The following is a 55,061-nucleotide window of genomic DNA, read 5'->3' as shown; positions in this document are numbered from 1 at the left end:
GTCGCGAACAGCTGCAGCAGCTTGTCCACGCCGGACGGAGGCGCCTTGTCCCCGGCAGAAGGCTTCTTGCCCGCGCTCCGCCGGCGGCCGGGCTCCTCGCCGCCGCCAAGGAGCCGCTCCTTGACAGCCACGAGCACTGCCGCCACATGCTTGCAGCCTTTGACGTAGGAGCCCAGCGGCGGACAAGAAGAGCAGGACGCCTCCAGCCTTCCGCCGGACGCAGCCCGCACGGATACGTGGCTTTGGAGCTTGTCCTGGACAAGGGCCTCGACCCGGCTGCCGTCCGCAGCCAAATCGGCCAGCAGCACCTTGCCGTTTTTATAGAGCGTCCGTCCCTTCCCGAAGGAAAGGCTGCCGCACAGATTCTGGATCATCGCTTCGGTCAGGATCGGTCCCGGCTGGTTCTTGTCCATCGGCGGCCTCCTTCATGATGTCTTCTAAGGTCAGCCTCCATCATACCATGCCTGCAGAGGACAGGAGAACGGCCCCAACCGCGTTCTCCGGGAAGCGGCTTCGCGGCCATTCAGCCAGTTGTTACCTTCCCCTTGTTGAACGAGCTTGCTAATATCAAAAAAAGGACCGCCCAAAAAGTAAATGCGGCGGGAAATTTTTGCGCTTGAGGCGGTGAATTCAAGCCGCTTGGTTTGTATTTTCAAGAACTTGGAAAGAAACCGTTTTCAAGGATAGAATTCCATCTTATACTGTGGTTGCCATCCCCTGATGGCAATAGAAATTCATCGACATCAAACGAAAAGAGGTGGCAGGCAGCCTGTTTTTGAAAACGATTTCAACACCAGGGCCAACCCGCGCAACGCAAGGCCAATCAAAGGAGGATGAAGAATGAAGAAAATGATCCTGTCGGTCGCAGCGGCGCTGACGCTGGGCGGATTGGCAGCGGGCGCAGCCTCGGCCGCCCCTGTCAGCGACGCCAACGCCACCCTGTTCGGACCCGACGTCTATGTGTTCGATCCGTCCATGCCGGCGGCGGACATTCAGTCCGTGGCGACGTCGATCTTCGGCTCGCTGGAGTCGGCCGAGTTCAGCAGCAGCCGCAAGGCGCTGCTGTTCAAGCCGGGCACATACAACGTCAACTTCAACGTCGGCTTCTACACCCATGTGGCCGGCCTCGGGCGCAATCCCGGCGATGTCACGATTACCGGCGGCGTCAACGTGAACGCCGACTGGGACAACGGCAACGCGACGCGCAACTTCTGGCGGGCGATCGAGAACATGACGCTCGCTCCATCCAGCGGCAAGACGCAGATCGCCGTATCGCAGGCCGCTCCGCTCCGCCGGCTCAACATCAAGGGCGAGCTCGACCTGTTCGACTTCGACTCCAACTGGAACGCCGGCTGGGCGAGCGGAGGCTTCCTCGCCGACTCCAAGGTCGACGGCAAGATCGTGCCGGCCTCGCAGCAGCAGTGGTTCTCCCGCAACAGCGAATGGGGCGAATGGACCAACGGCGTCTGGAACATGGTGTTCGTAGGCGACAAGAACGCTCCCGCTGCCAGCTTCCCGGACCCGCCTTATACGGTCGTTCCGACGACGCCGGTCATCCGCGAGAAGCCGTATCTGTATGTGGACGGCAGCGGCCAATACCAGGTATTCGTCCCCTCGCTGCAAAGCGGCACCCAGGGCGTCAGCTGGGCGGCCGGCTCTACGCCGGGCCAATCGATCCCGATCAGCCAGTTCTACGTCGCTCGTCCTGAAAGCGCTACCGCAGCCAGCTTGAACGTGGCTCTCTCCCAAGGCAAGCATCTGCTGTTCACTCCCGGCATCTATCATCTGAACGATACGATCCGCGTGGCAAACGCCAATACGGTCGTGCTCGGCATCGGCATCCCGACGCTCGTGCCGGACACGGGACTGCCCGCGATGACCGTCGCGGACGTGGACGGCGTGAAGATCGCGGGCCTGACGTTCGATGCCGGACCGGTCAACACGCCGGTGCTGCTCGACGTCGGTCCTGCCGGCAGCACGGCCCGGCACAAGACCAACCCGACCTCCCTGCATGACTTGACCTTCCGCACCGGCGGCGCGTCGAACGGACGCAGCGACGCCAGCCTGCGCATCAACAGCAGCGACGTCATCGGCGACCACTTCTGGCTCTGGCGCGCCGACCACGGCGCCGGCGCCGGATGGACGTCCAACGTCTCCAAAAACGGCCTCATCGTCAACGGCACCGACGTCACCCTGTACGGGCTGTTCAACGAGCATCACAACGAGTACCAGACCGTCTGGAACGGCAACGGCGGCAAGCTGTATTTCTACCAATCCGAAATTCCGTACGACGTGCCGAACCAGGCATCCTGGAAAAGCGGCGGAGGCGCCGTCAACGGCTACGCCTCCTACAAGGTCGCCGACAGCGTAACGAGCCATGAGGCTTGGGGGCTCGGCATCTACTCCTACTTCCGCGACGCGGCCGTCAAGCTGAACAGCGCCATCGAGGCGCCGAACGCGCCGGGCGTGAAGTTCCACAACATGACGACCATCTGGCTCTCCGGCACGGCCGGCAGCGAAATCTCCCATATCATCAACAACACCGGCGGCCGCGTGTACGCCAACACCCCGGCCGAGGCGATGCGCCAGACGCTGGCGGAGTGGGCAGGCAACGGCTCGGGAGGGACTCCGACGCCAGCTCCGACTCCAACTCCAACTCCTACGGTTACGCCGACTCCGACTCCAACACCGGCGCCAGGCGCGGCGCTGGACCGCACCGGCTGGACGGCGACCAGCAATCCGTCGAGCGGCGACGTCGCGGCCAACCTGCTGGACGGCAGCATGGCGACCCGCTGGAGCACCGGCGCTGCGATGGCCCCGGGCCAGTTCATCACCATCGACATGAAGGCGTCCAAAACCTTCTCCAAGCTGACGATGGACTCTACCGGCAGCGACGGCGACTATGCGCGGGGATATGAAATCTATGTCTCCGCCGACGGCGCAAGCTGGGGCAGCGCCGTCGCCACGGGCGCCGGCACAGGTCCGGTCGTGACCGCCTCGTTCGCCGCGAAAACCGCGCGCTACGTCAAGATCGTGCAGACCGGCACGGACAGCAGCTGGTGGTCGATCCGCGAGCTGAACGCATACTTGTCCTAAGCAGGGAAAAAGAAAAGGGCCGTTCCGGGCGAAGCTTCCGGAACGGCCTTTTTTCGCGTTGATCCGTCTCCTGCGGTTGCCGGGCCGACAAGAGGATTCGCCCCGCTTCAATTAGAGTCTTTTATGCCATGCCCTGAGCGATTTTGAGCGAGTCTGCCTGAACGTCCTACTTCGCCGTCCCTTTCGCCTGCTCCAGGAATCGGGCCGCATCATGGCTGTCGGTCGCGGTCCTCTCCAGCTGCCGGCTGGCGGCGTTGTAGCGGAAATGGTACACGTCGATCTTATCCTGCCCCGCGCCGTAGCCCTCGGCCAGGAGCAGCTCGCCGTCCTTCGTCTCCATGCCGCCGATCGGCAGTCTCGCCATCAGCGGTTTGGTCTGCTCCTCGCCGAAGACCAGCGGCACCGAGTAGGCCTTGCCGCCTTCCAGGACGTAAAAATACGTCAGCAGCGCATGGCAATCGGTATACTGAGGAGTGAACGCATACAGGTCAGCCGAGCCCAAGGATACGGCTGCCATACGGACAGGCTCGGTGTCCGGCTGAATGATTCCGTCGCCGTCAAAGCCGTCCTCGTAAAGCGCTACCAGCTGCTCGGTCCCAACCTTAGGCTGCCACACCGCCTCAAAGCTCCCTTTCCACTGATGATCGTTCTCCTGTCCGAGACAGCTCGGGGCTCCAAGCTTCTCCTCCGTCACCGGGCCGGTCGGCCGGATGACGAGCTTTCCTTCCGCGTTCTCCACATACGCTCTCGCAGCCGTGCCATCCTTGGATGGCACGGCTGCTTGCCCATCGGGCGAAGGGGACGGAAGAGCGCCGCCTCCGGTGCCGATAGCCGGGGAATTCGGATCGCCGTGCATGGCCGCCGAAGGTGCCGGGACGATTGTTGTCCCCCGTTCCGGCGGAGCTCCGCTGCAAGCAGTCAAAAGCAGGGCGCACACGGAGAGGGATACGATGAGTCCGCGAAGCTGCATTTAAATCTCCTCCTGGAAGCATTTACTGCCGTTAATGACGCCTCCTCCATCATCAAGGTTGCACAGCAGCCAGCTCCTCCGGATGAGCCGCAGACCTACCGGGCTGCGGCTTCGTCCCCGAGTCGGCATGCCAGTTCGATTCTCGCGAAGGCATCCCCGCCATGCTCCCGGTCGCCGCTCACCTTGACGGCTTCCTTGAAGCCGCAGCCGATCCAGAAGCGCAGAGCCCCCCAGTTCTTGAGATCGACCGCAGCCCTGACGGTATGATAGGACCGCTCGGCGGCAAGGCGGATGATTCCTTCCACGAGCTCGCTTCCGAGCCTTTGACCGCGCTGCGAAGGATCGACCGCGAACAAGCCGATGTACAAATCCCGTTCTCCCGGATACCCTCGGTAAAGCTCGATCAAGGCGGCAGGCTCAGCTGCGTTTCCATCCTCTTTCGGTTCTGCTGCGGTTCCATCCTCATTCGATTCTGCTGCGGTTCCGACCTCATTCGGATTCGCCGCCTGGGCTTCTTCCTTCAGCTCCGCCAGCTGAACATGCAGCCGATCCCGACAGCCGCCCGGCGGCAGCTCCGGATTGCCGTTCAGCACATCCCTTATATAAGAGGATTTCAAAGGCTGGCCCGTCCAGATCGGCAGCGGAGCGGATCTCTCGTACAGCTGCTGAGCAGCATTCCCTTCCTCATCCTGTAAATCGTGGACTTTGCAGCGTTCGGATGACCATACAGACGGCCATGGGTTTGTCATCGTCGCCACTCTCCTTTCCAAGTTCTCAAGAACAGTTGTCAGTTCAATGGATATCTAATTAGATAATAATCAAATTCGTTAAAGAACTCAAGCATAGAAAAAAGGACGGAGATTTCTCTCCGTCCCTGGAGGGCCCAGCCCTATGAAGCTATGGAATCAAGACGATCTTCCCGCTGTGCAGGCGGCTCTCCAGCAGGCGATGAGCATCCGCTCCGTCCGACAGAGCGAAGCTGCGGATATCCGCAAGCTTCAGGCTGCCTTCCCGAATCCGGCCGAACAGCTCGCCCGAGCGGCGGATCCTCTCCTCCTGCGTCGTGACATGATTCCATAAGTCGCCGCCGGTCAGTGTCTTGGAGGTGTCCATCAGCATCCGGGGATCGACGGGAGCAGGATCTCCGCCCGCCATTCCGTAGAAGACGACCGCACCCCGCGTCCTTACAGCGGCAAAGCTGTCCATCAGCGTCGAACCGACCGAATCGTAGGCTACGCTGACTCCGTCGCCGCTTCCGCTCCACTGACGCGCTTCGCTTGCCCAATTCGGCCCGTACAGCAGCACCTCGTCCGCACCGGCTTGAAGAGCGGCTTGCCGCTTGGCGGCGGACGAGGTCAGTCCGAGCACCCGCGCTCCCTTGGCGGCAGCAAGCTGAACGAGCAGCTGCCCGACGCCTCCCGCGGCGGCATGGACGAGCACCTCGTCCCCCGGAGCGACGCGGAAACTGTCGTTCACAAGATAATGGGCGGTCAAGCCCTGCAGCAGCACGGCGGCCGCCTGCTCGAAGTTGATTTCGTCCGGCAGCGGAATGGCGCGATCGGCAGGAACCCGCACCAGCTCCGCGTTGGCATGCGGAACGTCGGCGAATGCGACTCGATCCCCTTTTTTCCATGCCTGCGCTCCTGCTCCTGCCTCCACGACAACGCCGGCTCCTTCGTAGCCCAGAATATAAGGCGGCCGGCCAACCAGATGGTAGTTGCCCCGCCTCCGGTAAATATCAGCGAAGTTGAGCCCGATCGCCTCCACCCGCACGAGCACTTCATCGGCAGCCGGAATGGGATCCGGGAGTTCCTCGACATGAAGCACCTCCGGTCCGCCGAATTCATGGAATACAAGTGCTTTCACAAACATTCCCCTTTCATAGACGCTACTTACTGCAAACGACAACCGTCTTCAAATCCATTTTAAAAAGTTTTTCCGGGCTACCTTGATTCCATTGTCAGCGGCCCACCGCTCCAGCTCCCGGACTCCTTGCTCCTCTTCCTCTAGAAAGTGGAAGTAGAGAGACGGCGGCACGACGCGGCGTCCGCGTCTCAAAATGCCGGTATAAGCTCCAAACACTCCGCAGACTCGAATTTCACCGATTTCACTCGCCTCATAACGGCTGACGCCGATTTCCAATGCACCGGGCGACAGAGTCAGCTGCCTCGGCTGCTGCTTCAAGCGGCTGAGCCGGATTCCGACGAGCAACAGGAGGAAAATCAGAACGACGACGCCCATGCCTAAAATAAGCGGATCCAGATCCCGATGCCTGCTGAAGTTCGCCCCATTCACGAGCAGGACGACTGCAAGACCTATCGTTTCCGCCCACAGTACAGGCGTTTTTATTCGCAACGGATGGATCTGCCGGTTGGATTCCACCTATTCGCCTCCCATCTCATCAGACATCCCGCTTCCGTTCAAGTCCTCTTGCTATCGGACGGACTGGCTCCTTACTTCTTCCAAATAAGCCGTCACCCGAAGAGCTTCCGCCTCGTTGAAGGCAAAGCCCATCGACTCGGCCACCTCGGAGCTGACGCGGCGGAACAGCTCTCCCATGGCGAACAGAGCCTCCCACATGCCTTCGAGGCTGGCATCGGAACAAGTCGCCATCAGCTCGCTCCATGTCCGTCCGTCCACATACTGCCGCAAATACTTGCTGTTTTTGCCCGTACTCACTTTATAGCCGGTTGAAATACCTACTTGCCAGTCCAGCATCGTCAGCAGCATCGGCCGGACATAGAGATTCAAGTGGTCGTAAGCATACAAATGCTCCTGCCTCCACAGCCCCTTGGCGACATAGGTCGCCACCCACCAGAACTCGTTGCAGCAGCCGGCATGCTCCGATGCGGTCGGAGGCTTGATGCGGTAGTCCTCGTCGGTCGGAGGAGGCAGCTCCGGCAGCATGCCGTCCTTGTCGAGCAGCACGACCGTCAGCTTGTCCTCGAGAACATACTCATCCGACTGACTCCGCTCGATGAGCGTCAAGTCGATGCGGTTGCCATCCGCCAGCTGCATCAGATAAGCGTATCGTCCTTCGCGGTCCGAAGGGAACAGCTGGCCCTCGTCCGGCATCTGCATGATGAGGCGCTTTCCGAAAACGTCTGTCCAGGCATGGTTTTGCACAAAAGAATCCAGCTCCGTCACCAGATAGACGATGTCGTAATCCTGAAAGCGATCCTTCGGCACGTTCACATTGGTCCGCGAGCCGTTCATGACGACCGCTCGCACGCGCTCGTCCTGCCGGGCATAACCCAGAATCAAGTCCATCATCTGCTGTTCCGTTCTCATGTCTCCAGCCTCCTTGGTTGTCTCGGCTTTGAGGTTGTCCAGCACGGCTGAATCCAGGAGGCGGTCCCCTTGCCCAAGACGCGGACGGGCGAGTTCGGGACGGGCGAGAGCAGGACGGGCGATTGCGGGGCCGGCGAAAGCGGGGACGGCGATTGCGGGACGGGCGAATGCGGGACGGGCGTCAATGCTTCGCAAACGGGTTTTCATTTCCCCTTTTCCTCCCTTAGAATGATCCTCGTCTCCCTCATTGTATCCCATGCGATGACGCCTGGCCTCTGCCTAAGACTAGAAGCGATTGAATTCTCTCGCCTCCAGCGCTTCACGCAAGTTTTCCAGCTTGCGCTTGGCTTCCTTGACGCTGCCGCTCATCGAGATTCCAATTCCAATTCCGGAATCCCTCAGCTCCGCTCGCAATTCGGAGAAGGCCGATTGTTCTTCTTTAGATACCTCCGGCAGCTTGTACGGCTCTCTATTGGGATATCGGCTGAGAAGGATGTACAGGCTTTGCAGCATCCGCTCCTCCGACTTGGAGGGCAGCTCGGTCAGAACAAGAGTAGACAGGTTATCCATCACATTTCCCACCTGGATCGTGACGAGATCAGGCTTATCCCAGTTCCTCTCTTCCTGCTGGCCGATCAATCCCTCCAGCTGCACCAGACTGATCATCAAGTCGTTTCTATAGAGCTGCTGCTCCACTCTGCCCATCTGCCAGCATCCTCGGATCAGAAGGACGGCAAGCAGGACAGAGAACAAGATAGAGGCTCGAAAGGCCCATTTTCGTCTCGCCATCAGGCTCATTCTTCCTTCCGGGAACGGCATCGCCAACGATTGCAATCGACGTTATGGGTTCTTCTCCGGAAAGATTACAAAACCCTTTATTTGGGAAATGACATTCATGATCGCAAGGGCCTTCTCATCGAGTAGAAAGGAAGAAGCGGAAGCGCGCTGGACGGCCAGTTTCCCAACCTGCCCCTTGCTGCTTATGACGGCTATCGCTTCATCTAGGCTGCTGCAGGCGTTCCGGAAACAGTGAAGCCGAACTTAGCCTCCAAGCTCCGTTCTGTTTCCTTGAACAAATCTCGCGAACAATAGCCTGACCAGCGGCCCTACGACCAGCAGCTGCAGAGGAAGAGCAATAATGAAATTGTGTCCGACAAGGGAAAAATAGCTGCCGATCCATGATGCTCCATCCAATCCGCTGGTGAGGTACGTCGTCATCAAGCCGTAAAAAGACATGCAGAGAACCATGCCGGTCACCATGCACAAAGCCAGGGACAACATGACGAATATTTTCTTGGACTTGTCATAGGGCAAGGAAAAGGCGGCTTTCTTCGCAATCGGGCCCACGACAAGCAGCTCCAGCAAGGATGCGACGACATAAACCAGGAGCAGCTGAACGAGAGCTTCTTTCCACGTCATTGTTCCAAGCAGTTCATGCGTGTAGAGATTGTAGAACGTCATGAATACGACCATTCCAAAGCACATCATCAAACCGAAATAAATATCTTCCTTCTTCGTTGCGGGCATTTCCCATCATCCTTTCGTTTTACCCTTGCCAGTATAGAAAGGATGGCACCTCTCGCATAAGTGAACCTTTTGTGAACGTCAAAAAATCCGGGACAAACGTCAACGAGTCCGGGACCGCCGTATTTGGTTGTTGCTGCAGGCCGCTCTGACGGACTGCTCCTCTCTTTCAAGAAACGATTACTTTCTTCCCATGCCTTTACGGCTTGAAAGGAACGCCGAAAAACCGAAGCCATCCCCGCGGCGGCTTCGGCATCCCGATTTTACCTTTCTCCTTTAATGCTCCCCCAGCACGACTCCTATTCTTCCTCCGCCAACGGACAGCTTGTAGGTGCGGATTCGGGTGCGGTCGCTGAACAGCGACTTGCCGGTGCGGATATCGAACTCCCATCCATGCCAGGGACAGCGCAGAATCTCGCCTTCCCTCCCGTATTCATACTCGTACACGCCGGATGGACTCGTAGTCCCGGATACCCTTCCTGCGCACATCGGAGCCCCTTGATGCGGGCAATAGTTGTGCAGTGCGTAAAAATTCCCGCCGATACGGAAGATGCCGATCTCCCGTCCCTCCACCTGCACGACGGCAAATCCTCCTTCCGGCACCTCTTCCTCGGCCAGCACATCATGGACGGTCACGGAATTCCTCCTTTGCTGGAATACTTTCATCCGAACGGTCTTCAGACAAACATTTGACATGCCCTTTCAGGGCTGGCCGTCTTTGGAGCGTCATCCACCGCATAAAATTCCGCTCATCTCAAGGCATGCTGCTGGATACTGGATTCGTATCGGACATAGGATCCGCTATTCGGCGATTATACCCGGTTATGGCTTCGTATCGGACATAGGTTCCGCTATTACCCGATTTCGTATCGGCATCAAAATAGATTGTATGTCCGATGGCCCCCCGTTAGAGGCCAAATGGGATGAAATAACGGATCGTATGTCCGATCCGAGATGCATTCAGAAGCTTGACGAGATCACCCAGTCCTTACAATCCGTACAGCCGCTTGGCATTGCCATAGAAAATCTTGCGCCGCGCCTCCGTAGACAGCTTGCGCAAAATCATGTCCGGAGCGTCGAAATCCCAATGAGGATAGTCGCTGGAATAGAGCAGCATGTTCTCCGCATCGAACATGTCGAACAGCTCGGCCAGATGCTTCGGATTGTCCGGCTCCTCGATCGGCTGCGTAGTCAGAAAGCAGTGGTCGCGGACATATTCGCTCGGAAGCCGCCTCAGCCATGGGACGGTAGAGCGCAGCGCTTTGTAGTTCTTGTCGAGCCGCCACAGCAGCGGAGGCAGCCAGCCGACGCCGCCCTCGACGAGCACGAGCTTCAGCCGCGGATACTTCACGAACACGCCCTCGCAGACAAAGCTGACGAGATGGGCCATGAATGTCTGCGACAGATTCGTATGCCACTCGATATACCGCGAAGGATATCCGGCAGCTGTAGGCGCCGTCGAGCTGCCGCCGCCCTCCGCTCCGGGATGCACCGCCAGAGGCAGGCCGTTGCGCTCCGCCGCTTCATAGATCGGATGATAGCTCCGCTGACCGAGCGGGGAACGGGCGGCGCTGGAGATGATCACCTCCACGATGTCCCGGTGGCCTCCGACCCGGTCGATTTCCCGTGCAGCCAGCAGAGGATCGAGAGTGGATACCGCCATCGCTCCCTTGAAGGCCGGGTGCTTGCCGAGCCACTCCGCGATCAGGTAGTCGTTGTATGCCGAGCAGATCGCCGCCGCGTAGTCCGGATCATGCGTCGAGGAAATGTTGTAGACGACTCCGGTCAGGATGGCCGCCTCGACGTTGTAGGGCTCGATCAGCTGCCGGATCATCAGCTCCGGATCGGACCCGGCCTTGCTGCCGTCCGCTGGAATGGAATCCTTTTTCATGACCCCGATCGGCGAATAGTAGCCGGAGCCGGAGTAGCCGATTCCGCTGCCCGCCACGCGGGAACGCCATGGCTCAGCCAAATAGGGCAGCAGAGCCGAGTCCGCCTGCTCGTTATGGACATCCGCGTCGATGAGCGGGAGCTTATCTTTCACGTTCACCCTTTCACTCTCCTCTTCCGTCATGGCTGAATGTTTGGCTTGGCATTCAAGCCATGACGGTGGCATGTTGAATGTCACTTCCCGCCGTAAGTCCGGGTATAAGCCGTCTCGTACATGGCGAGCAGCTCGTCGGAGCCGAGCTTCCTGCACTGGGCGACGAACTGGTCGTAGCTCTCGTCGGTGATCGGCGTTTTGCCGGTCACGAATTCGGTCAGCTTCTGCTCCATGTATTTGCTCAGGCTGCTCAGCTTGGATTTCTCGAGCTCCAGCTCCTCCTCCGTCTTGACAGCCTGCTTGGGAGCCGGAACGATGAATTTCTCGTACCGCGCATTGATGTCCTTGGCCTTGTCGCTCAGCCCCCGCTCCCAAGCCGCCCTGGACTTGGCGTTGTCGAGCGTGATCATGTCGTACCAGACGCCCCAGTCCTTGCGCAGCGTCGTGAATGGAGACGCCCCGAAGTCCTTGTTGTACATGGGAACTCCGTTCTCCAGCGTGTAGGTTTTGCCCTCGATTCCGAGCGACAAATAGTTCGAGCCTTCCTCGCCGACGAGGTAGTCGAGGAACTTGACCGCACGCTCCTTGTCCTTCACCTTGGCCGAGATCGCGCGGCCGACGCCGCCGACGACCGGACGGGAGAACTGGTAGTTTTTCACGCCATCAGCGGCGAAGGAAGGAATCGCATCAAGCTCGTAGCCGGCCGTGCCCGCTTTGACGGCTTTGTCCGTCAGCGTCTCCAGGTCGGCTTTCCAGAAGTAGGTGACGAGCGACTTGCCCGTCAGAATCCGCTCCTCCCACTGAGCGTCCGTAAGCAGCGAATACTCCGGATCGAGCAGCTTCTCGCTGTAGAGCTTGTTCAGGAACAGGATCATGTCCTTGTAGCCCTTCTGATAAGGCGCAAACGCATACTTGCCGGTCTCGGGATCGAGGTTGTAGAAGCCGTGTATGCCCGTGAAAATCCGGCCGAACACCGTATACAAGCCCGTGTCCCCGACGATCGCGTTGGAGATGAGCGGATAGCTTTTCGGCTCCTTCTCCTTGAGGGCTTTGAGATAGCGATAGAATTCGTCCAGCGTTTCGGGAGCCTTCAGCTGGTATTTGTCCATGAGGTCCTTGCGGCTGTACCAGATGAAGTTGAAGCCCTTGCCCTCCGCGTCGCCCTCCAGCACCGGCACGGTGTAGATGCCGCCGTCGGCGCCCGTGGCCACCGCCTTGGCTTCGGGATACTTGTCGTAGAAAGCCTTGAGATTCGGCGCCTTGTCGAGATAATCCTTGAGGTTCAGGAACACCTTGTCCGGACCGTTGTCCCGGCCCTCCTGCGTGCTGACCTGGATGAAGTCGGTCACCGAGCCCGTCGCGATCATGATCTGCTTTTTCTCCTCAAGCCCCTCCTGGCTGACGACCTGGAACTCCGGCTTCACCCCGGTCTTGGCTTCGATTTCCTTGAAGATCTCCCAGTCCGGACGCACCTTGCCCTCGACCCGGTCATAAACGAGCCATGAATACGTGATCGGCTTGCCGTCCCCCTTGCCGCCGTCTCCGCTCTCTCCCCCGTTGCTGCAGCCGGCTGCGACCGCTCCTGCAAGCGCCAGCATCATCCATGACTTTGCCGCTCTCTTCTTTCGGATGTCCATGTTCATGAGCCTCCCTTTAAGGTTCCATATCCTTCCTCAGCCCTTCACGCCGCCGATCATGGCGCCTTGCACGAAATATTTCTGGATAAAGGGATACACGCACAAGATAGGCAGCGTCGCGATGACGATCATGGCGTACTTGAGCGTCTCCAGATGCGTCAGATCGCCCTCGCCCTGCACGGTTTCGCCTGCGATGAGGATATTGCGCAGCATGATCTGCAGCGGGTACAGGCTGCGGTCGTTCAGATAGATCAGCGCGTCGAAAAAAGAGTTCCACTGATTGACGGCGGTGAACAGCCCGATCGTCGCCATCACGGGCATGGACAGCGGCAGCACGACCCGCAGCAGCACCTGCAGCGGATTACAGCCGTCGATCGTCGCGGCGTCCTCCAGCTCCTCGGGCAGCGCCTCGAAGAAGGTGCGCATGATGAACAAATACCAGGTGCTGACGAGGGAAGGCAGCACGATCGCCCAGATCGAATCCAGCAGGCCCAGCTTCTGCACGACGAGGAAGGTCGGAATCATGCCTCCGCCGAACAGCAGCGTGAACGCGGCCATGAGCAGGATCGGCCTTCTTCCCGGCAGCCATTTCTTGGAGAGAGGGTAGGCCATCGCCGCCGTCACGAGCAGCGTCAGCGCGACCTGCACGGCCGTATAGCGGATCGTATTCCAATAGCTGATCCACACGTCTCGATTGCCGACCAGCTGATCGTACGCCGCCGTCGTGAGGCCCTTGGGCCAGAGCAGCACTGCGCCGCTTGCCACCAGCGCGTTGCTGGAGACCGATGCCGAGATGACGTATAGCATAGGGTAGACCATGACGGCCATCAACAGCAGCATGAACAGAATATTGGCGGCGTCGAACAGCCGGGAGCCGAAGCTTTCCTTGATTTTCATGGGGTGCAGCCTCCTTTCACCATAGGCTGGTGCCGGAATGCTTGCGCACGATCCGGTTGGCGGTCACGACAAGAATGAGTCCGATGACGGACTGGAACAGGCCGACCGCCGTCGCGAAGCTGAAGTCGGCGTCGAGGATGCCCCGCCGGTAAACGAAGGTGTTGATGACGTCCGAGGTTTCGTAATTCATGGAGTTGTAGAGGAGCAGAATCTTCTGGAAGCCGATCTCCATGAAGTGGCCGAGCGTCAGGACGAACAGCACGATCATGACCGGCACCATCCCGACAAGCGTAATGTGCCGGACCTGCTGGAACCGGCTCGCGCCATCCATCTTGGCCGCTTCATACAGCGTCGGATCGATGCCCGAGATGGCGGCCAGGTACAGAATCGTGCCCCAGCCGATCTTCTGCCAGATCTCGGAGCCGACATAGATCGTCCGGAACCAGCCCGGCTCGCCGAGGAACATGATCGGCTCCAGGCCGAACAGCCGCTCCAGCGCATGGTTGACGACCCCGGTCGACGGAGACAGGAAGGTGACGAGGATGCCGGCGATGACGACGGTCGACAGAAAATGCGGCATGTAGCTGATGCTCTGCACGAGCCGCTTGAACCAGGTGATGCGGATTTCATGGAACAGGATCGCCAGAAGGATCGGAGCGGGAAAATGGAAGAGCAAATCGTACACATTGAGCAGGACCGTGTTGCGGATCAGCTTCCAGGCATCCGGCGTTACATAGAAAAACTCGACGAAATGCTTGAATCCGACGAACTTGCTGCCGAGAATGCCTTTGCCGACGGAGTAGTCCTGGAAGGCGATGATGATGCCGTACATGGGGACGTATTTGAAAATGATGTAATACAGGATGCCGGGAAGCATCAGCAGGTAAAGCGCCCGGTGCTTCCTCAGAACCGGCAGCAGCCGGCGGCCGCTCGTCAACATGACCACCTCCTCGTGGATTCCGGAAGATGGCTCCACTATACGAAGTGGATCGCGGTGTCGTAAAGCATGCATCCTTGCGGCTTGTAGCCGTTTTCGCAGCGCCTGTCAGGACGGGAATCGGCAGCGTTGGCGGCGCAAAAAAGGACCCTTGGGGAAAAAACGGACCCTCAGGCGCCCGGGCGGGCGCCGGGGCGGGAGGAGCGGTATTGCGCGGGCGTGACGCCCTCGTATTTGCGGAACACGCGAATGAAGGAATGGCGTCCCCAATAACCGACCTTGCCCGCGATGTCGTCGATGCGCAGGTCGGTGGACAGCAGCAGCTCCTTCGCTTTCTTCAATCGGTACATCGCCAGATACTCCACATACTTCTCCCCGACCTCTTCCTTGAACAAGCGGCTGAAATGGCCGGCGGACATGTTCATCTGGCAGGCGAAATAATCGAGAGAGAGCTCCTCGTCGTAATGCTCGTGGATATAGTCCAGCACGGCGGCGAACTTCTTGGCCTTGCGATCCTCGCACGGTTTGGGGAAAAGCACTCCGTGGATAAGCGCGAAGCATTTGCGGAGCTCATCTCCGGTCATGCAGCGGCCCAGCTGCTCGTAGAGGCCCGCATGGACATGACCGGCATCGTCCCGTTCGGACGACGAGGCGCGGATCCAGGCGTTGAGCAGATCGGCGCAGAGCGACTTCATCCACACGGCCGGCATTCCCCGGAGTGCTCCTTCGCTGATCACAGAGTAGGCGGCTTCGAGCAGCCCGTCGTAGTTCTTGCTGCCGCACAGGTTCGTCACCCGGTTGAGCTCCTTGACGGGAAGGAAGGCCCGCGCGGCCACGGCCGATTGCTGGCTTCCGGGTTTCGGGACCGCGCAAATCTCCACATCCGTGCCGAGACTCCTCTGCTGCAGAGACTCGATTGCCTGCCTGCAGGAAGCCGGCAGCTCCTCGGCCGTCTCCGCATCGCTGCCGACGCCGATCGTCGCGGTGTAATACGCGGCATGATGCAGGAGCGCAGCCCGGATTCTGCCGGCGCATTCGGCCGGAGAAATTCCTCCGGGAGCGGATTCGGCGACGCATGCCAGCAACCCGGATGGAAGCTGGGCGAGCCGAATCGGGGGAGGCAGAAGCTCCATGATCCGTTCCTTCAGCTCCTTCATGAGAATATGGCGCGACTGCCCGGAGAGCGGCATCTCCGGATAGGCTCCATAATGAATCTCGATGCAGAACACGGTCATGGCCTTCCCCGAGTCTCTGCGTGGCAACAGGCCCAGTTCCTCGGCTTCTTCCGCCGGAGCTCTTCCTTCGCCAAGCAGCAGCCGAGCCAGAAGATGCTCGCGCAGCATCGGCAGCAAGCCGTCCACCCGCTTGGACAGCTGCCGGTTCTCCGAGACGATCAGCCGGGAGTAGTCCCGGATGGCATCGAGCTCGCTCCCTCTCGCCAGCCGCCAGCGGCTCGCCGGCTCCAAGGCTCGCTGCAGGCCGAAGCTTTCCCGGATTTCCCGGATCGGCCGGTAGCTCCTCCTGCTCAGATGGTAGGATGCCAGGCCGCCCACGACGAGGAAGAACAGCAGGAACGCCCAGCTGACGATCCGGATTGCGGTGACCGGCTTCATAAGCGCCGGCATGTCCACTACGCTCAGGTAGGCAAAGCCGTTGTCCAGCTTGGAAGGAACGAGGGCTATGCCTTTGTCCTCGGCCGTGCGGAAGGAGGAGCCGGGCATATCGGCAGAGACCGCGCCCGGCAGAGCCTCCGTGGCGGCGGGTTCTGATCGCGCCTGAGAGGCGGTTCCTGACAGAGCCTCCAAGGCAGCGGTTGCTGATAGCGCCTGCAAGGAGGAGACGGATTCTGACCTTGCCAGCGCCGAGAAGGAGCCCGGAAAGACAAGGGAGGACAGCCTGGCCGCCTCGCCGCGGTCCAGACCGCTTTGGCCGATGACCTCCCCTTCACGGTTCAGCAGCATCGTTCCCGCCGCCCAAGGCTCCGGGATGCGCAGCAGCTCGCCGAATGCCCGCTGATTGAGCTGGACGACCAGATAGGCTTCAGGCGAGTCGGTGTTGAAAGGATAGCTGATGACCGCGGACAGCTGCTCCGTGCCGGTTAGGACAAAGTCGAGCATCTTGCGTCCTTTTAGCCCCGCGGCCAGCTCGTGCCGCATCCCGTCGCTCAGCGGGTATCGCATGGTGAAATAATAGGACTTTCCGGTATAGGCATCGGGATCGATCACCATGTCTTCCTTGGTCATATACAGATAGACGCGGGAAGCGAGCGGATCGGCCTCCAGCTTGCCGAGCTGCTGCCTCAGGGAATGAATCATCTCGGAGCGCTCTCGGTCCTCCAAGGAACCGCCGGCGGTCCGGAGCAGTCCGGACAGTCCGGAGCCGGACAGCATGCCGAGCATGCTGGCGCGCAGCGATTGGAAAGAAGCGTCCGTTTGATCGGATACGCGGGACACCATGACATCGCTCAGCTTGCGGGCGTCGTTCTCGATCAGGCGTACCGCCAGCACCTGGGCAAGCGCGCAGGCCGCGATGGCCGGAACGAGGATGAGCGCGAAGTAGCTGGCGAAGTACCTTCGGAACAACGAGATGCGGAACGAATGCTTGCCGGGAGAGGATGCCATAGCCTATACCACCTTTTTGGAAGGGTAGGTACCGCCTGTAACAGGATTTGGACAAGGACAGCGGGCGGATCGATGACTGATGATTGATCAAGGACGGAGGAATTCGTATGGAGAGAACACGATGGGAAAATTTATTTCCATACTAACACAATTTACTAAAATTTTATTTTATTTCTTTCTTATTAGAACCGGGTTGACGGTCTCGGCAGCAATTGAACTCGCAGATCTTGCCGCTTCCCTCTTTCCTTTTCCCTCTCTCGCGATAAAGGTAGGGTGCATGAAAGCGCCTGGCAGCTTCCTGATGCTTGCCGTTGCAAGTCAAGCGGTTGCCGCTTTCCGTCGAGAACGGACTGCCCCCAACTTTGTTTGCTGCGCGACAGTTCTACGTTCTCACCGGAGCTGTTTTGGAACGTGGCACTCTAGCTAATTTATCGATAAAAAGTATGGATATATCGCTCTATTTACCGGAAATCGGACAACGTTCCGTTATTTATTCTCAAAAGTTCCTTTTGCCATGTATCGGACCTACGATCCGTTATTTCGTATTTTTTATCATGAATGCAATAGGAATTGATAGAATAAGAGATCCTATGTCCGTTTCGCATCCCAAAAACGGTTTTTCCTCCAAATAGCGAATCCTATGTCCGATAACTCCTGGCCTGTATCATCCCTATACCAAAAAACCACCTCGAATGGAGGCGGTCATGGCATGAGGCATGATGGACGGTTTCGGCGCTGCGGATCGTTATTTTGAATTGACGAACCCCATCATCCCAGGGAACGCCAGGCAAATAAGTCCGATAACGAAGCCTGTCAGGCTCACAAAGGATACCGATGCCAAGTCAGCCCACACGGAACGCAGCGGAACCAGCCATGCATAGGCTAATGCCAGGTATCCGATGAAAGCGGCCAAGACAAGCGCCAGCGGAGAGCAGCCCATGGCAAACAGCAGAATCGTTCCGGCAAGGACAATCACGTGGAAAGCGAACGACAACCAAATATTGCGCCTCATAGTTCCCCCTCCGCTTCAATAGTTTCCTAATTAAAGGAAGCGGTTCCAATTTATCATGAAACCTGGGTTCCACCCAAGAACTCTTTCGGAAAAAGCTGCTTCCATCTGTAACTTTTTCCTGACAGTCCCCGTCAGAGGAGGATGAAAAGGGCGGCCTGCCGCCGCCGAACCATGACATGACAGGAGAGATGCACCTATGAAAAAACATCCTAAAGGCAAGAAAGCCCTGCTGTCCGCAGCCATTCTGTCCCTTACCGCCGCTTCGGTCATTCCCATGGCCTCTGCCGCAGCTGCCTCCGAACCTGCCACGGCGGTTCCGATCAACGCTCCGATCAGTTCCCCGCAGCCTGAAGAACAGCAGCCCGTCGCTGCCTTCGCGCCCGTGACCGGCAAGGTCAAGGAAATCGCCGACTTCGGCAAGACGGGGGACAAGCTGGTCACGGTCGTGAGCGAAGGAGACTCCATCACCAACTTCGTCGTCAGCAAGAACACCTACTCGTCCGGAACCGATCTGGTGAAGAGCGGCGCCGAACTGACCGTTTTCTACGATACCCGCAAGCCGGCCATCATGATCTATCCGCCGCAGTTCCCGGCCGAGGTCATCGTTCCCGCAGCCGATGGCGCTTCCTCCTGGAAGGTGGATCAGTTCACCACGAGCAAGGAAGGCGCTGAAGGCCTGCTCAGTCTGGACAAGATGCTCCTGATCCGTCCGTCCGACCAGACGAAAATCATCCTTGAAGACGGAACGCCGTTCACCGGCGAGCTGTCCGGCCGCTCCCTCGCGGTCAAATACGGCATCAGCACGAAGAGCATCCCTGCCCAGGCTGCGCCGGAAGAGATCGTCGTCCTCTTTGAGGAAGCCGTGCCTCCGATCGGTCAAGCGCCCGGAGACGGCGCAGAGCCGGTAGCTCCTATCGACGTGACCGACAAAACCATCGTAGTTGAAGGCAAGATCCTGAAGGGATCTGCCGCCTACACGGACGCCAAAGGCACGGTAATGGTTCCGCTGCGTCCGATCGCCGAAGCGCTCAAGTACAAGCTTACCTGGGACGCCAAAACCAAATCGACCCTAATCGGTCCGGGAAGCAGCCTCCAGATCGGCAAAGATTATTACGTCTACAACCGCACCGCTCCGATTGAGCTCGGAACGGCTCCGGCTCTCGTGAAGGGAAGCACGTACGTGCCGCTGTCCTACTTCACGGAAGTCCTCCGCATGAGCAACGCTTATGTATTTGAGGACACGATTGTCATCGACAACGGCGAAAAGATGCAATAACACAAGCTCAATAAAACTTATCCGCTTTTGTTCATTCCGGTTTAAAGGATGTCGTGGCACACACTTTGGCGGAGCAATCGAATGCAGGTAAGACTTTAAGAGGGATGCCCCAGTCAGGTAAAGAGTGGCTGGAGGCACCCCTCTTTTTTCGTTTGCTTATTCCACTAGCTCGACATGCGACTTGAGCGTGAGTTAGACGGCTTATTCCGGCTCGACAGGCGCTTGAGCAGCCAATAAGACGACTTTTTCGGCTTATTCCGGCTTGGCATGCGCTTGTGCAGCGAATAAGACGATTTTTTCGGCTTATTCCGGCTCGGCAGGCGCTTGTGCAGCGAATAAGACGATTTTTTCGGCTTATTCCGGCTCGGCAGGCGCTTGTGCAGTGAATAAGACGATTTTTTCGGCTTATTCCGGCTCGGCAGGCGCTTGAGCAGCGAATAAGACGACTTTTTCGGCTTATTCCGGCTTGGCATGCGCTTGTGCAGCGAATAAGACGATTTTTTCGGCTTATTCCGGCTCGGCATGCGCTTATTCAGTGAATAAGACGATTTTTTCGGCTTATTCCGGCTCGGCATGCGCTTGAGCAGCGAATAAGACGATTTTTTCGGCTTATTCCGGCTTGGCATGCGCTTGAGCAGCGAATTAGACGTTTTTTTCGGCTTATTACGGCTCGGCATGCGCTTGAGCAGCGAATTAGACGATTTTTTCGGCTTATTCCGGCTCGGGATGCGCTTGAGCAGCGAATTAGACGGCTTTTTCCGCCAACCCGGAGGACTCGGCGACGCTCGGGCAGCAAGTTAGACGGCTTTTTCCGCCAACTCTACCTTAGCCATCAAAAGGAAAGAGGAGGCGTCGGTTACGACGACCTCCTCTTTCCCACTCTCTTGACCGCATTCTCAGTCTCGCTGCGGAACCCATTCAAAAGGATCCGCTAAAGGAACGCCGCCTCAATGCGTATACGTGTAATGAGCCGAATCATATTGCGGTCCCGACTTCTCATAGGTGAACCACAGCTCGATCGACTGGCCTGCGGCCAACCCCTGGATCGTATGCGTCCAGTTGGTTCCGCTTTGAACCATGCGCACGTTCTGCTGGTTGGCTCCATTGATCGTGTAATGGACATCGACGTAAGCCGCCGCCGTCTTGGGAGCGAACACAAGCGCTTCCGACGTGCCCGACTTGGTCACTGTCGCGGTATAATCGGCGGCAGTGTAAGTCAGCACGTTGCTTGCAGAAGCAAACTGCAGCCAGTTGATATTGAACTGCGGACCGCTGATGTAGACGCGGAGAGTCTGAGGTCCCGCTGCCAGCTGCACCTGCGCCGAGACGGTCGTCCAGGTCTGCCAGCCGCCCGTATTCGGCACCGTTACCGTAGCGAGCGTCGTGCTGCCGGAGCGCAGCTGGAATTGTCCCGTCGCATTCGGACTCGCCACCCTTGCCTGCAGCGTATACGTTCCCGCCTGGGCGACGTTGACGCTGTAATCCATCCAGTCGCCGGTATCCAGGTAGCCGACGTTCAACCCGCCGCCGGTATCCGTTGTCGCCTCCGTCTGCACGCCGCTCATGGAAGCGTAGCTCTCGGCTTCGATCTTGCCCGGAATCGCTCCCGCCGACGGAGCAGGCGTCGGGGTCGGCGTCGGGGTCGGCGTCGGCGTCGGTGTTGGTGTCGGCGTCGGCGTTGGGGTCGGCGTCGTTCCGCCGGCCCCTTCCGTCGCCGAGCCGTTCGCCGGCACCGACATCGTCTTGCCGTCGGAGAAGGTGACGGTAATTGCGGAGCTGCCTGCATTATAAGCTGTATAAGTGCGGACGCCGTTTTTCACGAAGACGGCGTAGAGCGGCGTATTCGCCGTCACGGTGCGGTCCTGGACGCCTATCGCATCCAGATTGTAGATCCAGTGGTACGCGAACGCCTTGGAGTTGCCCGCCTCGGCCGAGAGGGCGTTGCCGCGCGCGTTCCAGAAGCTTTTCGCTTCCGCCGGATTCGAGATTGCTCTGTACATATAGATCAAGTCTTCCCACGCGTCAAAGTTCGTGCCGCCATTCTCGGATACAAGCGCATTGTAGTTCTTGGCGGCGTAATCCGGGTACTGGGTCAGATAGAGCGATGCTCCCGTGAACGGCAGCCAGTTGATGCCGTGCACTTCCTCCGGGTTGCCGGTCCACCAGGTGCCGTCGCCTACCGTCTTGCCGCCCCAGACCATGCTCGCGGTAGAGCGGGTGAAGCCGGCCGGGCGGTTGCTGCCCGTGACGTCGAACCAGTATTCATTGATTGCGTTCATCTCGGTCGTGTACAGGGAAATGCCTGTATCGCGGATTGCGGTGTCTCCCGTCGCTTGTCCCCACAGAATCATGCCCGCCCAGGCGTTCATGCCCTCGGAGGAGGATTCGTTGTTGTTGCCGTCCCCGAACCGAGCATGGCCGGAAGCCCACGAATGGCCGGCATAAGGATCGAAGTTGCGCAGGTAAGGGAACATCGTGTCCGTGCGGCTGCTGCTGGCGATGTCGCGGATCAGCAGGTTGACCATCGGACCCCAGGCGGAAGCCCAGGCTTTGTCCGTCCTGGCGATTTCCGCAGCGGCTTTGATGAAGTAACCGTAATGGAAATGGTGGTCGTTGAGCTCATTGTTGGAGCCGTAGCTGGCCGGATAGCCGATGACGGTGCCCCAGTTGCGGTTGTAATAGAAGACATTGCCGCTCTTGAGGTTGCCGGCGGCGTCGCTGGACTTGAACCAGCCCTGGAGAATGGTCTTGATCGAGCTGCGGAACTTGTTCGCCGCCGTCGTGTCGCCGATCTGGTCGGCGATCGGAGCGAGCGAGGCCAGCTTGCCGAGCGTCTTGCCGACCCAGTAGGTGTCGGCGTCGCCGCTGTACGTCTCTGCCTCCGCCTGGTCCACATACTGCTGGAGCAGCGCGCGGTCATAGGAGCCTTTGTCCGGCAGGGAAGGCAGCACGCCGTTGAAATTCATGACGGTCTGGAAAGAGCTCCCTTCCCCCGTCTTCATGAGGCCGCGCACCGAATTGTACGTGTAGGAGAGCAGCGGGCTCGAGCTGTTCTTCCATTGATGCGGATAGAGGGCAAAAATCGTGCCCGTCTGCGTGCCCTGCTTGGCCTGCGTCGTGAAGGTGAAGGTCGACGTCACCTTGCTTGTCGAAGCGTTGTAGGCATACGACACCTGGGTTCCCGTCACATGCGAGTAGGCATACTGGGCGTATTTGTTCAGAGTCGCCTGCGTATTGTCCGGAAGGACGGCAACGGAGAAATACGTGCTGCCGTTGTTCGTCAGCGTTTTGCCGCCGATGCCGCTCCAGGTGCTGCCGCTCGCGCCGAACAGCCCGTAATGCGCGCCTGCCACCGTTATGCCTAGCACCGGAGTGCTTGCGCTGCCGGACCAGATCGTCGGAGCGTCGTAAAAGTCCACCTTCGGACTGCCGCCCGCATACGTAAAGTACACGTAAGGAGAACCGTGCCCGTACGTAACGTTCATTTCGTTCGCGCCGCTCTTGTATTGAGCCTTCACGAACCAGTCGCTGAAGCCGTCGACCTTGGCGTCGGGGAAGCTCGAGACGGCCGTATGCCCGACCGTGAAGTCATGGATATCGTTGATCCAGCCGCAGACGCAGCTGGAGTTCGCCGTAATCCGGTTGCCCGGATAATAGATGCGGATGCCTCCGGAGCCGTTTTTCATCGCCAGCGGATGCGGATATTGGGCTTCGGAATACGTATCACAAGCCAGGTTGCTCCACCAGTCATTGGTAGGCATCGCTCCCGTGACGTTGGCCGTCTTGTAGATGTTGGACTGGGTGTCGACCGCTCCGGCCGGCAGCACCGTGGAATAAGAGCCGGAGCCGAGCGCGACTTCGCCGTTATAGGCTGTAGCTCTGCCCGCCGGCAGCAGGGACAGAATAAGGGCCAGCATGAGCAGGCCCGCCGTCATTTTCTTCATTTTGTTCCTCCTCGACTTTTGATAACGCTTTCATAAAACCGATTCGTCTTTCCAGCTCCTTTCCCATCCATGCATTCATACAGGGGACGACCCCGTATGTGATCATCGTACCAACACAATACCGGCCGATAAAGGCACCTTTTTTCGGGTTTATTCCCTTTTTTTCACATTCTCGGCGAAAATGAAAAAAGACGGCTTTTGCCGCCTGCCGGTCCTTGCTGTCGTCCGGATCGGAATCGTCCCGAAAAAAAGAACCAGCCCCTGGCAGCACGGGCCAAGGGCTTGTCCATTCTTTTGCAGAACCGGTCTTCAAGCGGAAACGGAAGGCCGGCCGCCGGCCGGCAGAGCGGCGATCATCGTAAAGATGAACATGGTGCCGTCCCCGACCTGGGAGGTCGCATAGATGGTTCCGCCCATCAGCTCGACCAAAGTCTTGCAGATGGACAGGCCGAGACCGGTCCCTTCCTGCTTGGAAGCGAACGGCGTCTGAAGCTGGATGAACGGCTGGAACAGCTCGTCCATCTTTTCCTGGGGAATGCCGATTCCCGAATCCTCCACGACGAACTCGAGCTGAACGGTTTCCTCCGTCTCGTCTCTCTTGTTCACGTAGATCTTGACGCCGCCCGATTCAGTGAACTTGATCGCGTTGCCGATCAGGTTGATCAGTATTTGCCGCAGACGGTTCGAATCGCCTTCCAGCACCGCAGGAACAGACGGATCCAGATAGGATTCGAGGCTCAGGTTTTTTTCCAGAGCGAGCCCCTTGAATAGATCAAGCGTTTCTCCCAGGCATTCCTCCACCTCGAACGGCCGGTAGTCCAGCTCCATCTTGCCGGATTCCATCTTGGAATAATCCAGGATCTGATTGACGACGGACAGCAGCCCTCGCCCGCTCTTATGGATAATCTCGGCCGTGCGGCGGTCCTGAGGCTTGAGCTCCGCCTCCAGCAGCATCTCGGACATGGACAGGATGCCGTTCATCGGTGTCCGGATCTCATGGCTGATCATGGAGAGGAACCCGGACTTGATCCGCAGCGCGACTTCCGCCTTTTCCTTCAGTTCCATCAGCGCCCGGTTGCTCGCCTCCAGCTCGGCCGTCCGCTGCTGCAGCTGGTCGCTCTTGATCTGGAGCTCCTTGCGCGCTTTGTACAGGCTCACGAAGCCGTCGATCTTGCTGCGCAGGATGTCGGGCTGGAACGGCTTGGTCAAGTAATCGATGGCGCCGGCCGAATAGGCTTTCATGTAATCCTGCAGCTCCGAGGTGAGCGATGTGAGGAAGATGATCGGAATATCCTGCGATTTCTTTCTCATCTTGATGCGCCGGGCCGTCTCGAATCCGTTCATGTCCGGCATGAGCACGTCCATGATGATCAGCGCGACCTCGTTCTCCAGCAAGGCTTTGAGCGCAAGCATGCCGGAAGCCGCTCCCAGAAGCTGATAAGGCTTGTCGGCCAACAGCGCCGCAATCGACGTATATTCGTCCGGACGGTCGTCCACAAGCAGAATGTTAACGGGATAATCCATCCCAGCCCCACCTGTCTTTCGTTGTCGTTAGTTGATCAGCCAAGTCTTGAGCATCGTGACCAGCTGGGTTGTGTTGATCGGCTTGGGAATATAATCGGATGCTCCCGCATCCAGGCATTTGATCCGGTCCTCTTCCATGGCCCGCGCCGTCAGCGCGATGATGACCAGGCTGTCGTAGGCCGGAATGGCGCGAATCGCCCTCATCGTCTCATAGCCGTCCATCTCCGGCATCATGATGTCCATGAAGACGAGATCGACATCCTCCATCCTCTGCAGCATGGCGAGAGCTTCCTTGCCGTTCTGGGCGAACTGGATATCCATGTTGTAGCCCTCCAGCACGCTGGACAAGGCAAAAATATTTCTCATGTCGTCGTCGACGAGCAGAATGCGCCTTCCCTCGAAAGCAGCCTCCGGATTATGCAGCTTCTCGATGATGCGCTGCTTGTCCGGCGGCAGGTCCGCCGTGCGGCGATGCAGGTAGAGGGCGGTCTCGTCGTACAGCCGTTCCATCGACCTGACGTTCTTGATGACGATGCTCTCGGCATAATGCTTGAGCTTCAGCTCATCCTGCTTGCCGAGCTCCTTGCCGGTGTAAATCGTCACGGGCAGCGTCTGCAGCTTGCGGTTGGTCTTCACCTGCTCCAGCAGGTCGAAGCCCGATATGTCGGCAAGGCCCAGATCCAGCACCATGCAGTCGAAATGCTGGACGGCCAGCTGCTCCATCGCTTCCCGGCCCGTGCCGACCGCGGTGATCCGGACGTCGGGATGGTCGATGTAGGCGACCAGGCTTTTGCGCAGATCGACATTGTCCTCGACGATCAGCAGGTTTTTGACCCGGCGCCGGATGTACGACTCGATGTCCAGAAATGCGGCTTCCAGCTCCTCCGGCCCGTTCGGCTTCTTCCAGAAGGAAAGCGCCCCGAGGCTGAGCGTCTGCTGGTCGCGGTCCTCCGTCGAGATGACGTGGACGGGAATATGCCGCAGCTCCGGCCGGCTCTTCAGCCTGCTTATAATCGACCATCCGTCCAGGACAGGAAGATCGGTGTCGAGCAGAATGGCGTCCGGCTTGTAGGCATGGGCGAGCGCGAGGCCCTGGTCCCCCTGGAAGGCGACGATCGCCTTGAAGCCGCGCCGCCGGGCGATCTGCAGCAGGATGGCCGCGAAGTCGGCATCATCTTCAATGATCAGGAGCACCGTATCGCCTTGCTGCAGATCGTCGCGGTCGTCCTCCATCTCGGAAAATTGCAGCAGCTTCGGATTGGAGATGGAAATGTCCGGAACGAACGATTCCATGAACTTGCCTTGGCCGGACCTCTCCGATTCGGATGCGATCGAGATCGGCTCCGCTTCCTTGCTTGCCGCGGCTTCCGGCAGTCTGGCCGGAATAATCAGGCTGAAGGTGCTTCCTTGTCCGTCCATGGAGGAAGCCTCGATCCGCCCCCCCAGCAGGCCCGCCAGCTCTCGGCTGATCGTCAGGCCAAGGCCCGTGCCGCCGTACTTGCGGCTCGTCGTTCCGTCCGCCTGCTGGAAGGCCTCGAAGATGGACTCCAGCTTGGACGCGGGAATCCCGATCCCCGTATCCGCGACGGCGAATACGATTTCTTCCGGCCCGGCTCCCGGCGATGCCGGACTGCCGGAACCGATATGAAGAGAAACGGAGCCTTCCTCCGTGAATTTGAGGGCATTGGACAGCAGGTTGCGGATGATCTGCTGAACCCGGTGCCCATCCGTCAGAATCGAAGCCGGCAGGCTGCGGTCCATCCGGATGTCGAAGGCGATTGATTTCTTCTGCGCCTGCAGCTCAAAAGTGCGGTACAGCTGGTCGGCGATGCCGTGAAGCTCGGTCGCTTCGATGACAGGAGTCATCTTGCCGGTCTCCAGCTTGGCCAGATCGAGAATTTCGTCGATCAGCTGCAGGAGATCCTTGCCGGACGAGTAGATCGTATGAACATATTCCAGCTGCTTGGTCTGCAGATTGCCTTCCTTGTTCTCCGCCAATATTTGCGACAGGATGAGGAGGCTGTTGAGCGGCGTGCGCAGCTCGTGGGAGACGTTGGCCAGAAATTCCGATTTGTGCTGGGCGGCCAGATAGATTTCGTCCGCCTGGGCTTTGATTTCGATCTTTTGGCTTTCGGTCAGTTCCATCTGCTCTTGCAGCGAATGATTGAACATTTCAAGCTCCTCGGCTTGAACCTTGAGCTCGTCGGTCTGGGCCTGCAGCTCCTCCGACTGGGCCTGCAGCTCGTCGGTCTGAGCCTGCAGCTCTTCCGTCTGGGCCTGCAGCTCCTCGGACTGAAGCTGAAGCTCCCTCTTTTGGCGCTCCGTCAGCTCCATCTGCTCCCTGAGCCCTTCGTTCGACAGGCGAAGCTCTTCCGCCTGATCCTTCAGTTCGTCGGCCTGACGCTCGATCTCCTCCTTCTGGCGAAGCGCCATCTCGCCGGCTTCCTTCAACTGCTCCGTCTGCACACGCAGCTTTTCCGCCTGCAGCCGCAGCTGCTCGGCCTGCGCCTGCTCCTCCAGAAACTGAATCTCGATCTGCTCCTTCTGCCTGGCCGTCGTTTCCGTCTCTAGCCGCAGCTGGTCATTGGACTGCTCCAGCTGAATTGACTGGAGATGAAGCTCGTCCGCCTGGGCCTTGAGCTCCTCCGTCTGAGCCTGCAGCTCCTCCGTCTGATGCTGCAGCTCTTCCGTCTGGGCTTGCAGCTCTTCCGTCTGAGCTTGCAGCTCCTCCGTCTGGGCTTCAAGCTCTTTCTTCTGGTTCTGCGTTTCGCGCAGCAGCTCGTCGATCTTCGCCACATCCGCCAGCGTATTGATCAGCACGCCCATATTGTGGCTGACGCGGTCGATCAGCTGCCGCTCCTTCCCGGCGAATTCCCGGAACGAGGCCAGCTCCAGGACAGCGACGGTCTCCCCCTCGTAAAGAAGGGGAACGACCAGCAGGCTGGAAGGCACGGCGGCTCCCAGAGCCGACTGGATGCGGATATACCCATCGGGAATATGCCGCAGCTCCAGCGGAGCCTTGTCCAAAGCGCATTGCCCCACCAGGCCCTGCCCCGGCTGAATCGGCTCCCGCGGCAGCTCGCCGGCATCATGGGCATAACCGGCGGCGAAATGATACTTCGCGTCGCGTCCGACATACATGGAGCCGTAGCTTGCATCGACAGCTGCAGCCAGCTTGCGGATGAAAATCCGGGAAGCCGCCTCCACCTCGATAGACCCTTGCAGCAGAATGGCCATCTCCGAGACGCTTGCATTGATCCATGCCTGCTCCTCCGCCTCCAGCCGCATGGAGCGTTCCTGCTCCGTCTTGTTGAACAGGGTGTCCGCCAGGGAGCGGAACGTCGCGGCCAGGGAGCTGAACTCGCCGGCTGCCTCTGCCGGACCGGCCTCCTCCACCTTCTCGCCTTCCTCCATTCTCTTCGCGATGCCGGCGATCTGCGCCATGCCGCTCCGCAAGCTGCGGACTGCTCCTATAGAAATGAAGCCGACAGCGGCAATGCCGGCTGCCCCAAGCGCCGTAGAAACGATCGCCCAGGATGAGTCCAACATGACCCACGACAAAGCTACAAAATAAGTTAGAAGTAGAATAGAAACGGCAACGCCTGTCCAAATTTTCTTCTGAATGTTCATCTATTCACCTCTGACGGATTAGTCCACTGGAATCAATTCATTATACTTCTCCTCGTATTCGTTTGATAGGCGCAGATAGGGAAGCCAATAAAAAACCTCTATCCGGCAGCAGCCGGATTGCCTATAAAAAGGCGGAAAACCGGCCCTCAATCTCCAATGGAAACGATGGAAAAGGGGGGCAAGTTGCGCGGGAGCAAGGAGAAATCAGCTGCCGAAAGCAGAATTCCGGTCTGCCTGAGCGTTCATGTCCGGCCATTCCGGCATGGAAGCGGCCGGCCGGCGGGAAGCCGTCACGGTCGACAAATGGCCGGCGGAAAAAGAGTCCGAAAAGGATAAAAAGCTTCATCCCGCCGATGCGGGATGAAGCTTCTTTGAATTTTTATGACTGCGGAATGGTTCTTCTGCAGGCCTTTAGCTGAGCGAACCCAAAGCTTCCTTCGTGAACGTCTGCAGCTCATCCGTGCGGCCGCCGCGAATTTTCTCCGCCCATGCCGGATCTCCCAGCAGCGCGCGGCCGACGGCGACGAGGTCGAACTCGCCCTTCTCGAAGCGCTCGATCAGGCTGTCGATTCCTTGCGCCTCCCCGCCTTTGCCTTCAGCGAACAGGCTGGTGAACTCGGAGTCGAGGCCGACAGAGCCGACCGTAATCGTAGGCTTGCCGGTAATTTTCTTGGTCCAGCCCGCCAGGTTCAGGTCGGAGCCTTCGAACTCCGGCTCCCAGAAGCGGCGCGTGGAGCAGTGGAAGATATCGACGCCGGCAGCGGACAGCGGGGCGAGGAACTTCTCGAGATCCTCCGGAGTCGGAGCGAGCTTGGCCGCATAGTCCACCGGCTTCCACTGCGAGAAGCGGAACACGATCGGGAAGTCAGGACCGACCGCCGCGCGGACCGCCTCGATGACTTCGACCGCGAAGCGGGTGCGTCCGACCATATCGCCGCCGTATTCGTCGGTGCGCTTGTTCGTCGTCTCCCAGAAGAACTGGTCGATCAGATAGCCGTGCGCTCCATGGATCTCCACGCCGTCAAAGCCGATGCGCTTGGCGTCGGCGGCCGCTTGGGCGTAGCCTTGCACAAGCCCGCGGATTTCTTCCGTCGTCAGCGGCTCCGACACGGGCTGGCCGGTGAGGCTGAGGCCGGAAGGGCCGATCGGGGCAGCGTCGGACTCCGGGAACTTCTCCCTCTCGCGGGCGGTGCCCACATGCCAGATTTGCGGAATGATCCTGCCGCCGGCTTCATGCACCTCGCGGACGACGCGCTCCCAGCCTGCCAGCGCTTCCTCCCCATAGAAGTGGGGCACGTCGCGGTCGGCGGCGGCCGCCGGATGGTTGATGACCGTTCCTTCGGTGATGATCAAGCCGACGCTGTGCTCGGCACGGCGACGGTAATAACCGGCCACGTCAGGGCCGGGAACGCCTTTCGGCGAGAAGCCGCGGGTCATAGGGGCCATTACGATCCGCGTATCTAGGTTCAGCTTGCCGCCTTCGAAAGGCTGGAAAAGCGCTGCTGCGGTTTTGGACAGAGTCATCTTGGTCTCTCCTCCTGTGTGATGCGGTATAGGATGCCTTATATATCTACAATCATGAATATATAGATTAACTCGATGAAATGCAAGCCCTGTGCCGAGCTTGAGCGCTTCAGTTCTCTTTACCCTGAAGATCCGACGCGAAACCGGCCAGGAAATTCTCGATTCCCTGCTCGTTGCGCCTGTAGTACGTCCATTGGCCGTAACGGCGAGATTCCAGCAGACCCGCCTTTTGCATGGAGGACAGATAAGAGGAGATGACGGACTGGGTCAGCCCGGCCTTTTCCTGGATGCTGCCTACGCAGACGCTGCCCGGAAATTCATTCTGAACCTCGCAGGGCTGGGCGCTGAACTGCTTCTCAGGCTCCCTGAGCCAGCAGAGAATATTCAGGCGAGTCTCGTTGGAGAGAGCTTTCAGCACGGCAAGCTTATCGTCTTGGTTCATCGCTCACACCCATTTCTACCCGGTAGTTTGCCTCTATTATAACAGAAGAATACGCCGAAGAAGAATGAACCTTCCTTGCGATCCCATCGTCGCTTTGCCGGACTGCCACGGCCCATGAGAAAAATGATAACCACATTAGTATTTATTCAGACTGCGCTTGTCGCTTGCTTCGCCGTGCTAAAATTTGACGGGCGGAGGGGCTGCCATCATTCGCCAATTCCGCAAGGCCAGGCCTGTCCATGCAAGCCGGCCTTATATTCGCTAAGGGGGAATTCCCGTTTATGAGATCCATCGATGAACTTGAACATACAGCACGTGTGCATACGGTTATTGAAGTGGTAAAGGAGGTGCTGGACGATTCCGTCCTGACCGACGACTTCATCGCCGGGCTGAAGCGTCTGAGCTTCGACGAGCTGGGCAAATTCGTGCTTCGCCTTGTCATGACACGCACGCTCGACCAGGCTTGGGCTCCGCATCTTCAGGAAAAGGCCGGAGAGGGCAGTCCTTTGAACTACGCCTGATTCAAGAGCCCCGGCTCCACAGTGCGGGCCGGCCGGCGTAACCTTGCGAGGCCAGCTCTTCCTTGGGAATGAACCGAAGCGCGGCGGAGAAGATCCGGTAATGCCCTCCCTGCCTGCTGCCCGTTTCGCCGAGCAGGTGGCCGAGACAAGCTCCGCTCAGCCTTGCCTTGAGCCGGATCCGGGGCGGCGTCGTCGACAGATCCGCTTCGCGCCGCAGCAGCCCTTCGTGCAAAGGCCTGCGGAATGCCGGCCAGCCATCCCCTGCGTCGAACTGATCCATCGTCGAAAATAAAGGATCGCCTCCGACGGCATCGACATAGATGCCGTCTTCCTTGTTGTTCCAATACGGATTGTCATACGGAGGCTCCTGCGCGCCATGGCGGACGACCTCGTACTGCAGCGGGCTGAGCCGTCTTCGCAGCTCCCCGTCGGGCAGCAGGGCAGGCCAATGCTTGGCGGCATGCTCGTCTCTCCCCGAGGCCTGCCGGTACAGCCGGTAATGGCCGAAGCTCTTGCGGTGGTAATTCTGATGCTCCTCTTCCGCCGGATAGAAAGGGCCGGCCGGCACGATTTCCGTCACGATCCGGCCCTTGAAGCGGCGGCTCGACTGCAGCTCCCGGCGGGATGCCTCGGCGAGCCGCCGCTGCGCGCCGTCATGATAGAAAATCGCCGTCCGGTACGAGGCGCCCCGGTCCTGGAACTGGCCGCCCGCGTCGGTCGGATCGATCTGCTGCCAGAAGATGTCCAGCAGCCGTTCATACGGGAACAGATCCGGGTCGTATACGATCCGGACCGCTTCCGCATGCCCGGTCGTCTCCGAAGCGACGGCATCGTAGGTCGGATGGTCCGCATGCCCGCCGGTGTAGCCCGACAGGATCGACTCGATGCCGGGCAGATCCTCGAATGGCTGCACCATGCACCAGAAGCAGCCGCCCGCGAAGGTCGCCTGCTTCAGGCCGGATGCAGGGACAGAGGCGGTTGTGCTCTTCCTCTCCGTACATGCGGCTTCGCCGCCTCCCTGGCTGCCGACGGCTTCCGGCTTTCCTTCTTGGCTCAACGCTCTTGCCCCCCCTCTTGATCCGTCTAGCGCCGCTTATACGGCATGACTCCGGTACGGGCTACCAGCCCGCCACGGTGCCGTCGGTGCGGAAATCGGTGCCTCCGCACAGCACGCCGCTTGCCGGATCGCGCAGGATGATCTGCCCCCGGCCGAAGGAGCCGAAGCCGGACTCCAGCGTGATCCGGTGGCCCATCCTCTCCAGCGCCTGGGCGGCCGCCAGCGGGAAATGCGGCTCCAGGGAAACCGACAGATCCTTATGCCACTGCCAGCGCGGCGTGTCGAGCGCGGCCTGCGGATGCAGGGCGAAGTCGACCATGTTCATGACGGCCTGGACATGGCCCTGCGGCTGCATGTAGCCGCCCATGACGCCGAACGGTCCGACCGCCTCCCCGCCGCGGGTCAGGAAGCCCGGGATGATCGTATGGTACGTTTTTTTACCGGGCTGAAGCGCGTTGGCATGGGCAGGATCCAGCGAGAAGTCGCTGCCGCGGTTCTGCAGCGCGATGCCGGTTCCCGGCACGACGAGGCCGGAGCCGAAGCCCATGTAGTTGCTCTGGATGAAGGAGACCATATTGCCTTCGGCGTCGGCGGCCGCCAGATAGACGGTGCCTCCCGAGGACGGCTCGCCCGCCTCCGGCATCCGAGCCTGCGGACCGATCATTCCCCGGCGCAGATCCCCGTAGGAAGCCGACAGCAGATCCTGGACCGTGATATTCATATGGGCCGGATCGGTAATGAACTTGAGGCCGTCGGAAAATGCGAGCTTCATCGCCTCGATCTGGCGGTGCAGAGCCCCCGGAGCGAGCAGGCTGTCCGGAGCGAACTCCATTCCGCCCAAAATGTTGAGCGCCAGCAGCGCGATCAGCCCCTGGCCGTTCGGCGGCATTTCCCACACCTCGTAGCCGCGGTAGTTCACATGGATGGGGTCCACCCATTCCGGCCGGAATGCGGCGAGATCCTCCGCGGTCAGAAATCCGCCTTCGCCGCGCACATAAGCTGCAATGGCTTCCGCGAGCTCTCCGCGATAAAAGCTGTCGGCGCCCGACTCGCCGATCGAGGCCAACGCCCGGGCATGTCCAGGCGAGCGCCACAGCTCGCCCGCCGCCGGAGTCCTGCCGCCCGGAGCGAACGTATCGTACCAGGAGCGGGCTGTATTCTGAGGCAGCCTCTCCCGGTAGAGTGCGGGCGGCGCGCTCCCAGTAATAAGCCGCGGTCGGGGACACCGGGAAGCCTTCCTCCGCGTAGCGGATCGCAGGCTCCAGCGCCTCGATCAGCGGCAGCTTGCCGAAGCGGCGCGACAGCTCGCCCCATGCGGCCGGCGCTCCCGGCACGGTGACGGGGATGGCGCCGAACTTCGGCATCTCCGAGTGGCCCCGCTCCTTCACGGCGTCGATGGAGATCGAAGCCGGAGCCGGGCCGCTGCTGTTCAGGCCATGCAGGCGGCCTTCCGTCCACACCAGGGCGAAGGCGTCGCCGCCGATGCCGTTGGAGCAAGGCTCCACGACCGTCAGCGCCGCAGCTGCCGCGATCGCGGCGTCGATGGCGTTGCCGCCCTTTTTCAATATATCGAGGCCGGCCTGAGCGGCGAGCGGCTGCGAGGTGGCGACCATTCCATTGCGCGAGTACGTGGGAAGACGATAGGAAGGATGCGGATGATAGAGCGGATCGAAGGTCATGGCGATGGGTAAGCCTCCTGGGTGGAATGCAAGATGTTCGGCTGCAAAGCCGATTTTCTACGTGTGCAGTCGTTAATGCGGTTGGCTGGGGGGCGTGTCCCCTTGATGTTCAGGCTAATGCCCGTAATTGTGAATATCGTCGGAACCGGCTAGCAGAACGGCCGCCAGCAGCGCCAGGATCGAAAACAGGATCAGCATCATCCCCAACCCTTTTCCACTCCAGCTTCCGAATTTCCTTCTACGGACGAATAAAAGCCCGACACCGGCGACGAAAACCGGGACGGCTACCCAGGCAAAGGATGCATCCATTCCGCTCACGGCCTCCTCCATGCTTCGGCACGCGGCGATTCGCTTGTCCGCTGCTCGTACTGTTCTTCCGTTCCGACGTAGAAGTCGACGACTGTGGGCAGCTCGACCTGCTCCCCGCCCGCTTCCGAACGCGAGCCTCCATGCGTTCCCCCGCCGTTGACGAGTGCGGCGCCGGCTGGAGCGGGCTTGACGCTGCCGTCGGCAGACCTGTAATAAAGCTTCACGCTTCCAGGCTTCATCGGGCTGGATGTCCGCAGCCATCCGGTCGAGTCGATGGGATAGACGTAGTCCCCGTCCTTGCGTTCCAGAGGCGCGCTGCCCTGCTGGCCGAAGACGACGACCACCCAGCCTGCATACCCTTCCGGAACGATGTAGCGATGTCCGGAAGCGGGCTTGAACAGGAGCAGATACAGGAGCAATAAGACCGATATCACCGTCAGCGCCCCCAGCAGGGACCTGTTTTTCTTCAAGCTGCTGCTCATGCCGCGGCATCCTTTCCGTTTCAAGCGTTATTTCATCGATTAGTTGTTAGACGCCTTGACCGCCATAGTTGTTTCGGCTTCAATTTGCCGCGCATGGCTTCCGCGTTCCCGCGTTCTCTTCTTGACCTTGCAACCGGTTTCCGATATGGTGGAAAAAACCCGATATCCGCATCTGCTGTGACCAAGGCCAGCATGCCCCGCCGTTCGCCGTCCAGAGAGGAAACCCCCAGGCTGCAAGGTTTCCCGCATCGAACCCCGGCATCCCCACCTTGCGAGCTGCATCCCGTGCCTGTCCGCAGGCCCGGCGCCGGCTTCCTGCCGTTATCCGTCTCAAGGGCTTCCTGCCGCCAGTCCGGCCGGAGCCGAACTCAGGGTGGTACCGCGACGCATTCGTCCCTGGACGAATGCGTCTTATTTGTTTTATGCGGCCCATTCATCCGTTGACGAATGGGTCTTATTTGTTTTATGCGGCCCATTCATCCTTTGACGAATGGGTCTTTTTTGTTTTATGCGGCCCATTCATCCGTTGACGAATGCATCTTATTTGTTTTATCCGGCCCATTCATCCTTTGACGAATAGGTACATCACCCAAGGAGGGGTATTTCATGCTTCAAAGCAAGCTGCTTCTGTCCACCCTGCGCGACACTCCCGGCGAAGCCGAGGCTGCCAGCCACCGGCTGCTGCTGCGGGCAGGCTTCATCCGGCAGACCGCCGCCGGCATCTACTCTTATTTGCCGCTGGGACGCAAAGTTCTCCGCAAGGCCGAGCAGATCATCCGGGAGGAAATGGAAAAGGCCGGCGCCCAGGAGGTTCTTCTGCCCGCGCTCCAGCCGACGGAGCTGTGGCGGGAGTCCGGCCGTTATGACGCTTACGGTCCGGAGCTGATGCGCATGCGCGACCGCCATGACCGGGAGTTCGCGCTCGGTCCGACGCATGAGGAGGTCGTCACCTCTCTCGTGCGGGATGAGGTATCCTCATATCGGAGGCTTCCGCTGACGGTCTATCAGATTCAGACCAAGTTCCGGGACGAGCGCCGCCCCCGGTTCGGACTGCTGCGCGGGAGGGAGTTCCTGATGAAGGATGCCTATTCCTTCGATACGACCCAAGAGGGGCTGGACCATTCCTATCAAACGATGTTCGAGGCGTACAACCGGATCTTCAGCCGTCTCGGCTTGACCTTCCGCCCCGTCGAAGCCGATGCCGGAACGATCGGCGGCGACGGAGGCACGCATGAATTCATGGCTCTTGCCTCCATCGGAGAGGATACGATCGCTTCCTGCACCTGCTGCGGGTATGCCGCCAATCTCGAGAAAGCCGAGCCAGGACGGAAGTCGGCGAACGATGCGGAGCCGGGCCGTCTATTCGGGAACGACAGCAGCCACAAGGATGAACCGGCACCCGCGGCCCTTGCCTCGGAGCCCGAAAAAATCCATACGCCCGGCGTTCGAACGATCGGACAGCTGACCGCTTTTCTGGAGCTGCCTCCCTCGCAGATTCTCAAAACCGTGCTGTTCGAGGCCGACGGAAGCATCGTAGCCGTCGTCGTCCGCGGCGACCATGAGATCAACGAGCTCAAGGTCAAGAATTTCCTTGGAGCGGATTCCATCTCGCTTGCCGAGGCTGACGAGGTCATGATGACGACGGGCGCTCCCGTAGGATTCGCCGGTCCTCTCGGACTGGATATTCCCGTCTATGCCGATCATGACGCGGCTGCTGTAACGGACGGAATCGCCGGCGCGAACGAAGAGGACTTCCATATCCGCGGCGTTCATGCGGGAAGGCATCTAAGGGCAGCGGTTGTCGGCGATTTCCGCAACGCGCAGGCAGGCGACCTTTGCCCGAAATGCCGGGAAGGCGCGCTCCTGTTCCATCGCGGCATCGAGATGGGCCAAGTATTCAAGCTCGGCACAAAATACAGCGAGAAGCTGGGGGCTACCTTCCTCGACGCCGACGGCAAAACGCATCCGATGATCATGGGCTGCTATGGCATCGGCGTCTCGCGCCTTCTGTCCGCAGCGGTGGAGCAATCCCATGACGAGAACGGCATTGTGTGGCCGGCGGCGCTGGCTCCGTTCCACGTCCATGTCATTCCGGTGTCGGTCAAGGACGAAGTCCAGATGGCTCTCGCGCACAAGCTGCGCCTCCGCTTGGAGGAGGCCGGCGCGGAGGTGCTCGTCGACGACCGCGACGAGCGGCCCGGCGTCAAGTTCAAGGATGCCGATCTCATCGGCATTCCGGCACGCATCGTCGTCGGCCGCGATGCGGCGGACGGCAGGGTGGAGTTTGTCCGGCGCGGCAGCGCGGACAAGGCAAGCCTGGCCGCGGAAGAAGCGGCGCAGCGGGTGCTGGAGATGGTGCAAGCCCTGCGGACTGGAAGCTAGTTCCGGGAGTTGGCCGCTTCCAGCCTGACCGGCTGGCAGACATCTGGACCGAATCGATCCCGAAACAAGAACAAGACGACAAAGGACAAACGAAAAAAGGCAGCCGTCAAGGTCTGCCTTTTTGCCGTGCCTACAGCTTTTTGACCAGGAAGTAATAGGAGCTGCCGGGAGGATAGTCCTCGATCTCGCCTACGACCTCGTATCCGTACCTCTCGTAGAACTCTCTCGCCTGGAAAGAGAATGTCGTCACCTTCGATCTGACCGCTCCCATCTGCCTGGCCAGCTCCTCGGCTTGAGCGAGCAGCCCTGAGCCGGTTCCTCGACCCCTGAATTCCTCCTCCAGCCAGAAATACCCGATCTCCAGCCATCCCCAGAGCACCTGGGCAGTCAGCCCGCCTCTCCAGCTCCCTTCGTCGTCCTTGAGCATGATATGCAGCGGCTGAATGGCCCCTTCCTTCCTCTTCTCCCGATGATGGAAGGATTGCTCGTTGTTGAACTCCTTCAGCTTGGCGGTCAGAAAGTCATAGAACTCCGGGTTCCCAGCCAGCGAAACTTCCGTTCGGCATTCCATTTTTTGATCCTCCTTGGACGAATAGCAGCTCCTAAATACACTCGTTCAGAGATAGGTTAAACGTACAAATCTACTATTTAGAGATAGTAAAGGCAATAGACTTGAGAACATGCTAGCTTCAAATATTTATTGACATGCAGTTCTTCCCTTAGCAATACCAAGACTTTCATCCATCGGGTTAGCCATATCAGACGAATGCAGCAGGATTTTTCTTATTCCTTGTATCTTCAAATCTTCTGCCGCTTCATGAACAAGCTTGGATCCTATGCCTTGGCGACGGTAGACTGGGACTGTGAAGACATTCGTCATATACGCAACCAATCCGGAAGGATTTTCAAATCGGCGAATCGGCATAAGCAAAAACATGCTGTCGATACAACCACTCCATCATCAGCAGCAACCCATGATATCGGCTGGAACCGCTTTTCGAAACAGCATGATTGACTTCCTCCCTGTTCAAAATTTTTCGATCAGCTGCTGCCACAGAAACGGCCATGCAATCGTGTATATAATCTGTACTTATAACATCTAGTATTAACACCGTATGTTTATCAATGAGCTTAAATCTAAGATTTCTACATTCTGCATCTCCGCATATATCGAATGCATAAAACGTGATCCGGTTCACAGCGTGTGGTGCATCAGCATGAAAAGAAGCCACAAGCAATAGGCTGCGGCTTAGATGTTTTATAATCGGCGAATGGGACGGTGAAACGCGGCATGCCGGAAGATTGGACGTGCGCCAGGCCGTCGCCCTTTCCACGAAATGCACGGGAATGCAGCCGAAGAGCACGATCAGAAGTTGCAGGGGAGACATGGTCGCCCGAGCAGCGCTGAGAAGAGGGTAAGGAGGGCTGGCTTTTTACTTACTGGCCTCTCAGCACATGCTCGATACGCTTATCGGGTACGAACCAGATCACCGCAACGAGTACGAAGAAGATGCCGGATATCCAAGGACTCGCATACGCGGTCAAGACCGCTATCAAGTAGAGCAAGGGAGATAATTTCCCCTTCCAGTCTCTGCCCATCGCCATGATGAAGGAGAGATCGCCGGAATGCTGGTTAATAATGGCGCGCTGAAGCAGCCAGTACGAGAGCGCCGCTAGGAGAAGAATAGTACCGTACAGTGCGGTTGGGGTGGCGGCAAAATGGCTTTCCCCCATCCAGGCTGTCGTGAAAGGCACAAGGGATAGCCAGAATAGAAGCAGCAAGTTGAGCCACATCAAACGTCCGTTCATCGTTCTTACCATATGAAGCAAATGATGATGATTGTTCCAGTAAATGCCGATGTAGATGAAACTGAAGATGTAGCTGAGAAATTTAGGACCAAGTTCGATCAGAGCAGACCAGTCATGGCCTTCCGGCAATTTAAATTCCAGTACCATGATCGTAATGATGATCGCCAAAACGCCGTCGCTGAACGCTTCCATCCGATTCGCTTTCAGAATATCTCCTCCTTTTTCTCTCCTCTCGCTTTTGGGAGAGCCTTTATTACTCTACATTAATTAAATGGCTTTAACCCGCTCCTCTTCTTCTGGCGTACGATGACCGTGTGCACATTGTACGGATGAGACGTTGGCGTGATCCGCTCATCTAGGACACCTGAAATAGCGGGTTTGGTTTATGATCCCGCTCCCTCTATTCTTGTGTCCATTTTAATTTAACCGCAAGATTTGAACCCCCGCAAGCAAAGCGGCTGAAGCCCGCCGCGATACCTTATGACTGCAAATGAGCTGGATGCAATTCAAGCTCCTTCAAGGCGAACGAGGAGCATCCTCGGCCCCTTACTCTCCATGCGTTTTTGAGGGCTTCATTTCTCCCTGTGCGTCCGTGGAACTTTAAACAAGCCCGCTTCCGACTAGTCGGAAGCGGGCTATCTGTCGGTACCTGCCTTTATGCAAGACTACCTCCGTGCCTTAAAGCCATCCTTGCTTCCCTGCCGCAGAGAGGCTTGCCGGCTCTCCCATGCGCTCGTGCAGGAAATCGACGACATGCATGACCTTCATCGCAGCCGGGTCCCCGTGCTTCTGCACCCCGAGCTTCATCTGCAGCAGGCAGCCGGGATTGCTCGTGAGCAGATAGGCCGCGCCGGTAGCGTTGGCATGCTCCATCTTGTGCTCCAGAATCTGCCCCGCCATCTCCGGCTGCGTGACGTTGTAGATGCCCGCAGAGCCGCAGCAGCGGTCGGCTTCCTTCATCTCGGCGAAGGAGGCGCCAGCAACCTGGCGGATCAGCTGCCTCGGTGCTCCCGAGGATCTCATTCCGTTGCGGAGATGGCAGGAGTCCTGGTAAGTGACACGTACGCTGCCGCTCTGCTCCGTAAAGGCCGGCAGCCTGTCGCTGCTGAGCAGCAGCTGGCTGACATCGACGACGCGGGAAGCGAACTCGACGGCCAGCTCTGCATACTGCTCATCTCCATGCATCAGATGGCCGTATTCCGCCAGCTGCGCGCCGCAGCCGCCGGCGTTGGAGACGATATGCTGGATGCCCGCATCCCGGAAGGCGTCCAGGTTGGACCGGGCAAGCCCTCTCGCCTGATCCAGCTCTCCGCTGTGAGCATGCAAGGCTCCGCAGCACACCTGATTGTCCGGGATGACGACCTCGAAGCCGGCCTCAGCCAGCAGCTCCGCCGTGCGGACATTCGTCTCGCTGAACAGCACGTCCATGATGCAGCCCCGGAAAAGGGCGACGCGTGCGATCGGCTCGCCCTTGGCTGGAACGACCGTGCCGATGCGGTCTACGACGCCTTTCCCGGAAGCATCGGGAAGAATCTGCTCCATCTCCCGCATGGCCGCCGGGAACAGCTTCATGATGCCCGTTCCGCGAGCCACCTGCCGGAGACCGGATTTCTGATAGAAGGAGAGCGAGCGTCCGAGCCACTTCAAGCGGGAGCGATGCGGCAGCACATCCTTGAAGAACAGCCTCCGAGCGCCCTTCGCCGGCAGGCTGTGCTGCGCGTGGTCCTCGATCGCGTCCCTGGCTTGCTCCAGCAGCTGCCCGTATTTGACGTCGGCAGGACAGGCCGGCTCGCAAGCCCGGCAGCCGAGACAATGGTTCATCTGCTCGGCGAACGCCTTGTCGGGCTCCATGATGCCGTCGGCGACGGCCTTCATGAGCGCGATCCGGCCGCGGGGCGACTCCGGCTCAAGCCCCGTCTCGCGGAATGTCGGACAAGCAGGCAGGCAGAAGCCGCAGCGCATGCAGTTGGTCAGCTGGTCGTAGTCCAGCTTGGCCAGCACCGTTCTCGACACCGGATTGGCATGCCGCACATCCGGCTTGCCGAGCAGGCTTCCCGGTCCCGAATGCGGCTGTACCGCCAATCCGAGGCCTCCATGGATTCCATCAGCCACGGTCGATCACCACCCTTTTGCGAGTTTCTCCGGCGAACATCTTGCCGGGATTGAGCAGATGATGCGGGTCGAACGCATCCTTGATGCCTTTCATGACGGCGATGCCGCTCGCCCCGACCTTCCATTCCAGGAACGGCGCCTTCACGGCCCCGACCCCATGCTCGCCGGTAATGGTGCCGCCAAGCTCGATGGCCGCTTCAAATATTTCCGCGAAAGCCTGTTCGACCCGGTGGACCTCCTCCGTGTCCCTGGCGTCGGTCGTTGCGGTCGGGTGAAGATTGCCGTCTCCCGCATGCCCGAAGGTTGCGATGGACACGCCGTACTTGTCCGCGATCTCCCGGATGCGCAGCACCATGTCCGCGATGCGGGAGCGGGGAACGGTCGCATCCTCGAGAATCGTCGTCGGACGCAGCCTTGCCAGCGCCGTGAACGCGCTGCGCCTTGCCGCAACTAGCTTTTCCGCCTCCTCGCGAGTCTGGGCGACTTCGACCCGGTCGGCCTTCTCGGCTTCGCAGATGAGCCTTATGGCTTCCATATCCCGCTCGACCGCCTCGGGATCGCCGTCCTGCTCGATCAGCAGAATCGCTTCCATATCCCGCGGCAATCCCAGATGGGCGAAATCGTCGACGACCCGGATCGTCGGGTTGTCGAGAATTTCCAGCGTGGCCGGGATGATCTTATTCTCGATGATCCGAGAGACGGTCCGGGCTGCGCCGTACAGGTCCTTGTACATCGCGAGCATCGTCTTTTTGCCGGCGGGCGGAGGCACGAGCTTCAAGGTCGCTTCCGTAATGATGGCCAGCGTGCCCTCCGAGCCGACGAGCAGCTTCGTCAAATCGTAGCCGGCCACATCCTTCATGAGCTTGCCGCCGGTGCGAAGAATTTCTCCATTGGCCAGGACCGCTTCGAGACCGAGCACGTAATCCTTGGTCGTTCCGTATTTCAGCCCGCGCAGGCCGCCCGAGCACTCGCTGATGTTGCCGCCGATCGTCGAGATCTTCATGCTGCTCGGATCCGGCGGGTAGAACAGCCCGAGCGATTCGATATGCTCGGTGAACGCGGCGGTGATCATGCCCGGCTGCACCGTTGCCGTCAGATTGTCCATGTCGACCTCCAGCAGCCGGTTCATCCGGTGCATGACCATGACGATGCCGCCCTGCAAGGGGACCGTGCCTCCGCACAGGTTGGAGCCCGAGCCTCGAGACACGACCGGTACGCGGTACTCTGCAAGAACCTTCATGATCCCGGACACCTGAGCGGTCGAGTCCGGATAAATGACGCCGTCCGGCAAGCTCTGGAGCATGGGCGTGCCGTCATAGGAATGAGCGACTCTCGCCTCCGGATCGTCCCTGAAATGCTTCTCTCCTACGATATCCCGCAGCCGTCTCGCCATGGCCGGATCCAGCATGATCATTTCCCCTTCCCATCTGTAGAAAGCTTACGTTCACCCGCGCAGACATACGGATATGCCCTTTAGATCATCAGGTCATCTGATGACTTTGGAACTCATTATATGCTATACTGATTTCATTGTATAGAATGTTTTTGGGATGCCACGGGAGGTCGCGATGAAAATCACCCAAGCCAAAGGCCATGAGCTTGTAGCCGAACATATGCTGGAACAGATCCGCTCGGGCGCCTGGGAGCCCGGACAGCGGCTGCCCTCCGTCGTGGAGCTGGCGGAATCGTACGGCGTCGGCCGTTCCACGGTCCGCGAGGCGGCCAGCGCGCTCAAGGCGACCGGCTGGCTGGATGTGCGCCAGGGCGGCGGCACTTTCGTCAAGTCGGTATTACCCAGTGATCCCAAGCAAGGCGCGGACCAGATGTTCCACAATGCGGGCTCCTTGACCGAGCTGCTGGAAGTTCGCAAGGTGCTGGAGATCGGGGCTGTGTCGCTCGCCTCCGCAAGGCGCGCACCGGACGATTTGGCGCGGCTGCGCGAGATTCTCGCATCGATGGAGAGCAGCCTCGAGGCCGGCGACACCGAGGCCGGCGAGCGCGCCGACACCGAGTTCCACATGGCGATCGTAGCCGCCTCGGGCAATACCCTGCTCGCGCAGATGATGGAATCCCTCGCCGAGCGCTTCGCGTCTTCCATTTCCCAAACCCGCGAGCTGTGGTTCTACCGCGAGAGGGGCACCGCCCAGCGGCTGCTCGGCGAGCACCGGCGCATCTATGATGCCATAGAGGCCGGAGACGCCAAGCTTGCGGAGCATGTGCTCGGCGAGCATCTGAACAAGGTCATCGATGTGCTGAAGGGCATCAAGGGCCGGCTTTGAGACTCTCGGCTCGGACATAGACTTTTCTGGCAGCAAATAGGGAATCAGCAGCTTTGCAATTCTGGCAGCTCGAGCCAGCAGCTTTGCAGCTATGGCAGCTTGAGCCCCTATTTCTCTGAAGCTGATCGGCGCGAACCGCCTGTTGCCGCTGCGGCTCGTCCGATTCCTCCCATCTACTTATAAGACACTGTCTGGCGCAGACCTCTCTGCCTATTGCCTCTGCGGCTCGTCCGATTCCTCCCATCTACTTATAAGACACTGTCTGGCGCAGACCTCTCTGCCTATTGCCTCTGCGGCTCGTCCGATCCTGCAAATCAACAATAGACTCGCATCCCATCGGCTAGAAAGAATAAAACGGCACCCTTATACAGCTGCTATCGGACATACGATCCGTTATTTGGCCGCTGTAAAGCCAATTTCACCTTTATCGGACATACGTTCCGTTATTTGGCCGCTGTAAAGCCAATTTCACCTTTATCGGACATACGTTCCGTTATTCCACTCCGCATTATTTTTATCTCAATAAAAATTCACAAATAACGGATCCTATGTCCGATAATCAACCAATTCCTATGAATTCCCTCAAATAGCGGATCCTATGTCCGATACACCTGTTGTCAGAGGCGATTGTAGAACAAATTGAATTGCTGGAACTCGAAGCCGATCCGACGCCTGCGGAAGACGGTCCTTTCCTCTTCCTCCATGTCGAACAGGAATTTCGCCTCCGCGATGACTTGTCCTCCAGAAGGAATGTCCAAGCCCCCGAGCATGCGAAGCAGTGTCGACTTGCCGCTGCCGGATCTCCCGACAAGCCGACAATGGCGACGACTCCCCCTCGGCCGCTTCCATGGAAACTCCGTCCGGCGCCCCTGATTGGGCTCCACCCCGTATATTTTCTTCAGTTCGATCTTGTTCTGAGCTGTGCCATCTTCTATTCACTCCAATAGGATGAAATCAAATCCCCCCGATGATAGCCCTCTCTTCTTACATTCTCGTGACAGCACATCCGCCCGCGGCAGAAACGGAGGACCGTCCGTTGCTGATCGCCGGGCCTATTCGTATAGTCCGCTTGCATCCGGAACGGCCTTGCCCTATTATAGACATAAGATATCCATAATAATGAACGCTTCACGCAAGGAGACACCGCGCATGCAATTTTCCAAAAGCACAGGATACGCCCTTCACACTCTCATCCACTTGGCCCAGGCGGAACGCGGCCGGTATGTAGGAATCAAGGAGCTGGCTTCCAAGCAAGGATTGCCGGAGAGCTATTTGTCCAAGATCATGTCCAAGCTTCGTCAGGACGGCATCGTCCGCGCCGTTACGGGAGCAAGCGGCGGCTACGAGCTCGCGCGCCCCGGGAGCGAGATTACGTTCTACGATGTCATCTCCGTGGTGGAGGGGCGGCAGCAGATGTATGAATGCCATGCCGCCAACGAGCATCAGCACGAGCTGTTTGCCGAAGCCGACGCCTCCGGATGCGAGTGCCTGGTAAAAAAGGTCATGGACGGCGCCGAGCGCCAGATGCTGGACTATCTGAAGCAGCATACGATCCAGGGAGTTCTGGATGCGGCCTCCTTCTCTTGCAGCCCAGAGCACCGTGCCTGAACAAGCATGCGGCATCATGAAGATATGGGATTGGCAGGCGTCGAACCGGCCGGGGTGAAAAAGCTGCAAACTGCGGGGACCGGGCTGCAGGTGCAGAAGCGGCGGGCTGCGAGTGAAGAGAGCTGCAAACTGCGGGGACCAGGCTGCTGAGGCTGCAAACTGCGGGGACCAGGCTGCAGGTGCTGAGGCTGCGGGCTTCGAGGGCCGGGCTGCAGGTTCAGAGGCTGCGGGGACCGGGCATCAAGCCGAGAGGCTTCTTGCGCCGTTATTATGGATATAAAAGATCCAGAAAGGTTGGGATGAACATGGCAGAACGATTGGACAGCATCATTATCGGAGGCGGGCCGGCAGGCATGAGCGCCGCTCTCGTCCTGGGCAGAGCCCGCAGAAATGTGCTCGTGATCGACGAGGAGCGCCCGCGCAACCGGGTCACCCATGCAACCCACGGATTTTTGACTCGCGACGGCATCAGTCCCGGGGAGTTCAGAAGGGTCGCAAGGGAGCAGATCGCAGCTTACCCGTCGGTCCGCTTCATCCGCGATCAAGCGGTTGAGATTGCGGGAAGCGACGGCGACTTCCGGTTGACGACTCTTAGCGGCGAGAGCTACCGGAGCAAAAAGCTGCTGTTCGCCTCAGGCAAGAAGGATCTGCCTATGAATATTCCCGGGCTTGAAGATGTGTACGGCCGCAGCGCTTTCGTCTGCCCCTTTTGCGACGGCTGGGAGCTGCGGGACAAACCGCTCGCGCTGATCGTCAATGGCCCTCACGCGCTCCACTTCGCCAAGCTTGTGTCGGGCTGGTCGCGTCATATCGCCATCTGCACGAATGGACCGGATGAACAGGTCGATGAACAGCGGGAGCAGCTGGCCGCGCGCGGAATTCCTTTGTATGCTTCCCCTATTAGGCAAATTGAATCCAGCGATGGCATCGTTACGAATGTCCTTCTGGAGGACGGCACCTCCGTGCCGTGCAGCGGAATCTTCTTCGCTTCCAAGCTCGCGCCGGGATCCGATCTGCCCGTCGCGCTCGGCTGCATCAACAACGATCAGGGAGTGCTGGACGTGGACGCACGGGGCAAAACAAACATCCCGGGCGTATTCGGGGCCGGAGACGCGGCCACGCCGATGAATCAAGCTATTGTCGCCGCCTCGATGGGCTCTGTCGCAGCCGCAGGCATCGTGTCCGAGCTCGCAGAAGAGGATTGGACTAACCGGATTTAAGCGAGCCTGCCGGCTCGTCTGCGCCGCTTATCGGCAAAAATCGGGGAAAAGGAACAACCCGCGTCGCCGGACAATGCCAAAAAGGGTTCCCGGGCAGAAATCTGCTCTTGGGAACCCTAATCTGTTTTTCCTTGCACATTACCGCTTCGTATCGATCGGCTTCAAATTCGCCTCGATCTGCTCCCGCCGCCCCTCGAGAAACGGCGGCAGCGCCAGCGTTTCGCCGAGCTCGGACAGCTCCTCGTCGGTATCGAAGCCCGGTCCGTCCGTCGCCAGCTCGAACAGGATTCCGTTCGGCTCCCGGAAGTAGAGCGAGCGGAAGTAGAAGCGGTCCACGAAGCCGGAGTTCGGGAAGCCGGCGCTCTGGATGCGGCCCACCCAGGCCCGCAGCTCCTCCTCGTCCTCGACGCGGAAAGCGACATGGTGGACGCCGCCGCGGCCAAGCCGCTCGGGCTCCAGATCATAGCGCTCCTCCACATGCACCTCCGCCCCGCTGCCGCCCTCGCCCGTCTCCAGCACGATGACGTCTGGCTGGCCTTCCTCGTAAGCAGGGAAAGAGCCTTTGCGGCGGAAGCCCATCAGCTCCGTCAGCACGGCGACAGTCGGCTGCGCGTTGGCGACCGTGAGCTGTACCGGGCCGAGCCCGGTAATGCCGTATTCCTGCGGAACAGGGCTCAGCTCCCATGGCGTGCCTGCGGCGACTCCGGCTCCGTGCTCGTCGGAGACGAGCACCAGCCGCTGCCCTTCCGGGTCGCGGAATGCCAGCGTGGCGCGGCCGGCGCGATCCCGCACCTCGTCGCGGTCGACGCCATGCTCATCGAGGCGCTTCGCCCAGTACTCCAGCGCCTCGTCGCTGCGCACCCGCAGCGACAAGGACGAGATGCTGCTTGTGCCGGGACGGTTCCTGCCTGCCATCGGCATCTCGAAGAACGTCAGCTCCGTTCCCGGATTTCCCTTTTCATCCCCGTAGAACAGATGGTACATGCTGGTGTCGTCTTGATTGACGGTCTTCTTGACCAGCCTCATGCCAAGCACCCGAGTATAAAAATCATAGTTCAGCGACGCCTTGGCGGTAAAAGCGGAAAAATGATGTAGGCCTTTCAATGCTGCAGCCATCGTCGTTACCTCCTTCTATGGAAACCAAACCGATCCTCATCCGTTCGAACACCGAAAAGTATTCAGCCACATGAATAATTGATCTGCTCCAGCTCAGCCTTGGCGGAAATGCTTGGCGAACCATGCCGCCGCCGCTTCAACCTCGGTGCCCGTCAGCTGGTGGCCGTAATTCTCCCAGTGAAGGCCGACGTCGGCTCCGGCTTCCGCGAGCAGCGACTTCAGCTCCTCCGTTTCATGCGGCGGACAGATCCGGTCGTTCGTGCCGGCTCCGATGAACACCGGCAGCCCGTTCAGCTCCGGCAGCTTCAAACCTCGGCGCGGAACCATCGGATGATGGAGCGCCGCTCCGCGGAAGGAAACGGCCTCATGGAAGATCAGGCTGGCTGCGATGTTCGCTCCGTTGGAATAGCCCACGGCAATCATATTGGATCGGTCGAGTCCGTACTTGGCGGCTGCCTCGTCCAGGAAATCCCTCAGCTCGCCCGTGCGGCGCACAAGATCCTCCTCGTCGAAGATGCCCTCCGCCAGCCGCCGGAAGAAGCGGGGCATCCCGTTCTCCAGCACGCTGCCGCGAACCGACAGCACGGCCGACTCCGGAGAGATCAGCTCCGCCAGCGGCAGCAGATCATGCTCCGTGCCTCCTGTTCCATGGAACAATACCAGCGTCGGGGCGTCTTGGCTGCGGCCTTCCTTATAGAAATGGACCATGCTCATGATTATTCCTCCCCCAGGCTGCGAACCGTGATCGGCAGCAAGCCGGCTTCGATCTGCTCCCGGTGAGGCTCGTACCAGTCCGGCAGCATCAGCTTGGCGCCGAGCTGGTCCTCCGCCTCGTCCACCGCGAATCCCGGCGGATCGGTCGCGATCTCGAACAGGATGCCGCCGCTTTCCCTGAAGTACACCGCGTTGAAATACTGGCGGTCGATGACCGGCGTCGGCTGGAAGCCTCCGGCCGCCGCAGCCGCTCTCCACTGCTCGTGCTCGGCGAAGTCCTTCGCGCGCCAGGCGATATGATGCACCGTTCCCGCGCCGCCGCTGCCATATTCGACATCCTCGAGCGGCACGTCGACGACGTTGCCGAGCTCGCCTTCGCCGATGAAACGGGCGAAGCCGTCCGACTCGCCGGCAGCCTTGAGGCCGAGCGTGTCGGTCAGAGCCCGGCGCGTCGCGGCCGAATTCGTGCTGTACAGAAGCGCTCCGCCAAAGCCCTTTACGGCTTTGTCCGACGGCACGCCGCCAAAGCTCCAGCTGTTCTCGGCTCCTTGCTCGCGCTCGACGATTTCCAGCAGCATGCCTTCGCGGTCCGCGAATTGCAGCAGCTCTTCTCCGAAGCGGACGGCCTTCGCCGTCTCGACGCCGAAGCGGGTCAGCCGCTCTTCCCAGAACGCCATCGAGCCGGGAGGCACCGCCAAAGTCGTGATGCCGACCTGGCCGCCGCCGACGCGGCCTTTGCGCGAGCCCGGATGAGGGAAGAAGGTCAGGATCGTGCCGGGGCTGCCATGCTCGTCTCCGAAGTAGAGGTGGTACACTTCAGGAGCGTCGAAGTTGATCGTTTTCTTGACCATGCGAAGGCCGAGCACGCCGGCGTAGAAGTCTACGATTCCTTGCGGATCGGTAGCGAAAGCGGTGATATGGTGGATGCCCTTGGTTGCGAGTGTCATCGTAAGTTCCTCCCGATTATCTTAAAGTTAAAGTATTTGACCTGCGAAGGCTGTTTATTCACTGTGAAAGGCGATTTTCCGAAGGGGGCGGGATTCTATCCCTTCTCCGCCCCGCGTCCGAGCTTCTTCAGCAAAGATGCCGCCAGCTCCTTCTCCTCCGGATCGAGTCCGGCCGTCAACGAGTGGATCAGCGAGGCATGCTGAGGAAAAATGGAATCGAACAGCCGCCTTCCCTGCTCGGTCAGCTCGGCGAACGTCACTCTTCGGTCATCCTCGCATGGGATGCGCTTCAGCAGCTCCTTCTTCTCCAGCTTGTCGATGTTGTAGGTCACGCTGCCGCTCGTCACGAGAATTTTCTCCCCGATCTGCTGCAGAGGCACGCGCCCCTTCGTGTACAACACTTCCAGCACGGTGAATTCGGATGGCGACAAGCCGTATTTCTTCATATCCTTGATCGCCAGATCCATGATCGTCCGGTAGGCCTTGGACAGGACGACGAACAGCTTGAGCGATGCCGCCTGATCATCTGGTTCCCTCGTCGCTTCCATCATGTTCATCGCCCCTTAAATGTCTTTAATTTAATTATCTTTAATTAAAGATAAATCATTTCGAAGTCGTTGTCAACCGCTTTCCGCGGACTTATTTTGAACGACGCTTCAATCTCTTCTGCTCCCCAAACACATAGGCTGCTTCCGCCTGCACTTGGAATAGGGGAACGGCAATTCCCGAAGGATTTCATTGCGGAAATACACTCCGGCTGCAGGGGAAACCGTCCTTTGAAACAGCTCGTTATTGTCGGTTTGGCTGGCGAGACTAGAGCATGAATTTTCAAGGCCGATTAGATGGACGCGGAGGCGCTGGGCAATCCGGGCAATCGGACATAGGTTCCGTTATTACAACGAAATGACGGATTTTCGGTCATTATCGGACATAGGATCCGTTATTTGCGAATTTTTATTTGGATAGCGGTAGCTAAAGGGAGAATAACGGATCGTATGTCCGGTAGAAAGCCTATTGGCCGAGATTCGACGAAATAGCGGATCGTATGTCCGATAGCCATTTTTGCAACCTTTTGAAGCCATAATCCGCTTAAGTCCGAGCCTCATGAAGCTGGGAAAAAGGTACCGCAAGTCTTTTTCCGACTCAAAAAAGAGAAACCCGCTGAGATAGGCGTTTGGGCTTGTTTCAACCCCAATAAGAAAGCTGCGAGCCGCATGAGAGCATGAGCGAAGTGAAGGCCGTCAACAGGACAAATACCCGCAAGGCCTATTCAGCCGCCGGGACTGCCGAAGCAGCCGCCTGCCAGGCCCATCGACGACAAGGAAAATCCACGCCGATGTCGTTCAGTCCCATTGAAATCAAAAACAGCAAGACAGGCTTGAGGCCGATATCAAACCAAATTTGTTCGAACAAAAAAAAGGGAACCGCAGCGACAAAAGGCGCGGTTCCGTACTTGTGTTTAATACTTCAACCCTGTCGACGCTGCTTCACATGATATCCGCAGTGCTTCCGCATCCGAGCATGAAGCCAGGAAAGCCTGTTTATAGCCGGCTGTCTGTTGGCATCGGACGTTATTTCCCGTCCGCAATCGGAGCCTGACACGGACCGTGTCACGAAATCACCGCATGCGGCCTTCCCTGTTCCAGCTGCCTTACCTGTTCCAGCTGCCTTACCTGTTCCAGCGGCCTTACCTGTTCCAGCGGCCTTCTCTGTTCCAGCGGCCTTCCAGCGGCCCTCCTGTTCAGCGGCCCTGACGTCTAGCTGCTCAACACGCGCTTGCCGAACAGGAACCGACCTTTCCAATAGTCGTTGAAGTCGTCCACGACGACGCCCGGATCCCCGTAAGTTTGGACAATCTTCCCGTTGCCTGCATAGATGCCGACATGTCCGACCACCTTGTTGCTGTCGTAGCGCCCCGGCGTGTAAAAGAACATCAAGTCGCCGGGCTGAAGCTCGGACTCGCTGACGGTCCGCCCCATTTGGGATTGCTCCCGCGATGTGCGGGGCAGCTCGACGCCGAACTTGCCATAGACGTATTGGGTGAAGGAAGAGCAATCGAACTTCTTCGTAGAGGCATAGCTGCCCGCGCCGAAATCATACGGGGTGCCGAGGAAACGCTTGGCCAGCTTCAGCAGCTCCTGCGCGCTTCCCGTGGAGAACGGCAGCAGGGAGCCGCCGCTGCGGAGGCCGGTCGGATCCGTCATCTGCATGGTGATGCCTCTTTGCGTATTGGCCTTCGGAGAATCCTGAAGCGGAGCGACGGTCAGCTCCCTCGTCTTGGCGTTCCAGCGGACCGGCGTCTCGAGCAGCGTCGTCAGCGAATCCGATGAAATGCAGGGCTGGCCGCCGATCGAGCGCGGAGCATCCGGCAAATCGACCGTCCGGCTGCCGGATACCGCATTGACGTCGCCCATCCGAACCTTGTAGGCCGCGTCCGTATCTCCGATCGCATAACCGTCGCGCATGGAATGCACCTTCATGTTGACGGCGCGTGCGGCATGCTCCAGCGGAATCCATACCTTGCCGTCCGCTTCCGTCATCGGGACTTGGTAGACGCTTTGCTTGCCTACCTTGATCGTCCCGGCGCCCAGCTGCTGCTGCATGTTCTGCATGCGCATGTTCAAATCATTGTAAGGCCTCTCTCCTGCCGTGCCGCAGCCTCCTGCCAAGCTGGCCGCAGCGGCCAGCACGAAGGCCGGCTTCAAGCTTTTTCGCAGCCATTTTCTTTGTGCCATCATGTCCACTCCCTATGCTCTGGAATGCAGCCGCAGCTCCGACCGTCGATCCGGTCAACGCTGCGGCTCCGATCTGTTCTTAGAGTGGATTCGGGAGTTGGAATTATACGCAGAGAGATGGAATTTTTATGAAATAGAGGTAGACTAAATTTGAATGATAAAAAATGGTTTCACTATTTGAAGCTAAAACGCCCTACTCAAGCTGGATTCCCGCTTTCTCTTTCATTCCATTCCTTTGTTAAGGAGGCCAACCTTTCATGGGGTACTCATTTCACGGCATTGATCATGCGCAGCTTGCCGCTCCAGCCGGCAGAGAAGCCGAAGCACGCGCCTTTTACGGGGGTGTGCTGGGATGGCCCGAGCTGCCCAAGCCTGCTGCCCTGCAGAGCCGGGGGCGGCGTCTGGTTTCAGTGCGGAACGCATCAGGTCCATATCGGCGTGCAAAAGGATTTCGTTCCCGCCGCGAAAGCCCATCCCGCCTTCGGCGTGAGCGGGCTGGATGCCTTGCGGCTTCGGTTGGAGGAAAGCGGAATCTCCGTCCAAGAGGACGAGATGCGCGCCGAAGAAGGAATCGGACGCTTCTATTGCAGCGATCCCTTCGGCAATCGGCTGGAGTTCATGGAAAGGCTCTGATTACCTTCTCCATCTCCGAACGGCTCTGCCTTCAAGCGGGAAGGTGCGGAGCGAAATTCGGGCTGGCTTGATATTTTCGGAAGCCGAAAACCGTCCTATCTAAAAAGAATCTTCATCAAGGATCGAGGTGAAAGCTCATGGGACTCCTGCTCCTCCTTTGCTTCACGGGAACGGCAGCAGGCACGGCGGCCGCGGCCAAGCTGCTCGGAAAGATTCCCGGAATCCCCAAAGCGGCTTCAATCGGCTTATCGATCGTGCTGTCAGGCGTCTTCTTTTGCAGCTGGCTGGCCAACTTCCTCCGCTCGTTTACGCCGATGCCTTAAGCTTCCGCCATTCCGCCATTCTCAAGCGAGGATGGATCTCTGCCTGATCATCTTCCAATCACATCCAGCCCGCGACTATGAAAAAGCCGCCTTCTCCATCGTTGATGGAGAAGGCGGCTTGCTTCGCGTTCCAAGCCTATGAGGTCGGAAGATCCGATATGCCCGTATTGGCTTTGACCAGCACCTCGTCGTACTTGGCTGCGTTCGTCTTGGACGAGAGGAACGTTCCGAGGAACGCGCCGATGAAGCCGAGCGGGATGGAGATGATGCCGGGGTTCGTCAGGTCGATGAGCGGTGTACCGACGAGAATGGCTTTGCCTGCGACGGGGTTCCAGACGTTCGGGCTGATCATGACGAGGAACAGGGCCGAGATCAGGCCGGTCAGCATGCCCGTTATGGCTCCCGCTGTATTGAACCGCTTCCAGAATACCGTGAACAGGATGACCGGCAGATTCGCGCTTGCCGCGACGGCGAAGGCCAGCGAGACGAGGAAGGCGACATTGAGCTTCTGGGCGAAGAGAGCCAGGACGATGGAGACGACCGCGACGCCGACGGAAGCCAGCTTGGCCATGCGCACCTGATCCTTTTCCTTGGCCTGGCCTTTGCGCAGGATATGATTGTAGAAGTCATGGGAGAAGGCCGAGGCGGCCGACAGGACCAGTCCGGCCACGACCGCCAGGATCGTAGCGAAGGCGACGGCGGATATGAAGGCGAACAGGAACTCTCCGCCGAGCGCCTTGGCCAGCAGCGGAGCGGCCATGTTGCCGGCGGCGTTGGCCTTCACGATCGTCTCCTCGCCGACGAAGGCGGCTGCGCCGAAGCCGAGGAACAGCGTCATGATGTAGAAGATGCCGATGATCCATGTCGCCGTCACGACGGATTTGCGAGCGGTCGGAGCGTCCTTGACCGTGAAGAAGCGGATCAGGATATGCGGCAGGCCGGCTGTGCCGAGCACAAGCGCCAGATTGAGCGAGATCGTGTCGAGGCCGTTCTTGAACTTGTTGCCGGGGTTCAGGAACGCCTCCTTCAGGCCTGTTGCGCTCTTCATCTCCGTGAACATGTGGCCGATGTTGAAGTCGAACTTGGCGAATACGATCAGGGAGATGATCAGCGTTCCCGCCATGAGCAGGACGCATTTGATAATCTGCACCCAGCTCGTCGCCGTCATGCCGCCGAAGACGACGTATACGGTCATCAGCACGCCGACGATCAGGACCGAGGTGGTGTAATCCAGGCTCGGAATCAGCAGGGCGATCAGGCCGCCGGCGCCTACGAGCTGGGCGATCATGTAGAAGATAGAGATGACGATGGAGTTCAGCGCCGCCACGCCGCGAATTTGCGGCTGATTGAAGCGCGCGGCGATCATGTCGGCCATCGTATAACGGCCCAGGTTGCGCAAAGGCTCCGCGACGAGATAGAGCACGACCAGATAGGCGACGAGGAAGCCGATGCTGTAGAAGAAGCCGTCGAAGCCGAACAGCGCGATCATGCCGGCGATGCCGAGGAAGGAAGCGGCCGACATGTAGTCGCCGGCGATGGCCAGTCCGTTCTGCCAGCCGGTCAAGCCGCCGCCGGCGGTGTAGAATTCGCTCGCGGTCTTCGATTTTTTGGAAGCGTAATAAGTGATGACCAGAGTGCCGAGAACAATGAGCAGGAACAGCAGGAACGCCGTGTTCATGAAGTTTTCCGCCCTTTCTCATGGGCCTGGCCGCTGCTCGCGACCTCGGCCTTGATGCCATCGACCATCTCGTCGAACTTGGCCGCCTTGCGGCTGTAGACGGTGCAAAGCGTCCAGGTCATGATGAACTGCGCCGTTCCGAGCAGCCATGCCCAGGAGACCGGTCCGAGCGCGGGCTCGTTGAGCACCTTGGAGTAGGAGGTCAGGATGGGCAGGGTAAAGTAGAAAGCGAGGAAAAAGAGGGTCATCGGGAGCAGGAATTGCTTTTTCTTCCGCAACAAGGCACGAAACGAATCCGAACGGGCTACGTCGCTGTAGGTCAGCGGAGCTTTGGCCACTTGGCATCCTCCTCTTATGAAAACGCTTTATTCCTACTATACACGCCAGCTCTCCGCCTCCGGAGCTTTGTGTCGCGAAATGTTGATTCCGCCTCCTGAATGGATGAAATGCGGTTGCGAACGGTCGGTTGCCGAAGTCAGTGGATAAGCGGCCGCAATCCCGCTCGGGCAGCCCGGAACGACGAACTCCATGGAATCGAACAAAAAGCTCCGCTTCCGATGCGGAAGCAGAGCGCAGGCCTTGCTGGAAGTCCCAACTCCGGCTCTCGCCGGCCGGCGCCGGCATGGAGCTTTTCCGCCGTTCCAGGCCCAATGCCGAGCTGCGATCATCCGCCTTCCTCCAGCAGCCGCAGCATTTCCTTGGCGGCGGAACGGGATACCGGGATGCGGATCTCCTCCGCATGCTTGAGCACCGCGTTGTAGGCTCCGTTGAACCAGGGCTGGATTTCCCGGATATAGTCCAGGTTGACGAGGTAGCTCCGGTGCGGCCGAAAAAAACCGGCACCGAGGCGCTCCTCCAGCTCCTGCAGCGTCTGGCGAGCGGTATACTCGTTCCCGTCCGCCATCCGGATCCGGGTCAGCTTCTCTTCCTTGACGGCGAACAGCAGGGAGCGGCCGTCGAGCACGACCATCTTCCCCCCGTCCTCGATCAGCAGACGGATCCGCCGCGAGGCAGCAGGACCAGAGGATGCCGGAAGCGGCATAGGCGCTGCGGATGCGGCAGTCCCGGCTGGCGTTCCTGCCCCGGCC

At 59.2% G+C, this 55,061-nt stretch carries 48 protein-coding genes and 2 pseudogenes; 10 read left to right on the top strand and 40 right to left on the bottom strand.

The features are described from left to right. On the bottom strand, positions 1-413 hold a 413-nt coding region (locus BN871_RS11515), incomplete at its 3' end, for an SWIM zinc finger domain-containing protein (protein ID WP_048746071.1). A gap of 427 nt (positions 414-840) precedes the next feature. On the opposite strand from BN871_RS11515, the gene BN871_RS11510 reads away from it, so the two are divergent. After that, positions 841-3,096 (top strand): discoidin domain-containing protein, encoded by a 2,256-nt coding sequence (locus tag BN871_RS11510; protein ID WP_053086971.1) that lies wholly within the window; start codon positions 841-843, stop codon positions 3,094-3,096. A 166-nt stretch (positions 3,097-3,262) separates the two neighbouring features. Here BN871_RS11510 and BN871_RS11505 read toward each other — a convergent pair whose 3' ends face one another. The 14 genes from BN871_RS11505 to BN871_RS11440 form a co-directional block, all read right to left on the bottom strand. After that, positions 3,263-4,066 (bottom strand): hypothetical protein, encoded by an 804-nt coding sequence (locus BN871_RS11505; protein ID WP_048746070.1) that lies wholly within the window; start codon positions 4,064-4,066, stop codon positions 3,263-3,265. Between the two features lie 95 nt (positions 4,067-4,161). Next, positions 4,162-4,815 (bottom strand): GNAT family N-acetyltransferase, encoded by a 654-nt coding sequence (locus BN871_RS11500; protein ID WP_048746068.1) that lies wholly within the window; start codon positions 4,813-4,815, stop codon positions 4,162-4,164. 148 nt (positions 4,816-4,963) lie between these two features. Further along, entirely contained in the window at positions 4,964-5,938 is a 975-nt protein-coding gene (locus BN871_RS11495) for a quinone oxidoreductase (RefSeq protein WP_198158038.1), read from the bottom strand. A gap of 42 nt (positions 5,939-5,980) precedes the next feature. Then, positions 5,981-6,448: a hypothetical protein gene (locus tag BN871_RS11490; RefSeq protein ID WP_021881961.1), complete on the bottom strand. Its 468-nt coding sequence runs from the start codon at positions 6,446-6,448 to the stop codon at positions 5,981-5,983. 51 nt (positions 6,449-6,499) lie between these two features. Beyond that, on the bottom strand, positions 6,500-7,564 hold the full coding sequence (locus BN871_RS11485; protein WP_332310213.1) for an aminoglycoside 6-adenylyltransferase: 1,065 nt from the start codon (positions 7,562-7,564) through the stop codon (positions 6,500-6,502). Between the two features lie 78 nt (positions 7,565-7,642). Further along, positions 7,643-8,062, bottom strand: a complete 420-nt coding sequence (locus BN871_RS11480; protein ID WP_048746066.1) for a hypothetical protein — start codon at positions 8,060-8,062, stop codon at positions 7,643-7,645. 336 nt (positions 8,063-8,398) lie between these two features. Further along, positions 8,399-8,884, bottom strand: a complete 486-nt coding sequence (locus BN871_RS11475) for a hypothetical protein (protein WP_048746065.1) — start codon at positions 8,882-8,884, stop codon at positions 8,399-8,401. Between the two features lie 273 nt (positions 8,885-9,157). Then, positions 9,158-9,517 carry a Rieske (2Fe-2S) protein gene (locus tag BN871_RS11470; protein WP_048746063.1) on the bottom strand — a complete coding sequence of 120 codons (360 nt, stop codon included), beginning with the start codon at positions 9,515-9,517 and terminating at the stop codon, positions 9,158-9,160. Positions 9,518-9,869: 352 nt separating this feature from the next. After that, positions 9,870-10,931: an amidohydrolase family protein gene (locus BN871_RS11465; RefSeq protein ID WP_127510247.1), complete on the bottom strand. Its 1,062-nt coding sequence runs from the start codon at positions 10,929-10,931 to the stop codon at positions 9,870-9,872. 74 nt (positions 10,932-11,005) lie between these two features. Then, positions 11,006-12,562 (bottom strand): extracellular solute-binding protein, encoded by a 1,557-nt coding sequence (locus BN871_RS11460; RefSeq protein WP_232312979.1) that lies wholly within the window; start codon positions 12,560-12,562, stop codon positions 11,006-11,008. A 36-nt stretch (positions 12,563-12,598) separates the two neighbouring features. Then, positions 12,599-13,459 carry a carbohydrate ABC transporter permease gene (locus BN871_RS11455; protein ID WP_048746062.1) on the bottom strand — a complete coding sequence of 287 codons (861 nt, stop codon included), beginning with the start codon at positions 13,457-13,459 and terminating at the stop codon, positions 12,599-12,601. 16 nt (positions 13,460-13,475) lie between these two features. Continuing rightward, complete coding sequence (locus tag BN871_RS11450; protein ID WP_048746060.1) at positions 13,476-14,399, bottom strand: sugar ABC transporter permease; 924 nt, start codon at positions 14,397-14,399, stop codon at positions 13,476-13,478. 167 nt (positions 14,400-14,566) lie between these two features. After that, on the bottom strand, positions 14,567-17,017 hold the full coding sequence (locus BN871_RS11445) for a helix-turn-helix domain-containing protein (RefSeq protein ID WP_021880514.1): 2,451 nt from the start codon (positions 17,015-17,017) through the stop codon (positions 14,567-14,569). Between the two features lie 745 nt (positions 17,018-17,762). Then, on the bottom strand, positions 17,763-18,029 hold the full coding sequence (locus BN871_RS11440; RefSeq protein WP_048746058.1) for a hypothetical protein: 267 nt from the start codon (positions 18,027-18,029) through the stop codon (positions 17,763-17,765). A 196-nt stretch (positions 18,030-18,225) separates the two neighbouring features. On the opposite strand from BN871_RS11440, the gene BN871_RS11435 reads away from it, so the two are divergent. Continuing rightward, complete coding sequence (locus BN871_RS11435) at positions 18,226-19,305, top strand: copper amine oxidase N-terminal domain-containing protein (RefSeq protein ID WP_021880515.1); 1,080 nt, start codon at positions 18,226-18,228, stop codon at positions 19,303-19,305. Between the two features lie 164 nt (positions 19,306-19,469). Here BN871_RS11435 and BN871_RS11430 read toward each other — a convergent pair whose 3' ends face one another. The 7 genes from BN871_RS11430 to BN871_RS11405 all read right to left on the bottom strand — a co-directional run bounded on the left by BN871_RS11430 (position 19,470) and on the right by BN871_RS11405 (position 30,369). After that, entirely contained in the window at positions 19,470-19,982 is a 513-nt protein-coding gene (locus BN871_RS11430) for a hypothetical protein (protein ID WP_048746057.1), read from the bottom strand. Between the two features lie 270 nt (positions 19,983-20,252). Further along, entirely contained in the window at positions 20,253-23,249 is a 2,997-nt protein-coding gene (locus tag BN871_RS11425; RefSeq protein ID WP_021879995.1) for a glycosyl hydrolase, read from the bottom strand. Further along, complete coding sequence (locus BN871_RS27635) at positions 23,170-23,562, bottom strand: hypothetical protein (RefSeq protein WP_127509161.1); 393 nt, start codon at positions 23,560-23,562, stop codon at positions 23,170-23,172. Before BN871_RS27635 ends, BN871_RS11425 begins: the two co-directional genes overlap by 80 nt. Further along, positions 23,559-24,773, bottom strand: coding sequence for an ATP-binding protein (locus tag BN871_RS11420; protein WP_021879996.1), 1,215 nt, complete (start codon positions 24,771-24,773; stop codon positions 23,559-23,561). Before BN871_RS11420 ends, BN871_RS27635 begins: the two co-directional genes overlap by 4 nt. 27 nt (positions 24,774-24,800) lie before the next feature. After that, complete coding sequence (locus BN871_RS11415; protein ID WP_232312976.1) at positions 24,801-28,322, bottom strand: response regulator; 3,522 nt, start codon at positions 28,320-28,322, stop codon at positions 24,801-24,803. A gap of 492 nt (positions 28,323-28,814) precedes the next feature. Further along, positions 28,815-29,927: an NADH:flavin oxidoreductase gene (locus BN871_RS11410; RefSeq protein ID WP_048746054.1), complete on the bottom strand. Its 1,113-nt coding sequence runs from the start codon at positions 29,925-29,927 to the stop codon at positions 28,815-28,817. A gap of 109 nt (positions 29,928-30,036) precedes the next feature. Then, positions 30,037-30,369, bottom strand: coding sequence for a helix-turn-helix transcriptional regulator (locus BN871_RS11405; RefSeq protein ID WP_048746052.1), 333 nt, complete (start codon positions 30,367-30,369; stop codon positions 30,037-30,039). A gap of 281 nt (positions 30,370-30,650) precedes the next feature. Between BN871_RS11405 and BN871_RS11400 the strand changes: the two genes are divergently transcribed. Next, positions 30,651-30,890 carry a hypothetical protein gene (locus BN871_RS11400; protein ID WP_048746050.1) on the top strand — a complete coding sequence of 80 codons (240 nt, stop codon included), beginning with the start codon at positions 30,651-30,653 and terminating at the stop codon, positions 30,888-30,890. Position 30,891: 1 nt separating this feature from the next. Here BN871_RS11400 and msrA read toward each other — a convergent pair whose 3' ends face one another. From msrA to BN871_RS11380, 4 genes and pseudogenes are all read right to left on the bottom strand, one after another. Then, positions 30,892-31,845 carry a peptide-methionine (S)-S-oxide reductase MsrA gene (gene msrA / locus BN871_RS11395; RefSeq protein ID WP_269745423.1) on the bottom strand — a complete coding sequence of 318 codons (954 nt, stop codon included), beginning with the start codon at positions 31,843-31,845 and terminating at the stop codon, positions 30,892-30,894. A gap of 163 nt (positions 31,846-32,008) precedes the next feature. Continuing rightward, positions 32,009-33,626, bottom strand: a pseudogene (locus BN871_RS11390) (gamma-glutamyltransferase family protein). A 114-nt stretch (positions 33,627-33,740) separates the two neighbouring features. Continuing rightward, the gene (locus BN871_RS11385; protein ID WP_048746048.1) at positions 33,741-33,935 is read right to left on the bottom strand and encodes a hypothetical protein; all 195 of its coding nucleotides are present in this window, start codon (positions 33,933-33,935) and stop codon (positions 33,741-33,743) included. A 5-nt stretch (positions 33,936-33,940) separates the two neighbouring features. Beyond that, entirely contained in the window at positions 33,941-34,417 is a 477-nt protein-coding gene (locus tag BN871_RS11380; protein WP_048746047.1) for a DUF6843 domain-containing protein, read from the bottom strand. A 606-nt stretch (positions 34,418-35,023) separates the two neighbouring features. Between BN871_RS11380 and BN871_RS11375 the strand changes: the two genes are divergently transcribed. After that, positions 35,024-36,799 (top strand): proline--tRNA ligase, encoded by a 1,776-nt coding sequence (locus BN871_RS11375; RefSeq protein WP_048746045.1) that lies wholly within the window; start codon positions 35,024-35,026, stop codon positions 36,797-36,799. 130 nt (positions 36,800-36,929) lie between these two features. On the opposite strand, the gene BN871_RS11370 is transcribed toward BN871_RS11375, so the two are convergent. The 5 genes from BN871_RS11370 to BN871_RS11355 all read right to left on the bottom strand — a co-directional run bounded on the left by BN871_RS11370 (position 36,930) and on the right by BN871_RS11355 (position 42,128). Continuing rightward, positions 36,930-37,370 carry an N-acetyltransferase gene (locus BN871_RS11370; protein WP_021880991.1) on the bottom strand — a complete coding sequence of 147 codons (441 nt, stop codon included), beginning with the start codon at positions 37,368-37,370 and terminating at the stop codon, positions 36,930-36,932. A gap of 126 nt (positions 37,371-37,496) precedes the next feature. Beyond that, positions 37,497-37,724 carry a GNAT family N-acetyltransferase gene (locus BN871_RS26815; RefSeq protein WP_198158037.1) on the bottom strand — a complete coding sequence of 76 codons (228 nt, stop codon included), beginning with the start codon at positions 37,722-37,724 and terminating at the stop codon, positions 37,497-37,499. Positions 37,725-38,236: 512 nt separating this feature from the next. Continuing rightward, positions 38,237-38,815 carry a TMEM175 family protein gene (locus BN871_RS11365; RefSeq protein ID WP_048746044.1) on the bottom strand — a complete coding sequence of 193 codons (579 nt, stop codon included), beginning with the start codon at positions 38,813-38,815 and terminating at the stop codon, positions 38,237-38,239. Positions 38,816-39,286: 471 nt separating this feature from the next. Then, positions 39,287-40,657 (bottom strand): (Fe-S)-binding protein, encoded by a 1,371-nt coding sequence (locus tag BN871_RS11360; RefSeq protein ID WP_048746077.1) that lies wholly within the window; start codon positions 40,655-40,657, stop codon positions 39,287-39,289. Between the two features lie 55 nt (positions 40,658-40,712). Then, entirely contained in the window at positions 40,713-42,128 is a 1,416-nt protein-coding gene (locus BN871_RS11355; protein WP_048746076.1) for an FAD-linked oxidase C-terminal domain-containing protein, read from the bottom strand. A 160-nt stretch (positions 42,129-42,288) separates the two neighbouring features. Here BN871_RS11355 and BN871_RS11350 point away from each other — a divergent pair, with 160 nt between their 5' ends. Continuing rightward, positions 42,289-42,999 carry a FadR/GntR family transcriptional regulator gene (locus tag BN871_RS11350; RefSeq protein ID WP_048746043.1) on the top strand — a complete coding sequence of 237 codons (711 nt, stop codon included), beginning with the start codon at positions 42,289-42,291 and terminating at the stop codon, positions 42,997-42,999. A gap of 617 nt (positions 43,000-43,616) precedes the next feature. On the opposite strand, the gene BN871_RS26810 is transcribed toward BN871_RS11350, so the two are convergent. Continuing rightward, positions 43,617-43,883 (bottom strand): ATP-binding cassette domain-containing protein, encoded by a 267-nt coding sequence (locus tag BN871_RS26810; protein WP_021880997.1) that lies wholly within the window; start codon positions 43,881-43,883, stop codon positions 43,617-43,619. 265 nt (positions 43,884-44,148) lie between these two features. On the opposite strand from BN871_RS26810, the gene BN871_RS11345 reads away from it, so the two are divergent. Together BN871_RS11345 and BN871_RS11340 are read left to right on the top strand one after the other, a co-directional pair. Then, positions 44,149-44,607, top strand: coding sequence for an Rrf2 family transcriptional regulator (locus BN871_RS11345; protein WP_048746041.1), 459 nt, complete (start codon positions 44,149-44,151; stop codon positions 44,605-44,607). 305 nt (positions 44,608-44,912) lie between these two features. Next, positions 44,913-45,827, top strand: coding sequence for an NAD(P)/FAD-dependent oxidoreductase (locus tag BN871_RS11340; RefSeq protein WP_048746074.1), 915 nt, complete (start codon positions 44,913-44,915; stop codon positions 45,825-45,827). A gap of 138 nt (positions 45,828-45,965) precedes the next feature. On the opposite strand, the gene BN871_RS11335 is transcribed toward BN871_RS11340, so the two are convergent. The 4 genes from BN871_RS11335 to BN871_RS11320 form a co-directional block, all read right to left on the bottom strand. Next, positions 45,966-46,943, bottom strand: coding sequence for a ring-cleaving dioxygenase (locus BN871_RS11335; protein WP_021881720.1), 978 nt, complete (start codon positions 46,941-46,943; stop codon positions 45,966-45,968). A 93-nt stretch (positions 46,944-47,036) separates the two neighbouring features. Further along, positions 47,037-47,651, bottom strand: coding sequence for an alpha/beta hydrolase (locus tag BN871_RS11330; protein WP_198156234.1), 615 nt, complete (start codon positions 47,649-47,651; stop codon positions 47,037-47,039). Positions 47,652-47,659: 8 nt separating this feature from the next. Continuing rightward, positions 47,660-48,604: a ring-cleaving dioxygenase gene (locus BN871_RS11325; RefSeq protein WP_021881722.1), complete on the bottom strand. Its 945-nt coding sequence runs from the start codon at positions 48,602-48,604 to the stop codon at positions 47,660-47,662. Between the two features lie 95 nt (positions 48,605-48,699). Continuing rightward, positions 48,700-49,152 (bottom strand): MarR family winged helix-turn-helix transcriptional regulator, encoded by a 453-nt coding sequence (locus BN871_RS11320; protein WP_174806384.1) that lies wholly within the window; start codon positions 49,150-49,152, stop codon positions 48,700-48,702. Positions 49,153-50,211: 1,059 nt separating this feature from the next. On the opposite strand from BN871_RS11320, the gene BN871_RS26805 reads away from it, so the two are divergent. Next, on the top strand, positions 50,212-50,358 hold the full coding sequence (locus tag BN871_RS26805; RefSeq protein ID WP_157054011.1) for a hypothetical protein: 147 nt from the start codon (positions 50,212-50,214) through the stop codon (positions 50,356-50,358). Positions 50,359-50,361: 3 nt separating this feature from the next. Here the strand turns inward: BN871_RS26805 and BN871_RS26190 are convergent, their stop codons facing one another. Continuing rightward, positions 50,362-51,342 carry an NlpC/P60 family protein gene (locus BN871_RS26190; RefSeq protein WP_083436388.1) on the bottom strand — a complete coding sequence of 327 codons (981 nt, stop codon included), beginning with the start codon at positions 51,340-51,342 and terminating at the stop codon, positions 50,362-50,364. Between the two features lie 254 nt (positions 51,343-51,596). Here BN871_RS26190 and BN871_RS11310 point away from each other — a divergent pair. After that, a pseudogene (locus BN871_RS11310) lies at positions 51,597-51,972 on the top strand (VOC family protein). A 137-nt stretch (positions 51,973-52,109) separates the two neighbouring features. Continuing rightward, positions 52,110-52,295: a hypothetical protein gene (locus BN871_RS11305; protein WP_021881716.1), complete on the top strand. Its 186-nt coding sequence runs from the start codon at positions 52,110-52,112 to the stop codon at positions 52,293-52,295. 136 nt (positions 52,296-52,431) lie between these two features. Here BN871_RS11305 and BN871_RS11300 read toward each other — a convergent pair whose 3' ends face one another. From BN871_RS11300 to BN871_RS11285, 3 genes are all read right to left on the bottom strand, one after another. Then, positions 52,432-53,973, bottom strand: coding sequence for a cation acetate symporter (locus BN871_RS11300; RefSeq protein ID WP_021881715.1), 1,542 nt, complete (start codon positions 53,971-53,973; stop codon positions 52,432-52,434). After that, a complete protein-coding gene (locus BN871_RS11295; protein WP_021881714.1) occupies positions 53,970-54,311 on the bottom strand; it encodes a DUF485 domain-containing protein in 342 nt (113 codons plus the stop codon). The genes BN871_RS11300 and BN871_RS11295 overlap by 4 nt, the downstream gene beginning before the upstream one ends. Before the next feature lie 326 nt (positions 54,312-54,637). After that, positions 54,638-55,061: LytTR family DNA-binding domain-containing protein (locus BN871_RS11285; RefSeq protein WP_048746038.1), on the bottom strand; the 424-nt coding region annotated here is incomplete at its 5' end.

Origin of the sequence: Paenibacillus sp. P22 (assembly GCF_000469945.2) — a bacterium.
In the GTDB taxonomy this organism is placed as follows: domain Bacteria; phylum Bacillota; class Bacilli; order Paenibacillales; family Paenibacillaceae; genus Paenibacillus_O; species Paenibacillus_O humicus.
This window is presented reverse-complemented; position numbering and strand designations above follow the sequence as displayed.

What these genes read in the sequence shown, in the direction of transcription:
- BN871_RS11375 (WP_048746045.1), top strand. Translation starts at nt 35,024, where the DNA reads ATGCTTCAAAGCAAGCTGCTTCTGTCCACCCTGCGCGACACTCCCGGC.
- BN871_RS11305 (WP_021881716.1), top strand. Translation starts at nt 52,110, where the DNA reads ATGGGACTCCTGCTCCTCCTTTGCTTCACGGGAACGGCAGCAGGCACG.
- BN871_RS11300 (WP_021881715.1), bottom strand. Translation starts at nt 53,973, where the DNA reads ATGAACACGGCGTTCCTGCTGTTCCTGCTCATTGTTCTCGGCACTCTG.
- BN871_RS11320 (WP_174806384.1), bottom strand. Translation starts at nt 49,152, where the DNA reads ATGGAAGCGACGAGGGAACCAGATGATCAGGCGGCATCGCTCAAGCTG.
- BN871_RS11335 (WP_021881720.1), bottom strand. Translation starts at nt 46,943, where the DNA reads ATGGCTGCAGCATTGAAAGGCCTACATCATTTTTCCGCTTTTACCGCC.
- BN871_RS11370 (WP_021880991.1), bottom strand. Translation starts at nt 37,370, where the DNA reads ATGGAATGCCGAACGGAAGTTTCGCTGGCTGGGAACCCGGAGTTCTAT.
- BN871_RS11500 (WP_048746068.1), bottom strand. Translation starts at nt 4,815, where the DNA reads ATGACAAACCCATGGCCGTCTGTATGGTCATCCGAACGCTGCAAAGTC.
- BN871_RS11405 (WP_048746052.1), bottom strand. Translation starts at nt 30,369, where the DNA reads ATGAACCAAGACGATAAGCTTGCCGTGCTGAAAGCTCTCTCCAACGAG.
- BN871_RS11475 (WP_048746065.1), bottom strand. Translation starts at nt 8,884, where the DNA reads ATGCCCGCAACGAAGAAGGAAGATATTTATTTCGGTTTGATGATGTGC.
- BN871_RS11400 (WP_048746050.1), top strand. Translation starts at nt 30,651, where the DNA reads ATGAGATCCATCGATGAACTTGAACATACAGCACGTGTGCATACGGTT.
- BN871_RS11325 (WP_021881722.1), bottom strand. Translation starts at nt 48,604, where the DNA reads ATGACACTCGCAACCAAGGGCATCCACCATATCACCGCTTTCGCTACC.
- BN871_RS11455 (WP_048746062.1), bottom strand. Translation starts at nt 13,459, where the DNA reads ATGAAAATCAAGGAAAGCTTCGGCTCCCGGCTGTTCGACGCCGCCAAT.
- BN871_RS11485 (WP_332310213.1), bottom strand. Translation starts at nt 7,564, where the DNA reads ATGAAAACCCGTTTGCGAAGCATTGACGCCCGTCCCGCATTCGCCCGT.
- BN871_RS11385 (WP_048746048.1), bottom strand. Translation starts at nt 33,935, where the DNA reads ATGGATGCATCCTTTGCCTGGGTAGCCGTCCCGGTTTTCGTCGCCGGT.
- BN871_RS11510 (WP_053086971.1), top strand. Translation starts at nt 841, where the DNA reads ATGAAGAAAATGATCCTGTCGGTCGCAGCGGCGCTGACGCTGGGCGGA.
- BN871_RS11420 (WP_021879996.1), bottom strand. Translation starts at nt 24,773, where the DNA reads ATGGATTATCCCGTTAACATTCTGCTTGTGGACGACCGTCCGGACGAA.
- BN871_RS11430 (WP_048746057.1), bottom strand. Translation starts at nt 19,982, where the DNA reads ATGCCGAGCCGTAATAAGCCGAAAAAAACGTCTAATTCGCTGCTCAAG.
- BN871_RS26190 (WP_083436388.1), bottom strand. Translation starts at nt 51,342, where the DNA reads ATGATGGCACAAAGAAAATGGCTGCGAAAAAGCTTGAAGCCGGCCTTC.
- BN871_RS11480 (WP_048746066.1), bottom strand. Translation starts at nt 8,062, where the DNA reads ATGGGCAGAGTGGAGCAGCAGCTCTATAGAAACGACTTGATGATCAGT.
- BN871_RS11415 (WP_232312976.1), bottom strand. Translation starts at nt 28,322, where the DNA reads ATGTTGGACTCATCCTGGGCGATCGTTTCTACGGCGCTTGGGGCAGCC.
- BN871_RS11340 (WP_048746074.1), top strand. Translation starts at nt 44,913, where the DNA reads ATGGCAGAACGATTGGACAGCATCATTATCGGAGGCGGGCCGGCAGGC.
- BN871_RS11355 (WP_048746076.1), bottom strand. Translation starts at nt 42,128, where the DNA reads ATGCTGGATCCGGCCATGGCGAGACGGCTGCGGGATATCGTAGGAGAG.
- BN871_RS11330 (WP_198156234.1), bottom strand. Translation starts at nt 47,651, where the DNA reads ATGGTCCATTTCTATAAGGAAGGCCGCAGCCAAGACGCCCCGACGCTG.
- BN871_RS26815 (WP_198158037.1), bottom strand. Translation starts at nt 37,724, where the DNA reads ATGCCGATTCGCCGATTTGAAAATCCTTCCGGATTGGTTGCGTATATG.
- BN871_RS11350 (WP_048746043.1), top strand. Translation starts at nt 42,289, where the DNA reads ATGAAAATCACCCAAGCCAAAGGCCATGAGCTTGTAGCCGAACATATG.
- BN871_RS11460 (WP_232312979.1), bottom strand. Translation starts at nt 12,562, where the DNA reads ATGGACATCCGAAAGAAGAGAGCGGCAAAGTCATGGATGATGCTGGCG.
- BN871_RS11380 (WP_048746047.1), bottom strand. Translation starts at nt 34,417, where the DNA reads ATGAGCAGCAGCTTGAAGAAAAACAGGTCCCTGCTGGGGGCGCTGACG.
- BN871_RS11505 (WP_048746070.1), bottom strand. Translation starts at nt 4,066, where the DNA reads ATGCAGCTTCGCGGACTCATCGTATCCCTCTCCGTGTGCGCCCTGCTT.
- BN871_RS11445 (WP_021880514.1), bottom strand. Translation starts at nt 17,017, where the DNA reads ATGGCATCCTCTCCCGGCAAGCATTCGTTCCGCATCTCGTTGTTCCGA.
- BN871_RS11450 (WP_048746060.1), bottom strand. Translation starts at nt 14,399, where the DNA reads ATGTTGACGAGCGGCCGCCGGCTGCTGCCGGTTCTGAGGAAGCACCGG.
- BN871_RS11440 (WP_048746058.1), bottom strand. Translation starts at nt 18,029, where the DNA reads ATGAGGCGCAATATTTGGTTGTCGTTCGCTTTCCACGTGATTGTCCTT.
- BN871_RS11435 (WP_021880515.1), top strand. Translation starts at nt 18,226, where the DNA reads ATGAAAAAACATCCTAAAGGCAAGAAAGCCCTGCTGTCCGCAGCCATT.
- BN871_RS11425 (WP_021879995.1), bottom strand. Translation starts at nt 23,249, where the DNA reads ATGAAGAAAATGACGGCGGGCCTGCTCATGCTGGCCCTTATTCTGTCC.
- BN871_RS11410 (WP_048746054.1), bottom strand. Translation starts at nt 29,927, where the DNA reads ATGACTCTGTCCAAAACCGCAGCAGCGCTTTTCCAGCCTTTCGAAGGC.
- BN871_RS11345 (WP_048746041.1), top strand. Translation starts at nt 44,149, where the DNA reads ATGCAATTTTCCAAAAGCACAGGATACGCCCTTCACACTCTCATCCAC.
- BN871_RS11495 (WP_198158038.1), bottom strand. Translation starts at nt 5,938, where the DNA reads ATGTTTGTGAAAGCACTTGTATTCCATGAATTCGGCGGACCGGAGGTG.